Source organism: Massilia sp. UYP32, from assembly GCF_050434365.1.
In the GTDB taxonomy this organism is placed as follows: Bacteria; Pseudomonadota; Gammaproteobacteria; order Burkholderiales; family Burkholderiaceae_D; genus Telluria; species Telluria timonae.
This window is the reverse complement of sequence record NZ_JBNDIK010000025.1, coordinates 1-57,671: the sequence shown is the minus strand read 5'-3', so window position 1 is coordinate 57,671 and position 57,671 is coordinate 1. Positions and strand designations below refer to the sequence as shown.

Below are 57,671 nucleotides of genomic sequence, written 5' to 3'. Positions count from 1 at the left end.
TTCGCCACCCACCTGGCCTATCTTGGCCCGATGTTCCAGGAGACGCTGGAATTCGATACCCGCATTGGTGGACGCAAGCTGACGGTGGCCGACACCATCCAGGGCAAGCAGGGCCGCGTCGGCGGCAAGGTAGGTGGAATTGCAGGCGTCGCCAACATCGGCAGCAGCCGCAGCTGGAGCGGTTCGATCTTCGACCAGGCCAACTGGTATGTGTATGGCCGCATGGCCTGGGACCAGGGCCTCGACAGCCGCGTCATCGCGCGCGAGTGGGCGGCCCAGACCTTCAGCCCGGACGCACGCCTGCTGGACCCGGTCGTGAACATCATGATGCGCTCGCGCGAAGCGGTGGTCGACTACATGACGCCGCTTGGCCTGAACCACGTGATGGGCAGCAGCCACCACCATGGTCCGGCGCCCTGGGTCGACAACCTCGAACGCGCCGACTGGAACCCGATCTATTACCACCGCGCCGGCCGCGACGGCATCGGCTTCGACCGCACCGCGAAGGGCAGCAATGCCGTGGCCCAGTATGCGCCCGAGGTGGCGCGCCGCTTCGCCGATCCGAAAACGACGCCGCCCGAACTGCTGCTCTGGTTCCACCGCCTGCCATGGGATTACCGGATGCCGTCCGGCCGCACCCTGTGGGAAGAGCTGGTGGCGCACTACGACCACGGCGTGGCCGAAGCCGCCGCGATGCAGGCCGAGTGGCAACGCCTGAAACCCTTCGTCGACGCCCAGCGCTTCGCCGATACCGCGCAGCGCCTGGCCCAGCAGCACGTCGAGGCGCAATGGTGGCGCGACGCCAGCCTCGCCTATTTCCAGGACGTGTCCGGGCTGCCGTTGCCGGCCGGCGTGCGCAAGCCAGCGCACTCGCTCGACCACTACAAGTCGATCCGCTTCCCGTATGCCCCGGGGATCTGAACGATCCCGCCTGCCCCATTCACTCCTGGAGATGAGATGAACCCGATTCAACGCGCCGCCACCCCGACCATCGTGGAAATGCGGGTGATCCCGGTCGCCGGCCGCGACAGCATGCTGCTCAACCTGTGCGGCGCCCATGCGCCCTACTTCACCCGCATCCTGGTGCTGTTGAAGGACAGCGCCGGCCGCACCGGCATGGGCGAGGTGCCCGGCTCGAACGGCATCCTGCAGGCCCTGCAAAAGCTGGTGCCGCTGGTCGAGGGCACCGAGATAGCCCACCACCGCCGCACCCTGAACCGGCTGCGCGCCGCCATCTCGGGCGTCAGCCACCAGGTCACGTCCAGCGCCGAAGCGGCGGTGATGAAGCAGCCGCACGAGATCAACCTGCGTCTCGAGAACGTGGTGACGGCGGTGGAAGCGGCCCTGCTCGACCTGCTCGGCCAGTTCATGGGCCTGCCGTTGTGCGAGCTGCTGGGCGACGGCCAGCAGCGCAGCCATGTGCCGATGCTGGCCTATCTGTTCTATATCGGCGACCGTGGCCGCACCGACCTCGGTTACGACGATGACGCCGGCCGCGACGGCTGGTACCGGGTCCGCAACCAGGAAGCGCTCAGCGCCGAATCGATCGGCGACATGGCCGCGGCGGCGGTCGAGCAGTATGGCTTCAGGGACTTCAAGCTCAAGGGCGGCGTGATGCGCGCCGAGGAAGAGATGGAAGCCGTCGCCGCGATCAAGCGCCGCTTCCCCGACGCCGGCGTGACGCTCGACCCCAACGGCGCCTGGTCGCTGCGGGAGGCGATCGACGCCTGCCGCGGCCAGGGCCACCTGCTGGCCTATGCCGAAGACCCGTGCGGCCCCGAGGGCGGCTATTCGGGGCGCGAGATCATGGCCGAGTTCAAGCGTGCTACGGGCATCCGCACCGCCACCAATATGGTCGCCACCGACTGGCGCCAGATGGCCCATTCGCACCTGCTGGGCGCGGTCGACATCCCGCTGGCCGACCCGCACTTCTGGACCATGCAGGGTTCGGTGCGCCTGGCGCAGCTATGCCACGACTGGGGCCTGACCTGGGGCTCGCACTCGAACAACCACTTCGACGTGTCGCTGGCGATGTTCACCCATTGCGCGGCGGCGGCACCGGGCACGATCACGGCGATCGACACCCACTGGATCTGGCAGGAAGGCCGCGAGCGGCTGACCACGGAACCATTGAAGATCGTGGGCGGCCAGGTGGCGGTGCCGGACCGTCCGGGCCTGGGCATCGAGCCGGACATGGAGCAGATCAACCGGGCCCATGAACTCTACAAGAAGGTGGCCGGCGGCGCGCGCGACGATGCGATGGCGATGCGCTACCTGGTGCCGGGATGGACCTACGATCCGAAGCGCCCCAGCATGGTCAATCCATGATCGCAGCAATCCTTGGCCGGACCCGCGGCGGCGCCATCCGCGGCCTGCGCTGGTGGATGATCGGCCTGATCATGCTGGGCGCGGTGGTCAACTACCTGACCCGCAGCTCGCTGGCCGTGGCCGCCCCCACCCTGCTGGCGGAGCTGGAGATCACGGCCAGGGAGTATTCGTACATCACGGCCGCCTTCCAGGGCGCGATCATGCTGCAGCCGCTGTGCGGCTACGTGCTCGACGTGATCGGCCTCAAGTACGGCTTCGCGATCTTCGCCACCGCCTGGTCGCTGATCTGCATGGCGCACGGCATGGCCACCAACTGGCAGACCCTGGCCGTGCTGCGCGGCCTGCTCGGCTTCGCGGAAGGCTCGGCCAACCCGGCCGGGATGAAGGCGGTGTCCGAATGGTTCCCGGCCAAGGAGCGCGGCCTGGCGGGCGGCGTGTTCAATATCGGCGCCTCGTTCGGCTCGATGCTGGCCCCGCCGCTGGTGGTGTGGGCCATCCTGCACTACAACTGGCAATCGGCCTTCGTGATCACCGGCGCGCTGGGCCTGGTGTGGGTGTGCGCCTGGCTGCTGCTGTACGACGCGCCGAAGCGCCACCGCCGCCTGTCCGAGGCCGAGGCGGCGCACATCGCCGCCGGCCAGGAAGACCACCTGGCCGGCGACGGCACCAAGCCCTCGGTGCTCAGCATCCTCAAACAACGCAATTTCTGGGGCATCGCCCTGCCGCGCTTCCTGGCCGATCCGGCCTGGGGCACGCTGGCGTTCTGGGTGCCGCTGTACCTGACCACGGTGCGCGGCTTCGAGCTGAAGGACATCGCCATGTTCGCCTGGCTGCCCTTCCTCGCGGCCGACCTGGGCTGCATGTTCGGTCCGGTGGTGGTGCTGGCCCTGCAAAAGCGCGGGATACGCCTGATCAATGCCCGGCGCGGCGCGTTCACCCTCGGCGCCATCATGATGATGGGCGTGGCCTTCGTCGGCTACGTCGACGATGCCTATGCCGCGATCGCCCTGCTCAGCCTTGCGGGCTTTGCCCACCAGACGCTGTCGGTCACCGTCATCACCATGTCGTCCGACCTGTTCCGGCGCAACGAGGTGGCCACCGTGGCCGGCATGTGCGGCACCTTCGGCAACCTGGGCCTGCTCATCTTCTCGCTGCTGATCGGCACCCTGCTGGCCAGCGTCGGCTACACGCCCTTCTTCGTCAGCCTGGCGGTGCTCGACCTGGTCGCGGCGGTGCTGCTGTGGACCCTGGTACGGGATCCCACCTTCGAGCCCCAACCCATTTCGATGCAAAAACCATGATCCACAACCCGATCCTGCGCGGATTCAATCCCGACCCGTCCATCGTGCGGGTCGGCGACGACTACTACATCGCGACCTCCACCTTCGAGTGGTACCCGGGGGTGCAGATCCACCACTCGCGCGACCTGGTCAACTGGCGCCTGGCCGGCCGGCCGCTGACCCGCGCCAGCCAGCTCGACATGCGCGGCGCGCCCGATTCCTGCGGCGTGTGGGCGCCGTGCCTGACCCATGCGGATGGCCTGTTCTGGCTGATCTACACCGACGTCAAGCGCTATGGCCGCACCTCGACCGGCGGCGCCGGCGGCAGCGCCTCGCTGCGCGATTTTCATAATTACCTGGTCACCAGCCCGAGCATCGACGGCCCGTGGTCCGATCCGGTCCACCTGAACAGCAGCGGCTTCGATCCGTCGCTGTTCCACGACGACGAGGGGCGCAAGTACGTATTGAACCAGCTATGGGACCACCGCCCCGGCGGCAAGCGCTTCGCCGGGATCGTGCTGCAGGAATATTCGGTCGAGGAGCGGCGCCTGGTCGGCACTCGCACCAATATCTTCGCCGGGACCGAACACGGCCTGACCGAAGCGCCGCACCTGTACCGCCGCAACGGCTATTACTACCTGCTCACCGCCGAAGGCGGCACCGGCTGGAACCATGGCGTGACGATGGCGCGCTCGCGCGACTTGCGCGGACCGTACGAGCTGCATCCGGACGTGAACGTCCTGAGCACCCGTGCGCGGCCCGACGCCGCACTGCAGCGCGCAGGGCACGCCGACCTGGTCGACACGCCGGACGGCCGCACGTACATGGTCTACCTGTGCGGCCGGCCGCTGCGCAACCGTGGCGCCTGCACCCTGGGACGCGAGACCGCGATCCAGCAGGTGGTGTGGGGCGAAGACGGCTGGCTGCGCACGCTCGATGGCGAGGGCATGCCGCAGCTGGACGTGCCGGCGCCCGGCCTGCCCGAATACCGTTTCGACGCCGCGCCCGAACGAAGCGATTTCGATGCGCAGGACTTGCCGATCGATTTCCAGTGGCTGCGCACGCCGTATCCGGAAGAGCTGTTCAGCCTGACGGCGCGGCCCGGCCACCTGCGCCTGTACGGACGCGAAAGCCTGGGCAGCACCTTCCGCCAGGCGCTGGTCGCGCGCCGGCAGCAGGCCCACTGCTTCAGCGCGTCCACTCTGGTCGAGTTCGAGCCGGAACACTTCCAGCAGCAGGCCGGCCTGGTCTGCTACTACGGCGCCTCTAAATTCCACTACCTGTACATCACGCACGACGACGAGATCGGCAAGCACCTGCGCGTGATGAGCAGCCTGCCCAACCACCTGCAGGCGGACAGCTTCACCGCGCCGCTCGCCCTGCCCGCCGGCGTGCCGGTCGAACTGCGGGTCGAGGTGGACGAGGAGCGCCTGCTGTTCGGCTATCGCGTCGACGACGGCCCCTGGCAGTGGCTACCGCAGCAGTTCGACGCCAGCATCCTGTCGGACGAGGCCAGCGCGCCCGGCCAGCCCAATTTCACCGGCGCCTTCGTCGGCATGGCCTGCCAGGACATGGCCGGCACCGCGCTGCATGCCGACTTCGACTATTTCGAGTACGTCGAACGGCCCTACCGCAGCCGGCTGTAGGCGCAGTTGTCGAACTGCTGCAGCGGCACCGCCGCTGCCAGCGCGGCATAACCCGCATGCGACGGATGCAGGCCGTCGCCGCTGTCATAGGCCTTGGCCAGGTAGGACGGACGGGCCGGATCGCGCAGCACACCGTCGAAATCCAGCACGCCGTCGAAGGCCTTTTCGGTCCGCACCCAGTCGTTGACCGCCTGGCGCAGCGCCTCGTTGTGCTGCGCCGGCGCATAGTAGCCGCTGCCCATGAAGGGCGTGATGGTCGCGCCGATCACGCAGATTCCCTTGGCATGGGCGCGCGCGATCATCTGCAAATGCGCCTGCTTGAAGTCGCCCAGCATCGCCTCGATCGCTTGCGGCGTGTCCTCTTTCGAGCGGCGCAGCACCCCGATGTCGTTGACGCCGATGAAGACGACCGCATGGCTCACGCCATTCCTGGCCAGGACGTCGCGCTCGAAACGCGTGACGAGGCTCGGGCCCAGGCCTTCGCGCAGCAGGCGGCCGCCGCCGATGCCGGCATTGATCACGGCGAGCTGTCGCTTGCCGTCCTGGGCGATGCGCCGCACCAGGTGATCGGTCCAGCGGTTGTTGGCGTCCGTGATGGCGCCATAGCCGTCGGTGATCGAATCGCCGATCACGACCACGGCCCGCGCGGGCGGCGCGGCGCTGACTTCGATATCGGCCAGCTGGTGCCAGCGGGTGACGGTCTTGGCGTCCGGGAGACTCGCGGCCATGGTCTGGCGGCCCGGAGCCAGGTAAGTCGTGGTACGCGCGCCGGCATGGCCGGTCTGCTGCCCGGCCGCATTCGCCATGTGCATAGTGACCGCGATATCGAGGCCGCTCGCCGCCGCCAGGTCGACCGGATCGCTGACATACTCGGCGCCCGCCGGTATGCGCACCGAGGTACTGCCGTTGAAGCGCAGGCCCTGGAGCGAACCCGCCACCACCTCGGATGAACCGGGCCGCACGGCGCGCGCGATGCTCGCCTCGTTCACGACCAGCATCTCGCTGCCGTAGGCATTGCTGATCCGGACCCGGACCTGGCTGCCACCCAGCGACAGGCGCACGACCTGGCGCACGGTGCCGTCCTTCCACAACTCGGCCGGCATGGCTTCGGCCTGGCCGTAAGACATCTGGGATGTGCCCCAGCTGGCCACCCAGTGGCGGGAGCCGCTATCAGTAACAGAAGGTGGCAGTGTGCAGGCGCCCAGGCCAAGCGTGGCCAGGACGGCGATGGCCAGGCGGCCTCGACGAAAAGTATTCAATGTGGTCTCCGGTGATGGCATGACCTGCGGGACGCAGGACTACCAAATCTGTAACGCTAATGATAGCGCAAACAAACCAGTGGTAGACGGGAGTTTCAGGCGACGATGCGCACCGGCGGCCGGATCCGCGGCGCCGCGTCGGACTGGCGCCGCACCAGCGTGAAATCGGTCTTGATATGTTCGGGACCCGCGGCCAGGCCGGTGCGCTCGTTCGTCACGCGCCGGACGATGCACTCGATCGCCGCTTCGGCCATGTCCATGGTCGGCTGGCGCACGGTGGTGAGCGCCGGCCAGATCGTGGTCGACAGCGCGGTGTCGTCGAAGCCGACCACCGTGATGTCGCCCGGCACGTCGAGCCCCAGGCGATGGGCCACCGCGACCGTGGCGGCGGCCATGTCGTCGTTGCTGGCGAAGATCGCCGTCGGGCGGTCCGGCAGCGCCAGCAGGATCTCGGCGGCGTCGAGCCCCGAGCGATAGTTGAACATCCCCTGCGCCACCAGCTCGGGCGCGGGGTCGGCGCCGAATTCCTCGATGGCGGCCTGGTAGCCTTGCAGCCGGGCGCTGCTCGCCGACTGGTAGGGATGTCCGCTGATGAAGCCGATCCGCTGGTGACCAAGGTCGATCAGGTGGCGCGTCATCTCGTGGGCAGCCTGGCGGTCGTCGATGCCGATCGCGCTGGCGCGCGCATCGGGCTGGCCGCAGGCGATCAGGGCCAGCGGAATGCCGGCGTCGACGATCCGCGCCACGATCTCGGCATTGTCGACCAGCGGCGGCGGCAGGATGATGCCGTCCATCTGGTTATCGATGAGGCGCTGGGTCTGCTCGGCGATCTGCTCGCCGTCGGCGCACTTCTCGACCAGCAGCTGGACGTTGTTCAGGCTGACCTTGTTCAGCAATCCCAGCAAGACCTCGGTGAGATAGGCGCCGCTGCGCACGCTGGGCATGCTGTACAGGAAGCCGATGCGGATCGGCCGCGATCCGGCCAGCAGCCGCGCCTCGGGGTGCGGCGCGTAGTTCAGGGCCGCAGCGGCGGCCGTCACCTTCTTGCGCGTGCTGGCGCGCACGGTAGCCTTGCCGCTCATGACCCGCGACACCGTCATCGGCGACACCCCGGCAAGCTTCGCCACGTCGGCCATATTGGGGCCGCGCTTGAGCTCCGCTGGATTGACGAGTCCGATCGTGGAAGTAGGCATGCGGAGAACCCCTGGAAGATCTTGCGATGTTTGCGCGAACTTTAACGTCCTCATTCTAACACGCAGCACCGTATTTACCGCCACTCCCAGGCTTATATCTGATATGCGGCCGGGCAATAAAGCGGTTGACGGGCGTTAGCATCTCATCCACAATCGAAAACAATGATTGCGCTAACTTTTTGCGAGGTTGACGTGATACATGCGTGGCCCGACCGTCATGAACGCGCTTGCCGCGTGCCTGACGGTTGAGGGCCGCAATTGCTTTTCAACATATAGATTGGCAAGACAATGACTACAATTATCAAGGCGCAGCCGACGCTGGAGACAACTGAAAAAATCGGCTATGCATTGGGCGATCTGGCGGCCAACCTGATCTTCCAGACCCTGCTCACCTTCCTCGCTTTCTTCTACACCGACGTCTATCAGATCTCACCCAACGCCGCGGCCAGCATCATCTTCATGGGCGGCCTGGTCGGCGCCTGCTTCAACCCGCTGATGGGCATCATCGCCGACCGCACTTCGACCCGCTGGGGCAAGTTCCGTCCCTGGATCCTGTGGACCTCGGTGCCGTTCGGCCTGGTGGCGATCCTCGCCTTCAGCACGCCCGACCTGGGCGAGCGCGGCAAGTACATCTACGCGCTGCTGACCTACATCCTCTTGATGCTGGTGTACTCGGCCAACAACCTGCCCTATTCCGCCCTGAGCGGCGTGCTGACCGGCAGCATGGCCGACCGCAACAGCCTGTCGTCGTACCGCTTCGTCGCGGTGCTGGTCGCGCAGTTGGTGATCCAGGTGCTGCTGCTGCCGCTGGTGCTGATCCTGGGCGCGGGCGACAAGGTGGCCGGCTTCCAGACCGTGATGATGTTCTTCGCGGTGGCCGGCACCATCTGCTTCCTGATCACCTTCTTCACCACCCGCGAGCGCATCGTGCCCGCTCCCAGCCAGCGCTCGAGCATCAGGCAGGACGTGGCCGACCTGCTGCGCAACCGCCCCTGGGTGGTGATGCTGGTGCTGACCATCCTGGTGTTCATCACGCTGTCGCTCAAGGGCGGCATGTACATCTTCTACTTCCGTAACTTCCTGGAGGAGGCGGCGCTGGCGGCTTTTCTCAGCGACGTCGGCTTCCTGGCCTTCATCGACGGCCTCAATACGGTTCTCACCGGCATGGGCCTGACCGCCTTCCACTGGCCGGAAGACGCCGCCACCTCGGGCTTTTCCCTGTTCAACGCGGTCGGCATCATCCTGATGATCGTCGGGATCGGCTTCTCGAAGCCGCTCGCCGACCGCTTCGGCAAGCGCGACGTGTTCGGCGCCGCCCTGCTGCTGGCCGCCATGTTCCGCCTCAGCTACTACTGGATCGGCCCGGGCTCGATCGGCCTGGTGTTCGGCGCCCAGATCCTGTACGGCTTCTTCTACGGCATCACGATCCCGCTGCTGTGGGCGATGATCGCCGACGTCGCCGACTACTCGGAATGGAAGAACAACCGCCGCGCCACCGCCCTGCTGTTCTCGGCCATGATCTTCGGCCTCAAGGCGGGCCTCTCCATCGGCGGCGCGCTGGTGGCGGCCCTGCTGTCGGCCTATGGCTACGACGCCGCCCTGGCCGTCCAGTCGGGCCAGGTGGCCGATGGCGTGCGCCTGTCGGTCAGCGTGTATGCCGCCATCCCCTTCCTGCTGGCCGTGTGCTGCCTGGCGGCCTACGACATCCGCAAGACCACCGAGCTGCAGATCGAGCGCGAACTCGGCGAACGCCGCGCACTCGCCGCCCAGCAATGATTTTCATCTGAACCCGAACCAGACCATATCCATGCCAGAAATCATCGACAAAGACCGCGTGCAAGCCCTGAAAGAGCGCGCCATCTCCCAGCCGCTGCTCGAGCACATCTACATCGCCGATCCGTCGGCCCACGTGTTCGACGGCCGCATCTACATCTACCCGTCGCACGACATCGAGGCCGGCGTGCCGTTCAACGACGACGGCGCCCATTTCGCGATGGAGGACTATCACGTGGTCTCGATGGACCACCCGGACGCCGAAGCGGTCGACCACGGCGTGGCCCTGCACGTGCGCGACGTGCCGTGGGCGGCGCGCCAGATGTGGGCGCCCGACTGCGCGCGCAAGGACGGCAAGTATTACCTGTACTTCCCGGCCAAGCGGCCCGACGGCATCTTCCAGATCGGCGTCGCGGTCAGCGACAGTCCGACCGGCCCGTTCACCGCGCAACCGCAGCCGATCGCCGGCAGCTATTCGATCGATCCGGCCGTGTTCGGCGACGACGACGGCGAGTTCTATCTCTATTTCGGCGGCATCTGGGGCGGCCAGTTGCAGAAGTACCGCGACAACCTCTACAGCCCCGACCATGAGGAACCGCCGCCGCACGAGCCGGCGCTGCAGCCGCGCGTGGCGCGCCTGCGCGGCGACATGCTGGAACTGAGCGAAGAGCCGCGCGCCGTGCGCATCCTCGACGCCGACGGCAAGGAGCTGCTGGCCGGCGACCACGATCGCCGCTTCTTCGAAGCGCCCTGGCTGCACAAGCACGACGGCAAATACTACTTCTCGTACTCGACCGGCGACACCCACCTGCTGTGCTACGCAATCGGCGACAGCCCCTACGGCCCCTTCACCTACGGGGGCCAGATCATGACCCCGGTGATCGGCTGGACCACCCACCACTCGATCTGCGAGTTCGAAGGCCGCTCGTATCTGTTCTATCACGACAGCAGCCTGTCGGGCGGCGTCACCCACCTGCGTTCGGTGAAGGTGACCGAGCTGCATTACGACAGCGACGGCAAGATCGTCACCATCTCGCCCTATCGCCAGGCGTGAATGGATACCGACAAACACAATAAAGGAGACACCACCCGATGACATCGCGACGCGACACCCTGAAACTGCTTGGCACGGCGGCCGGCGCCATGCTCGCCCCCCACGTACTGGCCGCGCAGGACGCCGGCCCCGCCCTCAAGGACCTGGCCAAGGCCAAGGGCATGCGCTTCGGTAATGCCATGGGCATGCTGGAAGACCAGGACACCCGCAAGAGTTTCCGCGACCCGGCCTACCGCGCCCTGATGGCGCGCGAGTGCAATCTCATCGTCGCCGAGAACGAGACCAAGTGGCAGGCGCTGCAACCCAAGCCGGGCCCCTACCAATGGGGGCCGGCCGACGAGATGTTCGCCTGGGCGCGCAAGGAGGGCATGGCGGTGCGCGGCCACACCTTGATCTGGCAGGACCCGAAATGGCTGCCCGCCTGGGTCAATGCGCTGGACCTGAAGTCCAAGCCGGTCGGCCACGCCGAGGCGATCCTGCGCGAGCACATCAAGACCGTCTGCACGCACATGGGGCAGGACGTCATCAGCCACGACGTCGTCAACGAGGCGGTGTCGCCGAAGGACGGCAGCTTGATCCAGAACGTGTTCACCAGGCGCATGGGCGCGGTCGAGCAGATCGAATTCGCCTTCCGCCAGGCCCACGAGCACGCGCCGAAGGCGCAGCTGGTATATAACGACTTCATGGGCCCCGGCCTGGGCGACGACGCCAGGCACCGCGCCGGCGTGCTGAAACTGCTGGCGGAACTGAAAAAACGCGGCGCCCCGATCCACGCCCTCGGCCTGCAAAGCCATATCAGCGCCGGCGACATGATGTCCGGCCCCGCCAACGCGGCGGTGCTGCGCGAATGGCGCAAGTTCCTGGACGAGGTCACGGGCATGGGCCTGGACCTCCTGATCACCGAGTTCGACGTCAACGACAAGGCCTTCCCGGCCGATGTCGCCAAGCGCGACGCGGCCACTGCGGCGCTGGCGCGCGACTATCTCGACGTGACCCTGAGCTATCCGACCTGCCGCGATTTCCTGTTGTGGGGCATGGCGGACCACGTGAACTGGCTGCAGGTCTGGGCCGACGCGAAGCGCCCGGACGGCCTGGCGCAGCGTCCGACGCCGTACGACAGCCAGTTGCGCGCCAAGCCGATGCGCGAGGCGATCGCCGCTTCGCTGCGCGCGATGCCGATGCGTAAAGCCTGATCCTTCGGCTTCGCCACGTCAAAAAGGGCAGTCCGCGTCATGCGGACTGCCCTTTTCAGTTAACCACGCCAGTGCTTACAGGCGCGGGCTCTGCGGCGGGCCCAGGTAGCTCGGCTTCAGTCCACCCGCATCGAGCACCAGCTTCTGCACCACCAGGCCCGGATCGAGCGCCCAGAACTTCAGTACATGCTTGCCCGGCTTGGCCAGCTGGTGTTCCGTCGTGAACACCGCCGCCCCATCCGACACGATCTTTTCCCAGAATTTTTCCGACTCGTCCGCATGCACATTGACGATCTGCGGCGTCTCGTCGTCGATCGACACGGCGTAGCGGAAACCGGCGCCCGGCTGGAACTTGAGGGTCGGCGCGAGCGTCACCTGCACTTCTACCCTCCCGCTGCTGACCGTGTTGACGTCGTACTCGAGACGCATGCCCTGCTTCACGTCCAGCGCCGCAGCGGTCACCGGCATCGTCGTCACCCCGGCGTCGGTGCGGCCATGGCCAGGAATCCTGAGCCAGCTGCGGCCCTCGGGCGCCAGCGCACGGGTGTAGTTGCCAGCCTCGATCGACACCACGCCATCGGTCTCGACAAAGCCCTTGGCGCCTTTGGGGATGTCCGCAAGGCGGAGCGGCACATTGACCAGCACGCGCGTATCGTTCGGCCCCGTAATCGTCAGCACGGCCGGCTGCGGCTTGGCCGGCACCTTGTCCCAGCGTACATCGACGGTCACGCGCTGCTCGCCCGTCACCTTGCCGCTCGCCTGGCTCACCACCACCCAGGGTTGATTGGATTCAATGCGGTATTCGAACGGCGCGCTGCCGCGGTTGAAGATGTCGAGGTAGTGCGATTTTCTGGCGTAGGGATCGAAGGTCGGCAAGTCCAGCGCCTTGAGGCCATAGGCGCCCCAGGCCTTGGCGCCGCCCTCGACCGCCACCGACATATTCGCGCCGGCCGGCACGTCGATGCGATGCACCGCCGGCAGCACATTGGCGCGCGGCTGCTCCCAGTTGACGTAGCCGAAGCGGGTCTGCGACATCAGGTGGTTCCACTTGCCGCCCTGGAGCGCATGGTACTGGCGCGCCAGTTCGACGTCGTTCTTGTACAACGCCTGCACGCGCTCGGCCATGTCGTTGGTGGTGGCGCGGAACTGGGTGGCGTAATGGTGATTGAGGCCGGCCGCCACGTACAGCTGGTTCATATTGCTGGACGCCGCGACCGGATATTGCACCAGCTGGAAGAAGGCGTCACGCTGCTCGGGGCGCAGACTGGCCGCCACCCTGCTCGCGCGCTCGGCCAGCGCCGCGTAGTCGCGCGCGATGCGGCCGGCTTCGTCGTAGTGCAGCACGCTGTAGGTGCCCGGCTCGAGCTGCTCGGGCTTGCGGCGGCCATTGAAGCGGGTGTACCCCTCGACCAGCTCGGCGATTTCCACCGCGTGCTCGGCGCCGAACTCGCGCGTGGCCCACAGGCGCAGGTATTCCGGCAGGCGCTCGGCCGGCCAGGCCGCGGGATTCCAGGCATAGGTCAGGAAGAACTCGATCGGCACTTCCATGGGCTTGAGGTCGCCGACGTTGACGATCCACATGCGCTTGGCGTCATACTGCCAGGCCAGGTGCATCTGTTCCCAGATCTTCGGGATCGGCGTCACGTTCAGCCATTTATACGAGCGCGGGCCGCCCACGTAGTCGAAGTGGTAGTAGACGCCGGCCCCGCCCGGACGCGCGCGTTCCTCCGGCGTCGGCAGGCGGCGGATATTGGCCCAGTTGTCGTCGCACCAGAGCAGCAGCACGTCGTCCGGCACGCGCATGCCCTTCTCGTAATAGCCCTGCACTTCCTTGTACAGCGCCCACACCTGCGGCACCTCGCTTGCCGGCTTGCCGGTATCCTGCTCGATCAGCGCGCGCTGGTCGCGCACGATCTTCTGCAGCAGGTCGACGTTGTCTTCCTCTGACATCGGCTCGTCGCCGTCGCCGCGCATGCCCAGGGTGATCACGCGGTCCTGGCCGTGCGAGTTGCGCAAGCCCTGCTTCCAGAACGCCTGCAGCACGCCGGCGTTCTTGCCGTAGTCCCACGGCCCCTTGCCGAAGCGGGCCCACTCGTCGTGCGCGCGCATCATCGGCTCATGGTGCGAGGTGCCCATGATGATGCCCATCTCGTGGGCCAGGCGGCCGTTTTCCGGATCGTCGGCATAGAAGGCCGTGGGCGGCCACATCGCCGGCCACAGGTAGTTGCCGCGCATGCGCAGGATCAGCTCGAACACCTTCTCATAAAAGCGGTGGTTGAAGCCGCCGTATTTTTCCTTGGCCCAGTTGGTCAGCGCGGGCGCCTCGTCGTTCAGGAAGATGCCGCGGTACTGCACCACGGGAGCGTCGCTCACCTTGGTGCCCTGCGCAACGGACAGCGTCGCCCGGCGCGCCGGAACCACGTCGGCCCACCACTTCCACGGCGAGACGCCGATCTGCTCCGACAGGGTGTAGACGCCGAAGATGGCGCCGCGCCGGTCGCTGCCGGCCACCACCAGCGCGCGCGCCACGCCCGGCATCGGGTTGGCGACGGCCTGGATCAGGAAACCTTCCCATTTGCCGCGGATGGCGGCGGCGTCGATCTTGCCCTCGGCGGCGAGGCGGTCGACCAGGGCGCTTTGGCCGAGGGTGCCGACGATGACCACGTTATCCAGCGCGCTGGCGGCGCCGTGCGCGAGGACGGGCCTGGCGCCGGACACCAGCGCAATGTCGCCCTGGAGGTCGGCGACGGCGCGCCGTACGCCCGCATCGTCGTTGGGATCGACCAGCAAGGGCGCGGTGCGGCCCTGGTCCGCCAGCACCACGGCTTGTGCGTTCGCGTCGAAGCGGACGAACTGGCGCTCGCCCAGCGCCCAGGCCGAGGGCGCGGCCAGCACCGCGCATAGTGCCGTCAGTGGCGCGAGGACGCGCCTGAACAGCTTCATTGTCAGTGTCATGAGCTAACCTTGTCTCCAGTTTATTATGTGCATCGCGGTTTGTAATAACAATCTATAACATTCAGTGTTAGCGCGATCATTCGAGTATAGGTTTGGCGATTCTTTCTTGTCAATTCCTGCCTCGCCACCGGGGACGGCCTGGCGACGGGTGTAAAATGCCGCTCTTTCCATTTACACCGTCACCCAACCATGAAGCCCGCCCGCATCCTGACCTTCAAGTGCGCCAAGTGCACCAAGCCGGTCAAAGTCTTCCTCCAGAAAGTGTCCGCCTGCTCGCACATCCAGCCCTACCAGGGCATCTGCGACTGCGGCGAAGTCAAGCGCCACGCGACCGGCAGCCCGGACGCGGTGAAGTCCTATCTCGAGTCGACCGACGGCAACTGGCACCACCATCACTGATATGACGACGCGCATCGAATGGGAGGAAAGCGGCGAGACGCGCTCGGCGCTGTGGCGCTCCGAGAGCGGCTGGCCGGCGCCCAGGAAGGTGGTGCTGGCCGACGACACCATGAGCGCCGACGCCGCCTACCGCCTCGCGCTGGACGGCACCGCCCTGCTCTGGCGCGGCGACTTCCAGAATGCGCGCCAGCTGCTGCAGGCGCTGGTGCGCCGCATCGAGCACAAGGGCGAACGCGGCCGCCGCGCCAAGCCCAGGGCGCCGGCCACGCCGACGGAAGCCTTCCACCGCCACCGCCTGAGCCAGCTCCAGCGCGCGCGCACATTGGCGATGCTATTGATCCCGTTCGAGGCCGACCACGGCATCCCGCTCCGGCGCGCGCCGGATGCGCGCCTGGCCTGCCTGGAAGCCTATGGCCAATCGCCTGAACCATATATTGCGTCGCTGCGCGAACTGCTGGGCGTGATCGGCGCCCACGAGTGGCGCCGCAAGGGCGTCATGATTCCCGCGCTCGACGACCGCATCCACCCCTGGTATGGCGTGTTTTCGCCGGTGCGCGGCGAATACGTCGAGCTGGTGGCGCAGGCGCCGCTGCCCCCTGGCGCGAAAACGGCGTTCGACATCGGCGCCGGCACCGGCGTGCTGTCCGCCGTGCTGGCGCGGCGCGGCCTGCGGGTGGTCGCCACCGACATGGACGCGCGCGCCCTCGGCTGCGCGCGCGAGAACGTCTCGCGCCTCGGCCTGGCCACGCAGGTCGAGGTGGTCCAGGCCGACCTGTTCCCGCAAGGCCGCGCGCCGCTGGTGGTCTGCAATCCGCCCTGGCTGCCCGGCAAGCCGAGTTCGGCGATCGAATACGCGATCTACGATCCCGACAGCCGCATGCTGCGCGGCTTCCTGGGCGGACTGAACGAGCACCTGGAACCCGGCGGCGAAGGCTGGCTGATCATGTCGGATTTCGCCGAACACCTGGACCTGCGCAGCCGCGAGCAACTGCTGGGCTGGATCGCGGACGCGGGGCTGGAAGTCGCCGCGCGCCACGATACGCGCCCGGTGCACGCGCGTGCGAACGATCCGGATGATCCGCTGCATGCGGCGCGATCGAAGGAAGTCACGTCGCTGTGGCGCCTGCGCAGCGCCGGCTGAGCTGCGGGGCCGTTTGGCAGACCCGCATTGCAAATACCGGTTGAAGGCGCTATACTATCGTTCTCAGACGCGGGGTGGAGCAGTCTGGCAGCTCGTCGGGCTCATAACCCGAAGGTCACAGGTTCAAATCCTGTCCCCGCAACCAAATTCAATACGAAGCCCGACTCAACGAGCCGGGCTTTTGTTTTCTGCGGCAGAAAAATGCAGAGGGCAGAGGATGAGAGACAAGAAAGACAACGCAACGTTCGACCTGCCGGGCTTCGAGCCGGCCGCGCCGCTCGTTCCGCTGGCTGGCTCCAATCCCGAGCAACAATCGACGCCCAAACGCACCGGTCCTCGTCCGCGCCGCATCGCGCTCAAGCAAGAGCAGCTTCACCTGCTCGAAGAAACCGACACCACCGGCCTGCCCGTCTGGAAGCGCGACGACAAACTCGACCTGACCGGCCTGCCGGTCTGGGCGCCCGATCCCGAATAGCCCGGCCCTGCCGGCTGGAGGCTTAGCCATGCAATCCGACTCGTTCACCTCGCTGTCCCTCGAACCGCGTTTCCTCGCCAACCTGGCCACGCTCGGCTACCACCACATGACGCAAGTGCAGGCCGAGACCCTGCCGTCGGTGCTGGCGGGACGCGACCTGATCGCCCAGGCCAAGACCGGCAGCGGCAAGACCGCGGCCTTCGGCATCGGCATCCTGAACAAGCTCAATCCGGCCTGGTTCGCGGTGCAGGGCCTGGTGCTGTGCCCGACGCGCGAACTGGCCGACCAGGTCGCGGGCGAATTGCGGCGCCTGGCGCGCGGCGTCGGCAACGTCAAGATCCTGACCCTGACCGGCGGCGTGTCGATGCGTCCGCAGATCGCCTCGCTCGAGCATGGCGCCCACATCGTGGTCGGCACCCCGGGCCGCATCCGCGACCACCTCGGCCGCGCCACGCTCAACCTGTCGAAGGTGCAGACCCTGGTGCTCGACGAAGCCGACCGCATGACCGACATGGGTTTCTATGACGAGATCGCGGGCATCGTCTCGGCCACGCCGGTCCATCGCCAGACCCTGCTGTTCTCGGCCACTTACCCGGACGACATCCGCTTCGCCACCGCCGGTTTTCTGCGCGATCCGCTCGAAGTGAAGGTCGAGGGCCAGCACAGCCTGGAGGCGATCGACCAGCGCTTCTACGAAATCGGCTTCGAAGGCCGCGAGGAAGCGGTCGGCCGCCTGCTCAAGGCGCAGCGTCCGGTGTCGGCCCTCGCCTTCTGCAATACCAAGGCGCGCTGCCGCGAACTGGCCGACAGCCTGCAGGCCCAGGGCTTCTCGGCGCTGGCGCTGTACGGCGAACTGGAACAGCAGGAACGCGACGAGATCCTGGTGCTGTTCAGTAACCGCAGCTGCTCGGTGCTGGTGGCCACCGACGTCGCCGCGCGCGGCCTCGACATCGCCGACCTCGACACCGTGATCAACGTCGACGTCTCGCGCGACCCCGAGGTCCACGTGCACCGGGTCGGCCGCACCGGCCGCGCCGGCGCGAGCGGCATGGCGCACACGCTGGTGGCGCCGAACGAAAAGAAGTGGGTGCGCCTGATCGAGGAGTATCAACACCAGGAAGCGATCTGGGAAAGCCTCGACGCCCTGGGCGAACACCAGGAACCGGCCGCGCCGGCGCCGATGGTCACCCTGTGCGTGGCCGGCGGCAAGAAGGCCAAGCTGCGCCCGGGCGACCTGCTGGGCGCTCTCACGGGCGACGCCGGCCTGACGCGCGAACAGGTCGGCAAGATCAGCATCGGCGAGTTCAGCAGCTATGTGGCGCTGGAACGCAGCGTGGCGGCGGCCGCGGTCGCACGCCTGGGCGAAGGCGCCGCGCCCGGTCCCGGCTTCGGCGCCATCAAGGGACGCTGGTTCAAGATGCGCTTCGTGGAAGTCTGAAGCGCCGCCCCGCGCCTGCATTTGTAACTGGCGCGCACGGTTGAGCGGGGCAGCGCCATTCCTGGCGCAAATCTGGCATCATTTGCAACAAATAAACATTCACCGGACGCCGTTCCAGCGTCCGCCACGATGCCATGATGAGTCCCGACACCGCAGCACAGCAACTCGACGGCCGTACCGTCCGCGAAATCGTCGAGCACAATCACGAGATGGTCAGCGAAGCCTGGTGCCGCCGTATCGTGCGCCAGGTGCTGCAATCGCTCGAGGTGCAATACGGCATGCGCATGCCGCACCGCGTGATCACGCCCGACACCCTGCTCATCCTCGATTCGGGCGATCCCATGCTGTTGCCCAGCTCGGACGAAGAACCCGATCCCGACGCGCTGCCCGAGATCGAGGCGCGCGACGTGCACGACCTGGCGGCCGTGGTCCACTACGCCGTCACGCTCGACCTCGCGCCCACCACGCCGCTGCGCGGCCGCCCGCTCGGCGAGTACAGCGAGTCCTTCATCGAGGCCATCGACCGCTGCCTGGCGCCCGACCCGGCCGCGCGGCCGCGCACCATCGAACAGATGCGCGAACTGCTGGGCATTGTGGTGCTCGCGCCACCACCGCCACCACCGTTCGACGACGCCGCGCCGCTGCCGCCCGATGAAGACGAGGCCGCGCCGGCGCCGCCGGCAGCGCCCGCCGTCGAGCCCGCCGTGGAGCAAACCATCGCGCCCGCGCCCTCGTTCGCTCCACCGCCTGCGCCGGTCCACGTGCCCCGGACCCGCTCCGCGCCCGATCCGGCCGCGTCCCCTGCGGCCACCCAACGCCCGCGGCGCTGGCTGCTCATCGGCATCGTCGCGCTGGTCGTCGTCGGGGCCCTGCTCGCCCTGTTCGCGCTGCTGCGCCAGGCCGATTCCAGCGATGCGCTGGCCCTGTCCGTGCCGCCCGCCCTCGAAGACCCCTACAACGCTTCCGAGGCGCCGCTGGTGACGCTGCCGCAGGCGCCCGAGGCCCGGCTGGAAGGCCCGGTGATCGACGAAACGGCGTCCGGCGCGCCGCTCGCCGCGCCGCCCGCGCCCGACGCGGTGGTGCCGCCCACCGCGGTCCAGCTGGCGCCCAAGGGCACGCCGCCCGAGGCGGCGGTCGCCGGCACCACGTATACCCTGGCGGTCAAGCCCTGGGGCACGATCGTCGTCGACGGCGTCGAGCGCGGCGCCAGCCCGCCGCTCAGGCGCATCACGCTGCCGCCGGGCGAGCATACGATCCGCATCGTCAACCCGAGCTTCCCGGAACACACCGTCACCGTGCACTCGGTGGAAGGCCAGTCGGGCACGATCGAACTTGATTTCACCGAGGAGAGAGCACAGTGAGCATCGTCACCATGAGCCGGACGGCCGCGCTGGCCGCGCTGGCCGCAGCCACGTTGGCGGGCTGCGCCCAGTTCGGCCCCATGTTCGGCGGCCAGGAGAAGGCGCGACCGCATCCCCGCGCGGACGGGGGCAAGCCGCGCGCCCAGCGCGCGCAGCAGGCGAACCGGCCCGCCACGCCGGCGTCCAGGCGCGACGACGTCGCGCTGCGCGAAGGCATCGCCCTGTATGACAAGGGCGACTACGACGGCGCGATCCGGCGCCTGAACGGCGGCGACATGAACGGCGCCGGCCAGCGCGAGCGGCTGACCGCCCTCAAATACACCGCCTTCAGCTATTGCGTGACGGGCCGCCAGGCGCTGTGCCGCCAGACTTTCGACCGCGCCTTCAAGCTCGACCCTTCCTTCGATCTCGGTCCCGGCGAGCATGGGCACCCGCAATGGGGGCCCGTGTTCGCGCAGGCGCAGCAGGCGGCCAGGCGCTAGGCGTCATACCCTGATGTGCGCCGCATAGGTCGGCGCGCGACGGCGCCGGCCGGCCTGTTCGTAGGCATAGGCCATCGCGATCAGCGCCGGCTCGCTCCAGGCCTTGCCGACGAAGGACAGGCCGACCGGCAGCCCGTGCAGCAGGCCGGCCGGCACCGTGACGTGCGGATACCCGGCCACCGCCGCCGGCGACGAAAAGCTGGCGCCGTAATGGTCGCCGTTGATGTAGTCGGTGAGCCAGGCCGGTCCGCCGGTCGGCGCCACCAGGGCGTCGAGCTTGCGGTCGCGCAGCACCTGCTCCAGTCCCTTGTCGCGCGCATAGCGCCGGTTGTTGGCCAGCGCCTTCACGTAGTCGCGCGCCTCCAGGCCGCCCTTCGACTGGGCCGCGATCAGGTGTTCCTGGCCGAAGTGCGGCATCTCGCGCCTGGCGTTGCGCAGGTTGAACTCGATGATGTCGGCCATGGTCTTGACCGGCGCGTGCGGCGCATAGGCCGCCAGCCAGGCCTCGAGGTCGGGCCGGAATTCGTGCAGCAGCACCGTCAGCTCGGTCTCGTCGTACTTGTCGCTGTTGGGGATCGTGACGTCTTCCAGGATCGCGCCCTGCTCGCGCAGCAGGCTCAGCTCTTTCTCGATCAGCGCGTTCACGCCGTCGTTGGCGCCGAAGAAGTCGCGCGCCACGCCCAGGCGCTTGCCGCGCAGGCCGTCCTTGCGCAGGAAGCTCGCATAGTTGACGCGCGGCGCCTTGGCGGTGACGCCGTCTTGCGGATCGGGACCGGCCAGCGCGCCCAGCAGGAAGGCGGCGTCGGCCACGCTGCGCGTCATCGGGCCGGCCGTGTCCTGCGAGTGCGCGATCGGGATGATGCCGGCGCGGCTGACCAGGCCCAGCGTCGGCTTGATGCCGACGATGCCGCAGCTGGAACTGGGCGAGACGATCGAGCCGTCGGTCTCGGTGCCCACCGCCAGCGTGGCCAGGCTGGCCGCCATCGCCGCCGCCGAGCCGGAACTGGAACCGCTGGTGTTGCGGTCGAGCGCATACGGGTTGCGGGTCTGGCCGCCGCGCGCGCTCCAGCCGCTGGTCGAGCGCACCGAGCGCATGTTCGCCCATTCCGACAGATTGGTCTTGCCGAGGATGACGGCCCCGGCAGTGCGCAGCCGCGCGACCAGGTGGGCGTCGCGCGCGGCGCGCACGCCGTCCAGCGCCAGCGATCCGGCGGTGGTGCACATCTTGTCGCCGGTGGCGATATTGTCCTTCAGGAGCACCGGGATGCCGTGCAGCGGGCCGCGCAGCTTGCCGGCCTTGCGCTCGCGGTCGCGCTCGCGGGCGATGGCGAGGGCGTCGGGGTTCAGCTCGATCACCGAACGCAGGCGCGGGCCGGCGCGGTCGACGGCCTCGATGCGGGCCAGGTAACGCGTGGCGAGGCCGTGCGCCGTCAGCTTGCCGGCGCGCATGGCCTGCTGCTGGCGCTGCACGCCGGCTTCGAGCATCGGATCGGGTGCGAATTTCGACGCGGGCGGCTTTTGCGCGGGCGCCGCCAGTGTCACGCCAGATGTTCCCGCCGCCGCGGCCGCCAAACCCAGTCGTACAAAATCCCTGCGCTCCATGCCCCGCCACTCCATGTATAACAAAGCAATAGCATAGCAGCATGATGGCCGGGTTCGCAGGGTTGTGTGATACGCAGAACCACTTACAGCCTAGACGATCATATATTGGACAAATCCAGCTCCACCCTTCACCCTGATGCCATCATTGTTTTTTGCATCGCAGGAGCACCCCATGCCGACTTACCGTTCTCGCACCACCACCCAGGGCCGCAATATGGCCGGAGCCCGCGCCCTGTGGCGCGCCACCGGCATGAAGGACGACGACTTCGAGAAGCCGATCATCGCCGTCGTCAATTCCTTCACCCAGTTCGTGCCCGGCCATGTGCACCTGAAAGACCTGGGCCAGCTGGTCGCGCGCGAGATCGAAGCGGCCGGCGGCGTGGCCAAGGAATTCAACACGATCGCGGTCGACGACGGCATCGCCATGGGCCATGGCGGCATGCTGTACTCGCTGCCCTCGCGCGACCTGATCGCCGACTCGGTCGAGTACATGGTCAATGCCCACTGCGCCGACGCCATGGTATGCATCTCGAACTGCGACAAGATCACGCCCGGCATGCTGATGGCGGCGATGCGCCTGAACATCCCGACCGTGTTCGTCTCGGGCGGCCCGATGGAAGCCGGCAAGGTGGTCAAGGTCGTCAACAACGACCGCAAGGTGATCAAGCTCGACCTGATCGACGCCATGATCAAGGCCGGCGACGCCAGCGTGTCCGACGCCGAGGTGGCGGAAGTGGAACGCTCGGCCTGCCCGACCTGCGGCTCGTGTTCCGGCATGTTCACCGCCAACTCGATGAACTGCCTCACCGAGGCGCTCGGGCTGTCCTTGCCGGGCAACGGCACCATCGTCGCCACCCATGCCGACCGCAAGGAGCTGTTCCTGCGCGCCGGGCGCCTGATCGTGGAACTGGCGAAACGCCATTACGAGGGCGACGATTATTCGGTGCTGCCGCGCTCGATCGCCACCAAGGCCGCGTTCGAGAACGCGATGGCGCTCGACGTCTCGATGGGCGGCTCGACCAATACCGTGCTGCACCTGCTGGCCGCCGCGCACGAGGCGCAAGTCGAGTTCACGATGGCCGACATCGACCGCATCTCGCGCCAGGTGCCCTGCCTGTGCAAGGTCGCGCCGATGACCGATAAATTCCACATCGAGGACGTCCATCGCGCCGGCGGCATCACCGCGATCCTGGGCGAACTGGCGCGCGCGGGCCTGCTCGACACCTCGCTGCCGACCGTGCACAGCCCCAGCATCGGCGCCGCGATCGAGAAATACGACATCAAGCGCAGCGACGATCCCGACGTGCACCGCTGGTTCCGCGCGGCGCCGGGCGGCGTGCCGACCCAGGTGGCGTTCTCGCAATCGGAGCGCTACGAACAGAACGACCTCGACCGCACCAGCGGCTGCATCCGCGACCGCGCGCACGCCTACTCGCAGGACGGCGGCCTGGCGGTCCTGTACGGCAACATCGCGGAGAAGGGCTGCATCGTCAAAACCGCCGGCGTGGACGAAAGCATCCTGAAGTTCTCGGGCAAGGCGCGCGTGTTCGAGAGCCAGGACGCGGCGGTGGAAGCGATCCTGGGCGACACGGTGCATGCGGGCGACGTGGTCATCATCCGCTACGAAGGCCCGAAAGGCGGACCGGGCATGCAGGAGATGCTGTACCCGACCTCGTACATCAAGTCGAAGGGCCTGGGCAAGGCCTGCGCGTTGTTCACCGACGGACGCTTCTCGGGCGGCTCGTCGGGCCTGGTGATCGGCCACGCCTCGCCGGAAGCGGCGGAAGGCGGCGCCATCGGGCTGGTGGAAGAAGGCGACCTGATCGACATCGACATCCCGGCGCGCACGATCGACCTGCGCGTGACGGCCGAAGAGCTGGCGCACCGGCGCGCGGCGATGGAGGCGCGCGGCCAGGATGCGTGGCAACCGGTCGACCGCGAGCGCTACGTGTCGCAGGCGCTGCAGGCGTATGCGGCGCTGACGACGTCGGCCGACCGCGGCGCGGTGCGCGACCTGTCGCAGCTGCGGCGTTGAGGGCGGCAGGCCAGCGCGCGTCGCTGGCCCGCATGGACGAAAAAAAACGCTGCCGAGGCAGCGTTTTTTCTTGACCAGCCGGTGCTTAGTTACGCACGACTTTCTTGTACTCGTTGGTACGGGTGTCGATTTCGATCGTGTCGTCCTGGCTCACGAACAGCGGCACCATGATGGTGTGCTGGTGGGCTTCGATCGCGTTCTCCAGCTTGGCTTCCTTCAGGACGTTGCCCGAGGTGTTGCCCTTGACGGCTGGCTCCGAGTACACGATCTGGCGTGCGATGATGGTCGGCAGTTCGACCGAGATGGCCTTGCCGTCGTAGAACACGGCTTCGCATTCCATACCGTCTTTCAGGTAGTGCAGCGCGTCGCCCAGGTTCTCTTCTTCGATTTCGTACTGGTTGTACTCTTCGTCCATGAAGACGTACAGCGGGTCGGCGAAGTACGAGTAGGTGACCGGCTTCTTGTCCAGCACGACCACGTCGAACTTGTCGTCGCCGCGGAACACGTTTTCCAGCGGAGCGTTGGTCAGAAGATTCTTCATCTTCCACTTGTAGGTGAAGCCGGTGCGGCTCGAGCCGTTGACGTCGGAACGCAGCACGATGAATGGCTTCTCATCAACCATGATGATGTTACCAACACGAATTTCTTTTGCGGGTTTCATAGGTATTTTACGTAAAAAGATAGTTGCATTAAATCATCGCGGGCTGGTGACTGAGCGCCTCGGAACCTGCGTTTGATCGTCGGAATCCGTTAGAAACTAACCGGGCATTATACTCGGTTTTCAGGTGCCTGCCCCAGCTCGCGCACGAAATCGAGCAGCTTCGTCGCCAAATCGCCATGGGCGGTGACCTGGTCGCGCCAGGCTTCGGCCTGCTGCGCGATACGCGGCAGCTCGGCTTCCAGCGCGGCCCAGGCGCCCCGCCAGTCGACGACCTCGCGCGCCCCGTTCCAGCCGAGCATGAAAGCGTCCAGCGCCGGCAGCGCCGGCGCATAGGCCTGCAGGAAGGCGCGCAGCTTCTTGTGGTGCAGCTGCTCGTCCTGCGGGTAGATGTGCCAGACGAAGGGGCGCCCCGCCCACTGGGCGCGCACCCAGGAATCCTCGCCGCGCACGAAGTTCAGGTCGCAGGACCACAGCAGCAGGTCGTAGTCGTCCTGCGGCACGAAGGGCAGCACTTTCACCGTCAGGGCGCCGCGGGTGGCGCCCGCGCCGGCCACCGCCGCGCCGCCGAGGAAAGCCTCGACCTGAGCCCGCGCCACGCCTTCCGGCACCAGGCACAGCGTCGGCTGCGCCGCCTCGCGCCAGGCCCCGAACATGCCGTCCACCGGCGCCTCGGGATAGCAGAACAGCGACACCTTGCGCCGGGCCGCCTCCCCTGCTCCCACCCCGAAGCGCGCCAGGAAGGCGGCGGCCTGGGCCGGATCGCGCTGGAAGGCGCGGCGGCGCGCGTCGAGGCCGGCCTCGCACAGCAGGCCGCCGGTGCGCTCGTTAAAGCCGGGGAAGTAGAAGTGCTTGGTCAGCTTCAGCCGTGGATGCATCGACGGCAGCCGGTGGCAGCCCTCGACCCACTCCTCGGCCGTCAAGCCTTCGTAGTTGATCCATACCGGACGCGGCGTGCGCGCCGCCATCGCCTCGACCCAGGCCGGCGGCAGCTCGCAGCCGAAGAACTCGATCACGACGTCGGGGATGTCGCCGACGCCATACAGGCCGTCCTGGCCGCGCCAGTGGCGTACGGCGACGCCCTGCACCGCCTGCGCCGCGGCGCCCGGATCGACTTGCGGACAGATGCGGCGAAAGCTCGCCAGGTCGTCCACCCACAGCGTGACCGCCGCCCCGTGTTCGTGGCGCAACTGGCGCGCCAGGCGCCAGCAGATGCCGATGTCGCCGTAATTGTCGACGACCTTGCAAAAGATGGCCAGCGACGGCGCGGAAAAATTCTGGAACATGGGTAAACAGTGTGCCCGTCAGGCCGCGGTGGCAGGGGCCGCCATTCTAACGCCATCCGACGAAATATCCATGAGCACAGTGCAATCCGCGAAGAAACTGGGGTGTTTCTGGCGCGCGTCTGCGTTATCGCAATGACCAAAACCGAAGTGCGCCTCGATCTCCAGGAGGCAAAAACTTCGCTATCGACGCCCGGTCGAACGCCTACCTGCAGGGAAGGCGGCCTCGATGGCAGCCTTTCCTGCCCTTCGCCTCGCTCCATCGGTATTGCGGTGGCGCGAACAATGTGAACACGGCCGACCGTGGCGAGCGCCAACCCGCTTTCTGCCCGCCGCGATACGGCCGACTACCTGGAGGAGTTACCATGAACGAGTATCAACAAGCAGGCTACCCACAACAATTCGGACCACAGCAGTTTGCACCGCAATCGCTGGGCAGCATGTTCGGCGCGCCACTGGGCGGCCTGATCGGCCGCGGCATCGGCGGCCTGTTCAACAATTCCGGCCTGGGCGGCCGCATCGGCGAGACGGCCGGCGGCTTCCTGGGTCGTTTTTCGCCGTTGTCGGCCGATCCGTCGGGCGGCCTCGGCGCGCAACTGGACCCGCAACAACTGCAAGAACTGCAGCAGCTCCAGCAATTGCAGCAGATGCAGCAGATGCAACAGCAGCAAGGCCAGTTGACCCCGCAAGGCGGCTTCTTCGGCAACCTGATCAGCACGATCGGCAAGCCGGCCGGCTCCCTCATCGGCAACCTGACCGGCAACCGCACCCTGGGGAACATCATCAGCGAAGGCTCCAGCTTCGGGCGCTATGTGCCGTTCGGGGCTGACGCCCAAGGCCAGCAACAAGGCCAGCAAGCGTCGTCGCCACTGGTCCAGCTGCAGCAGCTGCAAGTGCTGCAACAGCAACTGCAGCAAACGCTGCAGCAAGTCCAGCAGCAACAAGCGGTGCTGCAACAGCAAGTCGCCCAGCAAGGCGGCCAGCAAGGCGGCCAGATCGCCCCGCAAGGCTGGCTCAGCAATGCCATCACCCAATACGCTCGTCCGGTCGGCGGCTTCATCGGCGAGCAGCTCGGCAACCAGGGCCTGGGCGCCGCGATCGGCAACGTCGCCAGCCAGCTGGGCCGCTACGTGCCGCTCGGGGTCGATCCCTACAGCCAGCAACAGTTCGGCCAGCAGCAGTTCGGCCAGCAACCACTGGGCCAGCAGTTCGGTGGCCAGCAAATGCCATATGGCGGCCAGCAGATGCCTTACGGCGGCCAGCAAACCGTGCACTAAACCAGGCGCCGAACGCTTGATCCGCAACGCGTAACGCCTATTGCCTAACGATGTGCGCCGGTCTGCCGCGGGCATGCGCCAGCGGCAGACCGGCATTCAGGAGCCTCTCCATGCCGGCATCCCTGCCTCCCACGCTCGGCCGCTACATTGTGCGCGCCGCCAACGATGACAACGCGCTCGCGACGTTTCTCGCGACCCTTGGCGCCGAACCAGGCGTGCAATTGGTCGACATTATCGGCCCCTCTTCCGGGCCGCCGCACACGGCCGTCGTCGAGACCGACGCGCCGACCGCCGAACGGCTGCGGCAACAGACTCTCCACCAGTTAACGATCGAACCGGACCAGCCGCTCTCGCTCTCCGACTGAGCGGCCCCGGGCAAAGGACATCCCATGCCAAAACATACGAAAGGCTCCGCCGGCGAAGCCCAGGAGACGCCCAACCCGACTCCTGACGGCGCAGGAGCCAAACGCACCACGGCGGGCGCCATCAATGGCGCCTCGGCCATCGCACGCGGCCGACCGGTCGCCGAGCGCAAGAAAAAATACCTGGTCGCGCCACGCGCGGCGCTCACCGGCGCCTTCGGCGCCAGCAGCTGGGTCGCGCCGCTGGGCCTGTCGGCCGTCCAGCAGGCCCTGCACGCCCTGCCCGACATCGACGTGGTCGACACCATCACCACCCGCGGCGGCATGGCGCCGGCCGGCTTCGGCCCGTCCGCCATGGGCGAACCGGCCGACGGCGTGGTGGTGGCGCGCATGACCGACCAGAAGGCGGGCGAACTGCTCCAGCGCGGCCAGGGCCAGCTGCTGGTCGAGCGCGACCAGCACCTGGAACTGCTCGACCCCATGCTGCGCCGCCCCGACCTCGTCAGTTCGCTGACGCCCTACCAGGGACCGCAGGCCGAGCTGCTGCTCGCCGTGGTCGGCAAGGACGGCGCCCCGCTGCCCGATGTCGAAGTCTCGCTGTTCGGCGGAGCACTGCCGAGCTCCGCGGTAACCGGCCCCGACGGGGTGGCCCATCTGCGCCTGTATGGCGAAGACGCGCACACGATCAGCGGCCTGTACGTCAAGCCGCGCACCGATTACTGGAGCCTCTACCAGCGCGACCCCGACCTGAGCCTGGACGAACCGAACGTCGTCATGCTGCGCCCGCTGGCCGATTGGGCGGCGCTGAGGGGCCTGCCGCAGCAGAGCGCCATGGGCTGGGGCGCCCGCGCCATGCGTCTCGACCAGGTGCCCCAGCAATTCCGCGGCCGCGGCATCAAGATCGCCGTCATCGACTCCGGCGCCGCCACCACGCATGGCAACCTCAACCAGATCCATGCCGGCTTCGACGTCGTCAACAAGAACGTCGACCGCTCCACCTGGAACGTCGACACGCTCGGGCACGGCTCGCACTGCGCCGGGGTGATCGCCGCCGCCGATCCGGCCTGGGGCATACGCGGCTTCGCGCCCGAGGCCGAGATCCACGTCTGCAAGCTGTTCCCCGGCGGCCAGGTCAGCCAGTTGATCGACGCACTCGAGTACTGCATCGAACAGGGGATCGACGTCGTCAACATGAGCCTGGGCGGCGGATCGCCGTCCGAAGCGCTGGAGCGGCAAATCGTGCGCGCCAAGCAGGCCGGCGTCGCCTGCATCGCCGCGGCCGGCAACTCGGCCGCGGCCGTCCAGTACCCGGCGTCGTCGCCGCATGTGCTGGCGGTGGCGGCGATCGGCAAGATCGGCGAATTCCCGCCCGACAGCTACCATGCCGAAACCATCGGCCCGGACAGCGATATGCAGGGTTACTTTACGGCCAAGTTCAGCTGCTTCGGGCCGCAGGTCGACGTCTGCGCGCCAGGCGTGGCCGTGGTGTCGTCGGTTCCCCCCAATAACTTCGCGGCCTGGGATGGCACCTCGATGGCGGCGCCCCACGTCACCGGTCTTGCGGCCCTGGTGCTGGCGCACCGTCCCGAGTTCCAGTCGATGTCGCTGCCGCGCTCGCCAGAACGGGTCGAGCGCCTGTTCCAGGTCTTGCGAATGAGCGCGCGCCCCGTCACCCTCAGCGACCCGACCAGGATAGGTTATGGCTTGCCGGACGCGCTGGTGGCGCTGGGCCTGCCTGTGGCGCAACCGGGCATGGCGTGGCAGAGTGCGGCCGCCGGCTTCGGCATTCCCGCCGGGATGTTCGGGGCGCCGCCAGGCGATGGCGCACGCCTGGGACTGGGAGCGCCCGGCCTCGGCGCCGCGGGCCAGGCGGGAGCGATGCAATATCCATTTGGGGGAGTAAGGCTGGCGGGGTGGTGACGCCGCCCAGACGCTGAGGGCCGTCGGGAAGGCGGCCCCGGGACGGCATCCACATCGCCGCACGCAGGCCACAAAAGAAAAACCGGAGCCCCGCTGTCGCGGCCGGCTCCGGCTTTCTGTATTGGCGTCCCCACGGGGATTCGAACCCCGGTACTCACCGTGAAAGGGTGATGTCCTAGGCCTCTAGACGATGGGGACCTAAAACTGTACTGCTACTACTCTACTACCACGCCGCCCATGCGGGCGCACTTCTGCCGGCACAATAGAAAAACCGGAGCACCTCTCCGCGCATGCGCGTTGGTCTACTCCGGTTTTAAGCTGGCGTCCCCACGGGGATTCGAACCCCGGTACTCACCGTGAAAGGGTGATGTCCTAGGCCTCTAGACGATGGGGACCTAAAACTGCACAAAACTTAAACTACCGACTACCTTGCCATGCGCCGCCGCTGGCGCGGCGCATTGCCAAATTCTTGGCGTCCCCACGGGGATTCGAACCCCGGTACTCACCGTGAAAGGGTGATGTCCTAGGCCTCTAGACGATAGGGACCCTAGTAACTTCCGATACTGCCAACTGCTGTTTTCCATCGTGGTGGAGGTAAGCGGGATCGAACCGCTGACCTCTTGCATGCCATGCAAGCGCTCTCCCAGCTGAGCTATACCCCCTACGAGAAAACAACATTTTACTACACTGTTACTGCTTCGACTAGTGCCGCTTGCGCTGCCTTCGTCCGGTCATTCTTGCCAGTTACCTGGCGTCCCCACGGGGATTCGAACCCCGGTACTCACCGTGAAAGGGTGATGTCCTAGGCCTCTAGACGATAGGGACCGGGAACAACCGCTTACTGCTTTTACTGCTCTACTACCTTACTGCCACTTCAGAGTTGGTGGAGGTAAGCGGGATCGAACCGCTGACCTCTTGCATGCCATGCAAGCGCTCTCCCAGCTGAGCTATACCCCCGCAGCGCTGAAGTGCGAGCATTATATAGGACGACCTTGCATTTCGCAAAGTCCGTTTTGAGCGTTTGTGTTCGGCGCCATTCAACGTCTTTTCTTGCGGTGGGTCGGCGGGTCTTTCCGCCGACGCGGTGATCGCTATCGGCGCCGCTATCGCGCCGGATGACCTGGCTGCCAACCATCGCCGCGTGGACGGGGAACCCGTCCACCCTATAGTGCGTCCCGGACACGCGATGTATTACAGGCCCTTCTGCACGCGCGCCAGCACGACGTCACGCCCGAACAGTTCCAGCACCGCATCGATCGCCGGCGTCTGCAGCTGGCCCGTCAACAGCAGGCGCAGCGGCATGGCCAGTTGCGGCATCTTGAGGCTGTGGGCGGCGAGCACTTCCTTGAGCATGGCCGCCAGCGCCGCCTTGTTCCAGTCCACGGTGGCAGAGCGCTCGGCAAAAGTGCCCAGCGCGGCGCGCACGGCGTCGGTCAGGTGCAGGGCCAGCAATTCAGGATCCGGCTGCGGATCGCGGTAGAACAACATCGCCGCATCGGCCAGCTCGTTGATCGTGTTGACGCGCTCCTTCATCAGGCCCAGCACGGTCGGCAGCGCCGGGGCGCCATCGAAGCGCGCGCCGTCGCGCTCCAGCTTCGGCAGCGCCAGCTGCGCCAGGCGCTCGTTGTCGGTCTGCTTGATATAGTGGTTGTTCAGCCAGCCCAGCTTTTCGGGGTTGAACTGGGCCGCCGATGCGGTCAGGTGTTCCAGGTTGAACCACTCGGTGAACTGCTGCATCGAGAAGATCTCGTCGTCGCCGTGGCTCCAGCCCAGGCGCGCCAGGTAGTTCAGCATTGCTTCCGGCAGATAGCCCTGCTCCGGATATTCCATCACGCTCACCGCGCCGTGGCGCTTGGACAGCTTCTGGCCGTCGGCGCCCAGGATCATCGGCAGGTGGCCGTACTGCGGCAGCTCGGCGCCGAGCGCGCGCAGGATGTTGATCTGGCGCGGGGTGTTGTTGACGTGGTCGTCGCCGCGCAGCACGTGGGTGATCTTCATGTCCCAGTCGTCGACCGCGACGCAGAAGTTATAGGTCGGCGTGCCGTCCGGACGCGCGATGACCAGGTCGTCCAGCTCCTTGTTGCCGATCGTGATCGGCCCTTTGACCACGTCCGTCCAGGTCACTTCGCCGTCGAGCGGGTTCTTGAAGCGCACCACCGGCTTGACGCCTTCAGGCACGGCGGGCAGGGTCTTGCCCGGCTCCGGACGCCAGGTGCCGTCGTAGCGCGGCTTTTCGCCGGCCGCGCGCATGCGCTCGCGCATCGCCTCGACTTCTTCCGGCGAGCAGTAGCACAGATAGGCGGTGCCGGCGTCCAGCATGCCCTTGACCACCTCGCGATAGCGGTCCATGCGCTGCATCTGGTAGAACGGGCCTTCGTCGTGCTCCAGGCCCAGCCACTTCATGCCGTCCAGGATCGCCTGCACCGCTTCCGGCGTCGACCGTTCGAGGTCGGTGTCCTCGATGCGCAGGATGAAGGTGCCGCCGAAGTGGCGGGCATAGGCCCAGGAATACAGCGCGGTGCGCGCGCCGCCCAGGTGGAGGTAGCCGGTCGGGCTGGGAGCGAATCGGGTGCGAACGGTCATGGCAGAAAGCAATCAGGTAAAAGAGCGTATTTTACCCCGTCGCCCTGCGCGCGGCTGCATCGGTCAGCCGCCCGCCGCCCCTTCCTGCGCCGTCCCCGCCGCCCGCCTGGCGTCGAGATAGGCGGCCAGCTGCGCCACCGTCTGGTATTCATACAACAGCTCGGCATTGATCGTCATCCCGGTCTGGCGCTCGAGCTCCAGGGCCACCGGCATCGCCGACAGCGAATCCAGTCCCACCTCGGCGAAGGGCTGGTCGTCGCCCAGCGTCTCGACGCCGCCATCCAGCCCGTACAGCAGGCAGCGCCGCACCAGCGCCCGGGTGTCCTCCAGGCCGGCCGGCGCCGGCGCCTCCATTTTCGCCGGCGCGGGAACGGGCGCGCGCGCGGCCGCCTCCCCGGCGCCGGGCGCCCAGCCGGGTTCCAGCAGCGGATCGCGCTCACGGCCCTCCCCCGCCGCCTCCTGGTCCGGCGTGCCGATCGCGTCGGCATAGGCGTCGATGCGCGCCGCCAGGGTCGCCGGCGCCGCCGGCGCGCCATGCTTGAGCTGCGCCCGCAACGCCGACCAGCGGCGCCGCGCCCAGGGGGCCGCCGGGCCGTCGCCGCAGGCTGCCACCAGCAGGGTCCAGGCGCACAGTTCGCCGGCCGCATAGCCCGGGCAGGTCGCGCCGGCCTCCAGCAGCGCCGCGCGCGCCTGCTGCGCCACGTCCGCCCCGTCCAGCACGTCGGCGGCGAACGCCAGGCAGCCGCCGTCCAGCGCGCCGGCGCCCAGGTGCACGTACAGCGCCTCGGTCGGCCCTTCCAGGATGCGCATCACGCGCGCGTCGCGCATCAGGAGCGGCGCCAGGCTCGGCTCCAGGTAGCCGCGCCCGCCCAGCAGCTGCATCAGCATGTCGGCCGCCTCCCACAGCAGCTCCGAGGCCACGCACTTGCAGGCCATGCAGGCTTCCTGCGGCAGGCCGCCGCGGGCGCCCTGGGCCCCATGAGCGCCGCCCCGATCGTCGTAGGCGCCGAGCGCGCGCACCAGCGCCTCGAGCGCGTCGATCGCGCTTGTCAGGCCGTCCAGCCGCGCCAGGGTCACCGGATGCTCCAGCAGGCGCCCGCCCGCCACCTCGCGCCGGCTGGCGTAGCGCAGCATCAGCTGGGCGCAGCGCTTCATGCCGCCCACGCACAGCGCGCCGATGCCGAGCCGGGCGAAGGCCATCGCGTCGCGCGCCACCTCCATGCCGGCGCCTGGCTGGCCCAGCACGTGGGTGTCGGGCACGAACACGTCGTCGAAGCGCAGCGCGTTCTGGACCATGGCGCGCATGCCCATGGTCAGCGCCTCGGCGTCCTGGCGCAGGCCCGGCGCGTCGTCCGGCAGCAGCAGCGCGACCGTTCCCAGCGCCATCCCCTGCTCGTCCAGCGCGCGCGCCACCACCGTGATCCAGCCGGCCCAGTTGGCCAGGCCGATCAGGTGCTTGTCGCCATTCAGGCGCCAGCCCCCTGGGCAGCGCTGGGCGCGGGTGCGCATCGCCAGCGGATTGGCGCCCGCCGCCGGCTCGGTCAGCGCGAACGCGGCCAGCTGGCGCCCGCCGGCCAGGTGCGGCGCCACCGCCGCGCGCAGGCGCTCGGGCGCGAAGCGCAGCACCGGCCGCAGCCCCAGGCCGTTGTGCACCCCGACCGCCGTCGCCAGGGTCAGGTCGATCGCGGCCAGCTGCTCCATCAGGCGCAGCAGGTCGCCGGTCGCCAGCGCCTTGCCGCCCAGGGCGAGCGGCGCCTGCATGCCGAGAAAGCCGTGATTGCCCAGGTCGAGCAGGACGTGCGGCGGCATCGTGCGGCGCTCATCCATCAGGCGCGAGTCGAGCCGGCGCGGCGCCCAGCGCCGCAGCCAGTCGCGCATCTCGCCCGCCGTGCGCCGGCTCTGCTCGGCGGCGCTCGGGTCGCGCCCGTCGCTGCTGCGACGGCGCGGATGCAGTTCGCGCGCCGCGTACACCACGTCCAGTTCCTCGCGCGCGGCCAGCGCGCGACACAGCGCGCGCTGCACCTTGCCGCTGCTGGTGCGCGGGAAGGATCCGGGCCGCACCAGCGCCAGCAGTTCGACCGTGGTGCCGAAGCGGCTGGCCACCGCGCTGCGGATGCGTCCGACCAGCGCGTCGAGCTGGGCCAGGCTGGCGGCGTCGCCGCGCCCGCGCCGGGCGATGCGCACCAGGCGGCGGTCGGCTTCGAGCACGATCGCCAGCCGCTCCTGGCCGCCGTCGTCGACCCCGAACACCGCGCAGCGGTTCGGCTCCAGGAAACCGGCCACCTCTTCCACCAGCATCTCGACGTCCTGCGGATAGATATTGCGGCCGTTGACGATCACCAGGTCCTTCAGGCGCCCGGTGATGTACAGCTCGCCGTCGCGCACGAAGCCCAGGTCGCCGGTGCGCAGCCAGGGTCCGGCGCCGTCCGCCAGCCTGGCCTCGAAAGCGGCCTGCGCCACGAAAGGCGCGTTGCGGTAGCCGCGCGCCACCGCGGGTCCGGCCAGCCAGATTTCGCCGACCCGGCCAGGGCCCGCCGGGCGGCAGCTGTCCGGATCGACCGCCAGCAGGTCCACGCCCGGCGCCGGCGGGCCGCAGCTCACCAGTTCGCGCGCATCGGGGTCGCTGCGGTCGGCCTCGCGCACCTGGCCCGCCTCGAGCCGCGACTGGCTGAGGGCGAAGGTGCGCGGCGCCTGCCCGCGCGGACCGCCCGCCGCCAGCAGGGTGTGCTCGGCCAGGCCGTAGCAGGGGAAAATCGCGCCGGGACGCAAGCCGCACTCGGCGAAGGCCGCGAACAGGCGGCGCACGGTGGCCGCGCGCACCGGCTCGGCGCCGTTGTAGGCCACCGTCAGGCAGGACAGGTCGAGCCGGGCCTTGTCTTCCTGCGTGGCGCGGCGCGCGCACAGGTCCCAGGCGAAATCGGGCGCGCCGGCGCAGGTGGCGCGGTAGGCGTGGATCGCCTCCAGCCAGCGCTGCGGCTGGCGCAGGAAGGTCGCGGGCGCCATCAGGACCGAGCGAAAGCCCACGCTGGCCGGCGTGACGATGCTGCCCACCAGGCCCATGTCGTGGAACGGCGGCAACCAGCTCACCATGACGCTGTCGGCGTCGAAGCCGAAAGCGGCGCGGATCATGGCGACGTTGGCGGCCAGGCTGGCGTGTCCCACCTCGACGCCGCGCGGCGCCATGGTGGAGCCGGAGGTGTACTGGATGAAGGCCAGCGCATCGGGCGCGGTCATGGGCAACTGCGTGGGCAACTGCGTCGGCGCTCCTTGCAGCGCATCGGTGCACAGCAGGCGCGTACGGCCGCCATCCATCACGAAGGCCAGCCCGGGCGCGGCCTCGCGCAGGGCCAGCGCCAGCGCCGGATCGGCGTCGACCAGCAACGCGCGCAGATGCCGCTCGCCGCCGTTGCGGCGCGGCAGCGGGGCCGGCACCGCCACCAGGCCGGCGCGCAGGCAGGCGAAGAACGCGGTCACGAAGGCCAGGCCGGGCGGATACAGCAGCAACGCCCGTTCGCCCGGCGCGGCCTCGCGCGCCAGCACCCCGGCCAGCGCCTCGACGCGCGCGGCCAGCTCGCCATTGCTGAGGGATTCCTCGCGCCCGTCCTCGCGCAGGAAGGTGAAGGCGACGCGTTCGGGCGCGCTGCGCGCGTGGCGTTCCAGCTGGCGCAGGACGAAAGCCGCCTGCAGCGGCTCGCTCTCAGCCACGATAGCGCTCCTGGCAGGCCTCGCGCGGCGACTTGCCGACGAAGGCGCCGGCGCCGGCGCGGCCGCAGGCATTGGCGACCAGGCTGGCGCCGCGCCGCAGCTGGGCCGGCGTGTGCTGGGCCATCAGCTGCAGCCGCAGCCGCGCCGCGCCGAGCGGCACGCCGGGAAACTCGACCGGGTTGACGAACACCGAATCGCGCGCCAGCAGCATGCCGGCCACGCGCGCCGCGCTTTCCAGGCCGGTCCACACCGGCACGATCGGCGACGGCTCGCCCAGGCAATGCAGGCCAGAACAGGCCAGCAGCGCGCGCAGCTCGACCGCGTTGCGCAACAGGTCGGCGCGCAGCCCGTCGCCCTCGCTCGAGGCGACGATGCGCAGGCTTTCCAACGCCACCGCCGCCTGCATCGGCGACAGCGCGTTCGAGAACATGTGCGGCCCGGCGTACAGCTGCAACTGGCGCCGCGCCCCCTGGCTGGCGCAGGCGACGAAGCCGCCGTTGGTGGCGAAGGTCTTGGAAAAGCTGCCCATCACGATGTCGATCCGTCCCTGCATGCGCTGGCTGGCCACCACCCCGCCGCCGCCCGGCCCCAGCGCGCCCAGGTCATGCGCCACGTCGACCAGCAGGGTCGCGCCGTATTCGCGGCACAGGTGCTGCAGCAACGGCAGGTCGGGGCTGTCCGCGTCCATGCTGAACAGCCCCTCGGTCACCACCAGGATGCCATTGACCGCGTCCAGCGCGCGGATCCGCGCCAGCAGCTCGCGCACGTGGTCGCAGTCGAGGTGGCGGTGCACCAGCACGTTGCGGGTGGCGCAGGCCGCGCCCTGGCGCAGCGAGGCGTGGGCCAGGGCGTCGATCACCACGTGGTCGAACGAGTGCACCAGGGCCGTGATCACGCCGAAGGCCGCCGCCCAGCCGGTCGGGAACAGCACCAGCTGGTCGAGGCCCAGCAGCTCGCCGAGCGCGCTTTCCAGCGCCTGCGAATGGCGGGTATTGCCCAGCAGGACGGCCGAGCCGGCGCTGTGCGGCCCGGCGTCGTGCAGCGCGCGCCGCGCCGCCTCGTGCACCGCCGGATGGGCGGCCAGCGACAGGTAGTCCTGGGACGCGAAATTGATGCCGCGCGCGGGCGAGGCGCCATCGTCGGCCACGCTCGCCAGCGGACCGGGCGCGCCGATCAGCACCCTGCCGTAGGGCCAGACGCCGTGGCGGGCGCGCAGCTGCACCCAGGCGTCGAGCGCGCCGCCGCGGCGCAGCAGGTCACGCCCGCGCGGCTGGGCGTACTGGGCGACGTTGCCGTCCAGGGCGCCGGAAGCGCCCAGGGCCGCCGGGTCGCGCACCGGGTCGAAGGGAATCGATTCATTCTGCACGGCGTCCTCCAGCTACGGATTCAAGAATGCGGGTTGGCGCGAGCATGCCGTCGGCGCACTCGCGCTGCTGGCGCCCCAGCAGCGCCGCCACCAGCCCGGGCGCCAGCGGCCGGTCGAACAGGTAACCCTGGGCGGCGTCGACGCCCATCGCGCACAGGTCGCCCAGCTGCTCCGGCGTCTCGACCGACTCGGCGATCACGGAAAGGCCAAGGCGGTGCGCCATCGCCACGATGCTGTCGGCGACGGCGTAGGCGCGCGCGCGGCCGCTGGCGGCGCCCAGGCGGCGCACGAACAGGCCATCCATCTTGAGGATGTCCACCGGCAGCTCGCACAGGTAGTTCAGGCTCGAATAGCCGGTGCCGAAATCGTCGATCGAGACCAGCACGCCGGCGCGCCGCAACTGGTTCACCACGGCGCAATTGGCCGCCAGGTCCTCGATCAGGATGCCTTCGGTGATCTCGAGATCGAGGCAGGCGGGCGGCATTCCGGTCTCGGCCAGGATGGCCAGCATGCGCCCGGCCAGGCCCGGCTCGCGCAGCTGGCGCGCCGACAGGTTGACCGCGGTTTTTATCTCCGGCAGGCCGGCGGCGTGCCAGGCGCGGTTCTGCAGGCAGGCGCAGCGCAGCACCCACTCGCCGATCGGAACGATCATCCCGGTCTCCTCGGCCAGCGGGATGAAGCGGCCCGGGTCGATCCGGCCGTACACCGGATGCTGCCAGCGCACCAGCGCCTCGACCCCGATCACGCGCCGCTCGCGCAGCTCGACCTGCGGCTGGTATTCGATGAACAGCTGGCCCTGGGCCAGGGCGTCGCGCAGGCCGTTCTTCAGCGCCAGGCGCTCGCTCTGCGGCGGCGCCAGCGCGCCGGCGGCGGCGCCGCCGCTGCCCGCATAGAAGCGCACGATGTTCTGGCCCCAGCCCTTGGCGCTGCGCATCGCGATGTCGGCGCGCTTGAGCAGCGCGTCGACGTCGCAGTCCGGCGCCGGATAGAGGGCGATCCCGACCGCCAGCGTCACGTAGCAATCGTGTCCCGCGACCGACAGCGGCGCCGTGAAGCGGTCGAGGATCTTGTCGGCCACCAGCTGGGCGTCGGCCTGGCTGCCCAGGTCTTCCAGCAGCGCCACGAATTCGTCGCCGCCCCAGCGCGCCACCGTGTCGCAGTCGCGCAGGCAGCGCCGGATCGCGCCGCCGGCCTGGTGCAGCAGGATGTCGCCGGCCTCGTAGCCGAGCGCGTCGTTGACTTCCTTGAAGCGGTTGATGTTCAGCAGGAGCAGCGCCACCAGGCGGCCGTTGCGGCGCGCGCGGTCCATCGCATGGCGCAGGCGGTCGCGCAGCAGGCGCCGGTTCAGGAGGCCCGTCAGCTGGTCGCGCTGGAAGCCGTCGGCGCCGTCCAGCGGCGCACGGGCGTCGGTGACCGGCGCGCCCAGGCTTTTCGCCACTTCGGCCGGCCCATCCTCGCCATGGCACAGCACCCGGTTGCGGCCGCCCGACTTGGCCAGGTACAGGGCCTGGTCGGCGCGCACGATGGTTTGCGCCACCTTCTCGCCCAGCCGGTACTCGGCCACGCCGGCCGACACCGTCAGCGTGATGGTGCGCTCCGCGTCAAGGCAGCGCAGGCCTTCGACCGCGCCGCGCACCCGTTCGGCCAGCGCGATCGCGCTCGCGGCCGGCGTCTCGGGCAGCATCAGCAGGAACTCTTCTCCGCCATAGCGCCCGAAGGCGTCGAGCGCGCGCAGCTGCTCCTGCACCGTGCGGGCGAAGTCGCGCAGCACGGCGTCGCCGGCCGCGTGGCCATAGGTGTCGTTGATGCGCTTGAAGAAATCGATGTCGAACAGGCACAGGCAGAACTCGCTGCCGTTGCGATCGGCGCGCTCCTTTTCCTTTTCCACGAGGTCGAGCAGGAAGCGGCGGTTATGGATGCCGGTCAGCTCATCGCGGATCGCCAGCTCGTTGATGGTGGTCAGGGCCTGGCGCAGGCGCGAAAAGCCGTCGTTCTTGGTCAGCTCGAACAGCAGCACGAACACCAGCACCACGACGTACAGGCCGAGGTCGCACACCAGGTGCAGCAGCGGCATGTCGGTCCGCGGCGTCAGCGGCTGGGCCAGGCCGTTGGCCTCCAGCAGGTAGATCAGGGTGGCGCTGGCGCAGCTCATGGCCAGCCAGAAGCCGGCGCACCGCTTCCCACCCAGGAACATGGCCACCACCGGCCCCGTGATCAGCCAGCTGACGGTGGGCGAGACGATGCCGCCCAGGTGCCAGCTGAGCCAGCTGAAATTGAAGAACAGCGCGCACAGGAACACTTCGCGCGCCGCCACCGCGCTGCCGGTCAGGCGCAACACCGGCGGCGCCGACAGCATCACCGCGCAGCACAGCAGGATCTCGACCGCGGCCGTCTCCAGGCCCAGCAGCCAGTAGGCGAGCGCGTACAGCGGCCCGGCGGTGCCGGCCATTACCGCCGCATTCACCACGTTGCCGGCGCGCGCCGCCTGGGCCGCGTCCTGCTGCAGCGCGGCGGGGATGAAGCGGTGCGCGACGCCCAGGTAGCGCCCGCTCCACCGCTGTGTGCTGTCGTCGTCCATGTGATTCCCAATACCCGTTTGCACACCCGTGCGGTGGTCGCTCAAGGTCAGAGTGTAGGTAGGGAATTTCCTAACGACTTTATTTTCAAACAGATAGTTAGCAGGAAAATGCTGACCGATCGGCGCAGTTTCGGGATGCGAAATGAATGACGCGCGCCAACAACAAGGTGCTGGCGCGCGTCGGCGGGAGGGAGTGGAGCGGGGCTTGGCGCCCCGACTCGCGTCAGTCGTTCTTGACGACGATGCTCGGGAACTTGCTGCTCATGTCCTTTGCCTTTTCGGCGATCTTGACCGCGACCTTGCGCGCGATCTGCTTGTAGACGGCAGCGACCTGGCCCTCCGGATCGGCGACCACGGTCGGACGGCCGGCGTCGGCCTGTTCGCGGATCGCCATGGTCAGCGGCAGCGCGCCCAGGAAATCGATGCCGAAGTCGGCGCACATCTTTTCGCCGCCGCCATGGCCGAAGATCGCTTCGGTGTGGCCGCAGTTGGAGCAGGTGTGGGTGCTCATGTTCTCGACCACGCCCAGGATCGGGATGCCGACCTTCTCGAACATCTTGAGGCCCTTGCGCGCGTCGAGCAGGGCGATGTCTTGCGGGGTGGTGACGATCACGGCGCCGGTGACCGGCACTTTCTGCGACAGCGTCAGCTGGATGTCGCCGGTGCCCGGCGGCATGTCGACGATCAGGTAGTCCAGGTCGCGCCAGTTGGTTTGCTCGAGCAACTGCTGCAGGGCGCCGCTGGCCATCGGGCCGCGCCATACCATCGGCTCGTCCGGATCGATCATGAAGCCGACCGACGACACCTGGATGCCGTGGTTCTCGAGCGGCTCCATGCTCTTGTTGTCGTGGCTGACCGGACGGCCGGACACGCCCAGCATCATCGGCTGCGATGGGCCGTAGATGTCGGCGTCGAGCATGCCGACGCTGGCGCCCTCGGCGGCCAGGGCCAGGGCCAGGTTGACGGCCGTGGTCGATTTGCCAACGCCACCCTTGCCCGAGGCGACGGCGATGATGTTCTTGACGTTCGGCATGACCTTCATGCCGCGCTGCACGGTGTGCGACACGATCTTGCTGTAGGCGCGGATGGCGACGCCTTCGACGCCGGGCAGTTCCAGCACGGCGGCGGCGGCCATGCCGCGCAACATTTCGACCTGGCTGGCGGCCGGGTAACCCAGCTCCAGCTCGAAGGTGACCTGGCCGCCTTCGATCTTGATGTTCTTGACCGACTTGGTCGTGACAAAATCTTTTTGGGTGTTAGGATCGATGACTTCCGACAAAGCGGTCTTGACGTCGTTCTCAGTGATGCTCATGGTGCTCTCCGGATGATATTGGGGCGAAGTGTAGCGCAAAACGGCCGGCTTGCTGGGCCGATGGACGCAAAACCGGGCAATACCCCCTGAGCGCGCAGGGCCATCCACTGGTAAAATGCTTCTTTTCATATAACCCGAGCGTTTCGACACCATGACCCGCAAGCTGTTCGTCACCACCGCACTGCCCTACGCCAATGCTGCCTTCCATATCGGCCACATGATGGAATACATCCAGGCCGACATCTGGGTGCGCTTCCAGCGAATGCAGCGCGACAATGGTACGCAACGCGAGGTGCATTTCGTCTGCGCCGACGATACCCACGGCACGCCGATCATGATCGCGGCCGAGAAAGAAGGCATCACGCCGCAGGAATTCGTGGCCAAGATCGCCGCCGGCCGCCCGCAATACCTGAACGGCTTCCATATCGCCTTCGACAACTGGTATTCGACCGATTCGCCGGAAAACGTCGAACTGTCGCAGGGCATCTACCGCAAGCTGCGTGATGCCGGCCTGATCGTCACCAAGACCGTCGACCGCTTCTACGACACCGCCAAGGGCATGTTCCTGGCCGACCGCAACATCAAGGGCGAGTGCCCGGTGTGCCACGCCAAGGACCAGTACGGCGACAACTGCGAAGTGTGCGGCGCCGCCTACCAGCCGACCGAACTGATCAACCCGTTCTCGGTGTTCACCGGCTCGACCCCGGTGCTGAAGCCGTCCGAGCAATATTTCTTCAAGCTGTCCGACCCGCGCTGCTTCCAGTTCCTGAAGGAATGGCTGAACACCCCGGGCCGCCTGCAGCCCGAGATGGTCAACAAGGTGTCGGAATGGCTGGGCGAAGAAGGCGAGAAGCTGGCCGACTGGGACATCTCGCGCGACGCGCCCTACTTCGGCATTCCGATTCCGGATGCGCCGGGTAAATTCTTCTACGTGTGGCTGGACGCGCCGGTCGGCTACCTGGCCAGCCTGAAGAACTATTTCGAGAAGCAAGGCAAGGACTTCGACGCCTTCCTGAACGACCCCGACGCCGAACAGCTGCACTTCATCGGCAAGGACATCGTCTCGTTCCACCTGCTGTTCTGGCCGGCCATGCTGAATTTCTCGGGCCACCCGATCATCGACAAGCTGAAGGTCGCGGTGCACGGCCACCTGACCGTCAATAACGAAAAGATGTCCAAGTCGCGCGGCACCGGCATTTCGCCGCTGCGCTACCTGGAGCTGGGCATGAACCCGGAGTGGCTGCGCTACTACCTGGCCTTTAAGCTCAACGCCAGGGTCGAAGACCTGGACTTCAATGGCGACGACTTCGTGGCCCGCGTGAACAGCGACCTGATCGGCAAATATGTCAATATCGCCAGCCGCTGCGCCGGCTTCGTCGCCAAGCGCTTCGACGGCAAGCTGGCCGACAGTCTGTCGCAGACCGCCCGCGACACCATCTGCAAGGCCCTGATGGCGGACGGCGCCGAGCGCCAGACCAGCATCGCCGCCGCCTTCGAGGCGCGCGAATATGGCCGCGCCCTGCGCGAGATCATGGAAATCGCCGACGTCATCAACCAGTACGTCGACGAGCACAAGCCCTGGCTGCTGGCCAAGGATGAAACCAAAACCGCGGAATTGCACGACGTGTGCACCACGGCGCTCATCCTGTTCCGCCAGCTGACCATCATGCTGGCGCCGGTGCTGCCGAACGTGGCGGCGCGCGTGACGGAATTCCTGGGCGATGCCGAACTGAGCTGGGCCGACACCCATGGCGCCGCCGTCTACGAAACCATGCTCGGCCGCACCATCGGCGCCTATGCGCACCTGATGCAGCGCGTCGATGCCAAGATGGTCGAGAACCTGTTCGACAAGCCTGCGCCTGCCGCGGTTCCTGCACCGGCGCCGAAGGCTGAGGCAACGCAAGCACCGCAGGCCGAGTCGGCCGGCGACAGCGACATCGAAGCCCTGGCCCCGGAAATCTCGATCGACGACTTCACCAAGATCGACCTGCGCGTGGCCAAGATCGTCAACTGCGAACATGTGGAGGGCTCGAGCAAGCTGCTGCGCCTGACCCTGGACGTGGGCGAAGGCCGTCACCGCAATGTGTTCTCGGGCATCAAGTCGGCCTACCAGCCGGAAGACCTGATCGGCAAGCTGACCGTGCTGGTCGCCAACCTGGCGCCGCGCAAGATGAAATTCGGCGTCTCGGAAGGCATGGTACTGTGCGCCTCGAGCGCCGACGAGAAAACGAACCCGGGCCTGTACCTGCTGGACCCGATGCCGGGCGCGACGCCGGGCATGCGTATCCGCTGAATTGTTAAGGCGTGAGGCCGCTCTACCACCGGCACGGCTGGTCGTAGAGCGGCCTCATGCAAGCCTCGGGAAGCATTCCCGAGCTTGTGGCGTGTGTGTACAATGCCATGTTTTAAATATGACAAAACGCCGCCACAAACTCTTTTGATAGGTAGCTAATAATATGACCGATTTGACTCCTCTCCGCCATATCCCAGAAGCCAATGTGTTCCGTAAGGGCGACGTCTTCGTCCTGTTCGGCGAACTGTTCGGCCGCGGCTATGTGAACGGCCTGATCGACCAGGCGCGCGCCGCCGGCATGACCATCGTCGGCGTCACCGTGGGTCGCCGCGACGACAGCGGCGCCCTGCGCGCCCTGAACGACGAAGAACTGGCCGAGGCGGAAGAGAAACTGGGCGGCCGCATCATCAATGTGCCGCTGATGGCCGGCTTCGACATGGACGCCCCGGAAGGCGAACAGAACCCGACCGAAATGCTGTCCGGTATCACCCTGAAGAACTGGCAGGAAGAAAAGCTGGACTGGGAACGCATCGAGCGCTGCCGCGCCGCCGGTGTGGCCCGCTTCACCGGCTCGGCCGCGACCGTGATGGCGGAGATCGACAAGCTGGTGCCGGAAGGCGCCAACGTCTTCTTCGCCCACACGATGGCCGGCGGCATCCCGAAGATCAAGGCCTTCCTGGCCATCGCCAACCGCATCTACAAAGGCCGCGGCGAGCGCTTCATGTCGTCGCGCGCCCTGCTCGACAGCGACCTGGGCAAGCTGATCCTGATGAACTTCGACGAAGTCTCGGCCAACACGCTCAAGTACCTGATCGATGCGTCCGCAGCCATTCGTGAGCGCGTGACCCAGGCTGGCGGCGAAGTGCGCTACACCGCCTACGGCTACCACGGCACCGAGATCCTGATTGGCGACGAGTACCAGTGGCAGACCTACACCAACTACACCCAGGGCTACGCCAAGATGCGCCTGGAATCGATCGCCGAAGCGGCCTGGAAGAACGGCACCTTCGCGACCGTGTTCAACTGCCCGGAGATCCGCACCAACTCGTCCGACATCTTCGTCGGCGTCGAGCTGTCGCTGTTCCCGCTGCTGCGCGCGCTGAAGAAGGAAGGCGGCGGCGCCTGGGCCGACGAGCAGTGGCGCATCTGTGAAGAGCTGCTGGGCGAAGGCACCTCGCTGCAACAGTTGCTCGACACCATCGAGGGGTACAATAACGATGCGACCAGCGCCACCTTCCGCAACTTCGAAGCCTGGCCGATGGACAACACCCCGGAGCTGGCCGACGTCATGATCGGCACCTCGGAAGCCATCACCGGCCTGCACAAGGACAAGAAGGCGCTGATCACCGATCACCTGTCGAGCCTGGTGCTGGAAGGCGCCGGTCCGTTGATGTTCCATGGCGCGTCGGAAAAAATCGCGCCGGTACTGTGGCTCAACCACGACATCATCGCCCGCCAGCTGAACGAGTTGCACAAGTAAGACTTGACGCCGGCGGCGGGTGGCAGAAGAATCTGCCCGTCGCCGGCAACCAGCCGTCATTTATCTTAAGCGAACCATGATCTTCTCGAAAAAACACGTGATGTACGAATCCGAGCACACCAAGTTCATCTCGGAGCTGAAGAAGCAGAATCCGCACCTGGACGCAGGCCAGGTCGCCGGCCGCGCCCTGCTGTGGGACAAGGAGCCGGTCTCGCTCGACGAGCAGGCCCGCATCCAGGAATCGCGCCTGCGCCAGCAGGCCTACCCGTACCAGACCAAGGTCTGAGGCCAGGAGCGCGCGCATGATGCCCCAGGGGGCGGCCGAGGGGGAGGATATCCCTCTGGAAGCCGCCGTGGATGACCAGCATGCCGCGCCATCCTCGCCGGAAGACGCCGCGATCGCGCGCCTGTATGGCGAACCGCTGACGCGCCTGCCCAACGACCTGTACATCCCGCCCGACGCGCTCGAGATCTTCCTCGACGCCTTCGAAGGTCCGCTCGACCTGCTGCTGTACCTGATCCGCAAGCAGAACTTCAACATCCTCGACATCCCGATGGCGCAGGTGACCCTGCAATACCTGGAATACGTGGAACAGATCCGCAAGAGCAACCTCGAGTTGGCGGCGGAATACCTGTTGATGGCTGCGATGCTGATCGAGATCAAATCCCGCATGCTGCTGCCGAAGCGCCAGGACGACCTGGTCGAGGATGTCGGCGACCCGCGCGCCGAACTGGTGCGCCGCCTGCTGGACTATGAGCAGATCAAGTCCGCGGCCGTCGCGCTTGGCAATGTGCCGCAAGAAGGCCGGGACTTCGTGCGCCCGCAACTGTTCGTGGAACAAGGCCTGAACACCGCCCTGCCCGACGTCGATCCCTGGGACTTGCAGCGCGCCTGGCTCGACGTGCTGCGCCGCGCCAAGCTGACCCAGCACCACCGGATCGGGCGCCAGGAATTGTCGGTGCGCGAGCATATGTCGGCCATCCTGCGCACCCTGCAATCGCAGCGCTTCGTCGAGTTCGGCGATCTGTTCGCGGGCCAGCATACAGTACCGATCGTGGTCGTCCATTTTGTCGCCATGCTCGAACTGGCGAAAGAAACACTGATCGAAATTACCCAGGCCGAGCCCTTTGCACCGATCTACGTGCGCCTCGCCTATTCGCCGGCTTGATGCCGGTTTATTCTCATCCGTTCACCATGAAAATCATTTCTTCCATTGACGAATTGCGCGACCAGTTGCGCGGCCAGCTGCGCACCGCTTTCGTGCCGACAATGGGCAATCTGCACGAAGGCCACCTGTCGCTGATGCGCCTGGCGCGCCGTCACGGCGACCCGGTGGTCGCCTCGATCTTCGTCAACCGCCTGCAGTTCGGCCCCAACGAGGATTTCGACAAATACCCGCGCACCTTCCAGGAAGACGTGGCCAAGCTGGAAAAAGAAGGCGTCTACGTGCTGTTCGCGCCGACCGAGAAGGATTTGTATCCCGAGCCGCAGGAATACCGCGTGCGTCCGCCGGAAGGCCTGGGCAATACGCTGGAAGGCGAGTTCCGCCCCGGCTTCTTCGAGGGCGTGTGCACCGTCGTGACCAAGCTGTTCTCGTGCGTGCAGCCGCGCGTGGCCGTGTTCGGCAAGAAGGATTACCAGCAATTGATGATCGTTCGTAATATGGCGCGCCAGTTCGCCCTGCCGACCGAAATCATCGGCGCCGAGACTTTCCGCGCCGAGGACGGCCTGGCCCTGTCCTCGCGCAATGGTTACCTCTCGAGCGACGAGCGGGCCGAAGCCCCGGTGCTGTACCAGCACCTGAACGTGGTGGCCGACACCATCCGCGGCGGCGAGCGCGACATCGAAGCCGTCGAAGCACGCGCGATGGCGGCCCTGGCCGGCCGCGGCTGGAAACCGGACTATGTTTCGGTGCGCAAGCGCATCGACCTGCAGGCGCCGGAAGCTGCCGACCTGGAGCGCGGCGAGCCGCTGGTGGTGCTGGCGGCGGCCAAGTTGGGCGCCACCCGCCTCATCGATAACCTGGAAATTTGATCGATGCCAATGCTGCACGATTGATTTCCGGATTGCAACAAGATTGCAAAGAGCGTTATACTTCCGTGCAGCAGCATTTTACAATCACGTCCAGGACCCCGCCGTGAACGTCTCCGATGCCGTCGCCATTGCCCGCAAGGGCCCGCCAAAGTCTTCCGACCTCTTGAGCCGCATTCCCGGCAATGCCGCGCCACACCAGATGTCGGATCCTTTCGACATCGGCGAAGCCTTGACCGCCCTGTCGCTCAGCGGCGATCCGGTGACCGTCTATTCCGGCATCCAGGAGCCGATCCTGGTGCGGATCGAGTCGGTCGATCCGGAGTTGCCACACTTCGTGCTGGATTTCACTGGCAGTGAATTGCCGATGACCCACCACGCCACCTTCGTCAGCGCGATCGGCGGCAACGCCAAGCTGCAATTCGAACTCGAAAGCGACTGGGACAGCCTGCCCGGCCAGCCGCACCTGGTGCCGGCGACCTTCCCCGAACACTGCCTGGTGCTGAACCGGCGCTCGGCGCGCCGGGTCGAGACCCCGGTCGGCGCCAACTACAGCGCCAGCTTCGGCCTGTCGGGCCGCCAGGTCGAACTGCCGCTCTACGATTTTTCCCAGGGCGGCGTCGGCATGCGGGCCACGCCCGAACAGTGTTTCGGGCTACACGTCGGCAAGAAACTGATCGGCGTGCGGCTCGAACTCGGGCCGGCGCTGGTCATCACGGCCGACCTCGAAGTGCGCCTGATGCGCCCGTTCCGCACCTTCCTGCTGGGCGACCAGGTGCAGATCGGCTGCAGCTTTTGCAGCATCTCGATGCAGATGCAGCAGACGCTGGAGCGCTTCCTGACCAGCGAGCGCCGCACCGCGGCGCGCTGACCGGCGCCCTCTATCCTGCGTCGGCGGCGCCGCCGGCCAGGTCCAGCCTGACCACCCGCAGCGTGGCGTCGTCGTCGCATTGCCGGTCGACGAAGCCCAGGCGCCTGGCCAACCGCCGCATCGGCGTGTTGGCCGCAAGCACATACCCCTCCATGCAGCGCAATCCGCGCGCGGTCGCCTGCGCGATGAGTATCTCCAGCAAGCGCCGCGCCAGGCCGAGTCCGTGCCAGTCGTCGGCGACGGTGACGGCGAACTCGCAGGTATCAACGCCCTGCGCGCCGACATAGCGCGCGCCCGCGACGATGTCCTGGTCCGGCCCGCCCTCCCCGCTGACGGCGACCAGCGCCAGGTCATGGTCCGGGTGTGGGCGCGTCGCCGCCGCCAGCATGGCGGGCGACGGCTCGCGCACCGGCATCATGAAGCGCGCGTAGCGCGAATCCGCCGACAGCCGATGGAAGGCGTCGCGCAGTTCGTCTTCGTCCTGCGTCCGGATCTCGCGCAGCAAGGCCGTGCGGCCGTCGCGCAGTTGTGCCAGGGCCGGCAGCCCCGCCCTGCCAGGTGGGTCGTCCTGCATCTCAGCGCCGTTTCTTTTGCCGCGACAGGGTCTGGATTTGCGCAATCGCGATCGCCAGTTCCGACTGCGCCTTGGCGTAGTCGATCTTGGTGTCCCGGTTGCGCAGCGCCTCTTCGGCCTGCCTGCGCGCCTCGTTCGCGCTGGCTTCGTCCAGGTCGCGTCCGCGGATGGCGGTGTCCGCCAGCACCGTGACCTCGTACGGCTGCACTTCCAGGATGCCGCCGGCGACGAACACCAGTTCTTCGTCCTCCTGCCCCGGCACCTTGATGCGCACCGCCCCCGGCCGGATCCGTGTCATCAGGGGCGTATGCGTGGGATAGATGCCGAGCTCGCCGCTTTCGCCGGGCAGCGCGACGAACTCCGCGTCGCCCTCGAACACTCCTTCCTCGGCCGAGACGACGCTGACGTGGATCGTAGGAGTTGCCATGATGTTCTCGCTCAGACCGCCGCCGCGCCGGAGACGATCTCGGACAGTTCCTTCGTGATCGCCGCCTGGCGCGTCTTGTTGTAGACCAGCTTGAGGTCGTCGATGATGCTCGCCGCGTTGTCGCTGGCCGCCTTCATCGCCATCCTGCGCGCCGAATTCTCGGACGCGAAGCTTTCGGCCACGGCCTGGTAGATCAGCGCCTCGACATAACGTATCAGCAGGTCGTCGATCACCTGGGCCGGTTCGGGCTCGTACAGGTAGTACCAGCCATGCGTGCCCCGTTCGGCCCGCACGTTTTCCGGCACCAGCGGCACCAGCTGCTCGATGACGGATTGCTGGCTCATCGAATTGATGAACTTCGTGTAGCACAGGTGAATCGCGTCGACCTGCGCGTTCTGGTAGGCGTCGAGCAGCACCTTGGCCGGGCCCAGCAGCCGTTCGAGGTGCGGGGTGTCGCCCAGTTGCACGGCATGCGCGACCACCCTGGCGCCGATGCGGTTCATGAACGACAGTCCCCGGTTGCCGATGACGACCAGGTCGCTGCGGATGCCCCGTTCTTCGTGTTCGCGCATGGCCTGCGTCACGGTGCGCAGGATATTGGTGTTCATGGCGCCGCACAGGCCCTTGTCGGTCGTGACCACGATGAAGCCGACCCGCTTGCCCTCGCTGTGCGTGATGAGGAAGGGATGGCTGTATTCGGGGCTCGCCTCGGCCAGGTGCCCGGTGATGTTGCGGATCTTGCGCACATAGGGACGCGCGGCGCGCATCCGCTCCTGCGCCTTGCGCATCTTGGACGTGGCGACCATTTCCATCGCCTTGGTGATCTTCCTGGTGCTTTCCACGCTCTTGATCTTGTCGCGTATTTCCTTGCCCCCAGCCATGATGTCTGCTCCTTGTAAGCTGCCTGGTGAACCGGCATCAGGACCACAGTCCCGACGCCAGCAGTTGCTCGGCTTCCTCGAACACGCTTTTTCCCGGCAGCAGGCTGGTCCGCGCGAAGCGCACCAGCGCGAATGCGCGCATCCGTGGCGGCAGCGTCGGCAGGCGCGCGATCCGGAATTCGAGGTCGCTCATTGGCGCGCCCGTCGGCGTGCCCGGCTCGACCACGACGTTCATCCGGTCCAGGGTCAAGCGCCTGGTCGACACCGACAGATGCCGTGCAGGCTGGGCGAACACCGCGCGCACCTGCTCGAGTTCGCGCTCCAGCGCGTCTTCGCGCAGCCCCAGCCCGGCCAAGTCGCGCGCGTTTTCCTCGACCCGCTCTTTCAGCCGCGCCAGCTCGCCAAGGTCGCTCGCGACGTCGCCGCCGATCACCGAGCGGATGCCGCGGCCCTGGCGTTCGAGCAGTTGCAGCCGCGTCTTGAGCAGCGCACGTTCGCACTCGAGCGCGGCGCGGCGCGACTTGTCCGCGGCGCTGCGCGCCAGTCCCGCCAGCGCGAGCTCGTCCGGCAGGCGCCGCACGATCTCATCCCTGAGTTCGGCGTCGACGCGGCCGCACATCCTGACCTGGTGGTCGCCGAAACTCAGCGTGGTCTGCGGCACGTCGCGGCGCATCGTTTCACCCTCTGCCCTGGCGCCCAGGACGTGGCGTTCGACCAGCTCCATCCCCAGCACCGCATACGCTTCGGGCACGTCGCCGTTGTCGGCGAAATAAGCCCGCAAGTCAGTCGAGTGGCTGATCCGCAATGCGACGTCGTCGGGTCCGGCGAACCAGGCGTGGATATAGGGGTCGCCATCCCAGGCCGCGGCGCTGGCCTCGCGCGCCGCCGGCACGGCATCGACCAGCGCGCGCACATAGGCGTACGAGGTCGCCACCGCCGGCGCGAGATGCTTGCGGCAGTGGCGCGCCAGGCCCAGCTGCGGATGCAGCGCCAGCAGGCGTTCGATCGCCGCGTTGACGCTTTCCCTGTCCTGCGCCGTGGCGTTATCGCCCTCGCGCCTGATCCTGTCGAGCAAACCCATCGCCGGTCCTCGTTACTGCTGGTTATAGCGTTCGTTGACGATATGCACATGAATCTTCCGGTTGTTCCAGAACATGTCCTGGACGCGCGGCAGCAGAGTGCGCAGCGCTTCCGGCGGCGCACTCTGCTGCCGGAACGTCAACAGCACCGCAGGCCGCGAACCGTTGCCGGGCAGGTGTTCGATCTCGTCGAACGGCGGAAACCCATACTTGACCAGGAAGGCCTTGATGTCCTCGTCGCTGGTGCCCGCCTCCACGTTTCCCATCACTAAGTCAGCCATCGCAGCTCCTTTCAGGCCATGATGTGCACGCCGCCATCGACATACATGGTTTCGCCGGACAGCCGCCTGGCATACGGCGTGGCCAGGAAGGCGCAGGCGAAACCGACGTCCATGATGTCGACCAGCTCCCCGAGCGGCGCGCGCTCGGCCGCCTGCGCGAGCAGCAGGTCGAAGTCCTTCAGGCCCGAGCCCGCACGCGTCTTGAGCGGCCCCGGCGACATGGCGTGCACCCGGATATGCCTGGGCCCGAGTTCGTAGGCCAGATAGCGCGCACACGCTTCCAGCGCCGCCTTCACCGGCCCCATCAGGTTGTAGTTGGCGACCACCTTGTTGGCGCCGTAGTAGCTCATCGTGAACATGCTGCCGCCGTCCTTCATCAGGCGCGCCGCCTGGCGCGCCATGCGCACGAAGGAGTGGCACGAGATGTCCATCGCCTGGCCGAAGCCCTCGGCGCTGCTGTCGAGCAGCCCGCCCTGCAGGTCTTCCTTCGGCGCCCAGGCGATCGAGTGCACGAACAGGTCGAGCTTGCCCCATTGCCGTTCGATTTCGCCGAACACGGCCTGGATGTCTTCCGGCCTGGTCACGTCGAGCGGCATGAAGATCGGCGCGCCGAGCTCGCGCGCGAGCGGTTCGACATAGGTCCTGGTCTTTTCGCCGGTATAGGTGATGGCGAGTTCCGCGCCGAGCTCGCGGAATGCCTTGGCGCATCCGTAAGCGATCGAATGCTCGTTGGCGATCCCGGAGACCAGGGCCTTCTTGCCCTCCAATATCGGGCGGTGGCGTTCATTCGTCATGACGAAGCTCCTTCGATTGAATTCATGCCCTCGATCCGCATCTGCGGCACCTGGCCCGGCACCACCAGCTCGGCCTCGGTGGCGGCCAGCACCTGTTCCACCCCGACGCCGGGCGCGGTTTCCAGCAAGGTGGCGCGTCCGCCTTCGAAGCCGATGACGGCCAGTTCGGTCACCAGGAGGTCGATCGCGCGCGTCGACGTCAGCGGCAGCGAGCATTGCCGCACGATCTTCGGCTTGCCCTTGGCGGTATGCTGCATGGCGACGATGACGCGCCTGGCGCCCGTCACCAGGTTCATGGCGCCGCCCATGCCGGGCACCATCTTCCCGGGAATCATCCAGTTGGCCAGCAAGCCCCCCTGGTCCACCTGCAGGCCGCCCAGCACCGTGAGGTCGAGGTGCCCGCCGCGGATCAGGCCGAACGAGAGCGCGCTGTCGAAGGTCGCGGCGCCAGGCAGGGCCGTGACCGGCTGGCCGGCGGCGTCGGTCAGATAGGCCTGGGCCAGGCCCTCCTGTGGAATCGGCCCGGTGCCGACCAGGCCGTTCTCGGACTGAAAGTAGATGTGCATATCGCGCGGGACGTAGTTGGCGACCAGGGTCGGAATGCCGACGCCGAGGTTCGCCAGCATCCCCGGGCGCAATTCCTGGGCGATGCGTTTGGCGATCAGGGTTGGCGCGTCCATGGTTCGACCTTCCATCATTCACGCGTGGGCCACGAGGTAATCGACCAGCACCGCCGGCGTCACGACATGGTCGGGCGAAATCATCCCCACCGGCACGATATGGGCGGCATCGACGATCACGGTGTTGGCGGCCATCGCGATCACGGGATTGAAATTGCGGGCGGTCAGGGCGTAGACCAGGTTGCCCTCGTAATCGGCAAGGAAGGATTCGACCAGGGCGAAATCGGCCCCGAGCGCCGTCTCCAGCAGGTAGGGTGCGCCGTCGACCTCGATCTTGCGCTTGCCCTCTTCGACCGCGGTGCCGACGCCGGTCGGCGTCAGGACGCCGCCCAGGCCATGGCCGGCGGCGCGCAGGCGCTCGATCAGGGTGCCCTGCGGCACCAGTTCGACCTCGATGGCGCCGGCGATCATCTTTTGCTGGGTTTCCGGGTTGAGTCCGATATGGCTGACGATCGCCTTGCGCACGGCCCCGGCCGTGACCAGCTTGCCAATGCCACGGCCTGGGGTGGCGGTGTCGTTCGCGATCACGGTCAGCTCGCGCTTGCCCTGGCGCGCCAGTTCGTCGACCACCCGCTGCGGCGTGCCGACGCCCATGAAGCCGCCGATCATGAGGCTGGCCCCGTCCGGTATCATGGCGACCGAGTCCTCCAGGCTGACCGTTTTCATGCCGCCGCCCTCACTGCTTCCTTGCGCACGACTGCTCTCGTATGGCGCGCGATCATCAACTCCTCGTTGGTCGGAATCACCCAGGCCGAGACCTTGCTGCCCGCCGTGCTGATGCGCGGCCCACCGGCCGCATTGGCGGCCGGCTCGAGGTCGACCCCGAGCCAGCGCGCCGCGCGGCAGACCCGTTCGCGGATCAGCGCCGAATGCTCGCCGATGCCGGCGGTGAACACCAGGGCGTCGATGCCCTCGGTGGCGGCGGCCAGCGAGCCGAGTTCGCGGCCGATGCGGTAGACGAACAGGTCGACCGCGAAGCGCGCCCGCGCATCGTCGCTGTCCAGCAAGGTCCGCATATCGCTCGAGATGCCCGACACGCCGAGCAGGCCCGACTGCTTGTAGATCAGGTCTTCGATGGCGCGCGCATCCATCTTGAGATAGTCGATCAGGAACAGCACCACGCCCGGGTCCAGGTTGCCGCAGCGGGTCCCCATCGGCAGGCCGTCGACGGCGGTGAATCCCATGGTGCTGGCCACGCTCTTGCCGCCCGCCAGCGCGCACAGGCTCGAGCCATTGCCCAGGTGCGCCACCAGGGTGGCGCGGGCGGCGCCCAGCTCCGGATAGGCCGGCAGCACCGACGCGATGTATTCGTACGACAGGCCATGAAAGCCATAGCGCCGCACCCCCAGCCTGGTGATGCTGTCCGGCAGCGCATAGGCCTGCGCCACCTCGGGCTGCGCGCGGTGGAAGGCGGTGTCGAAGCAGGCCACTTGCGGCAGGTCCGGCCGCGCATCAAGCAGGGTGCGGATCGGCGCCAGGTTGTGCGGCTGGTGCAGCGGCGCGAGCGGCGTCAAACGGTCGAGCGCTTCGATCACGGCCGGGGTGACGAGCGCCGCTTCGGTGAACTGCACGCCGCCATGCACGACGCGGTGGCCGACCGCCACCAGCCGGTGCTCTGCGCGGTGGCTGCGCAGGAAGTCGCCGATGTAGTCGGTCGCCTCCTGGTGTCCGAGCGCGGCGTCGGCTTCCCAGCGCCGCTCGCCGATCAGCGCCCCGTCGGCGTCCTTCGCGCTGAATTTCGCCGCATTGTAGAGCCCTTCGACCTGGCCGTGGAGCACGAGCTCGGGTTCGGCCGGGCCGGCGTCGAAGGCGCGGAACTTGATGCTCGACGAGCCGGCGTTAAGCACGAGAATGAGGTCGGCCATGGCGTCACCTCACCGGCTTGCCGCTCTCGCGGCGCGCCTTGACCACCAGCGTGGCGACCGCGCACGAGGCCAGCCGGGTCACCATCGAGTCGGCGCGGCTGGTGAGGATGATCGGCACCCGCGCGCCGAGGACGATGCCGGCCGCATCGGCGCCGGCCAGGAAGGACAGGCTCTTGGCCAGCATGTTGCCGGCCTCGAGATCGGGCACCAGCAGCACGTTGGCGCGCCCGGCGACGGGCGAATCGATCTTCTTGATCCTGGCCGCGTCCGGGTCGATCGCGTTGTCGAGCGCCAGCGGGCCGTCGACCAGGGCGCCGTGGATCTGGTGGCGGTCGACCATCTTGCACAGTGCGGCGGCCTCGACCGTGGAAGGCACTTTCGGGTTGACGGTTTCCATCGCCGACAGCACCGCCACCCGCACTTCCCTGAACTGCAGGGCGTGCGCGAGGTCGATGGCGTTCTGCAGGATGTCCATCTTTTCTTCCAGCGTCGGCGCGATATTCACGGCGGCATCGCTGATGACCAGCGCATCGGCATACCCGGGCACGTCCATGACGAAACAGTGGCTGACGCGGCGCGCGGTGCGCAGCCCAGTCTCGCGCTTGACCACCGCGCCCATCAGCTCGTCGGTATGCAGGCTGCCCTTCATCAAGGCCTCGGCCTTGCCCTCGCGTACCAGCTCGACGGCCTTCGCCGCCGCCGCATGGCTGTAGGCCGCCTCGACGATCGGCACGTCGCCGATCCGCAAGCTATTCTCTTGCGCCACCGCCTCGATCCGTGCGCGCGGCCCGACCAGGACCGGGGCGATCAGGCCGATCCGCGCGGCTTCCAGCGCGCCGGTGAGCGAGCTGGCGTCGCAGGGATGGACGACGGCGGTCGGCAACGGCGGCAGTTCCTTGCAATAGTCGATCAGCCGCTGGTATTTCTCGTGCTTCGGTTCCATGTCGGGTCCTTTCAATGAAGGCGCGTGGAGGTCGGCGCGTCGGGGACAGTCCGGAACGCGGGCCGCTCGCCGGCCTGGCCATCGGGTTCGCCCTTGTGTTCGCCCTCATGTTCGTCACTGAGCAGCGCATGCAGCCGCTCCACCATGGCCAGCTGGGCGCCGGTCGGCGGCGTCGCCTGCACCCGCTCGTCGGCCATCAATTCGTCGACCAGGTGCAGCAGCCGTTCGCGGTCGCCACGGTCGCGCAACAAGGTCGGCAAGGTGGCGATCGCCTTCTCGGGCTCGTAGCTGGTGATGATTTCCTGCTCGCCGCGCAGGCGGCGCCACTGGTCGAGCGGCACGTCCGGCAGATAGTCGGCGTAGTCCTGCGCCAACTCCTTGCGCTTGACCAGGCGCGACAGCGGCAGCAGCGTGCCCTGTTGGGCGCGCAGGCTGGCCAGGCGGGCGAAGGCCTCGGCATAGCCGCCCTCGGCGATCGAGTCCAGCGCTTCCTGGACGTAAGGCAGCGCGCGCGCATCCTGCGTCTCGGGCGCCGCTTGCGCCGGTTTGCGGTCCGCCAGGTAGAGCGAGTACATGTTCGCGTAGATGCTGAAGAAGCCCGCTTCGGTGTTGGCGTCGCGCACCGCCCGATACAGGTCCAGCGACGCGCTGACCAGTTCGGCGCCGGCGTCTTCCAGGCGCCGCCACGGATCGCCTTCGCCCAGCGCTTGGCGCTGCTCCCGGACTGCCCGCGCCGCGGGTTCGAGCCACGCCATCCAGGGATTGCGGCTCGACAGCGCCCAGTTCTGCACGCGCAAGGGGTGGAAGACGCGCAGCAGGCGCGCGCTCAGGTCGTTGGACATGGCCTTCACCAACGGTTGCACGAACAGTTCATAGCCCCGCTGGTTGAAGTCGGACAGCGCCGCCACCGCCTCGAACGGCTGTTCGTCGACGCGGTTGAAGCGATTGAACTGGGTGCTGACGTCCTCGAGCCGGCGTTCGTGGAAGGTGACCTCGTATTGCGGCTTGCCATCAAGGCTGCCGTCCCTGGTTTCGGTGATCTGCATGCCGTACAGGCCGGGCGGCAGGAGCTCGACTTCATTGAGCACCGAGACCAGCTGCGTATACTCCTTCTTGGCCACCTTGCCGGAGACGAAAATGCCGAGATGGCCGATATTCTGGTGCAGCAGGCCCACGATCACCTGGCCGCGCGCCTTGATTTCCTCGGTGCTGCCATAGATGTCGGCCACCCAGTTGAAGGCTTGCTCCGGCGGCGTGATGTTGTCGCCCATCGATGCGAACAGGATGATCGGCATCTCGATGGCGCGCAGGTCGAAGGCCTGGCCGGTATTGCCCTTGACGTCGCCGGACCACAGCTTGTTGCCGACGAACAGGTTGCGGGTGATGAATTCGATCTCTTCGCGGTTCAACAGGTAATACGTGCCCCACCAGCGCTCGAAGTCCAGGTAGCGCGCCGGTTCGGTGTCGGCGAGCTGGTACACCTTGTAATACTTGTCCCACAGCGAGTTGGCCGGATTCAGGTTCTCGAAGTTCTGTACCAGATGGGCGCCGTCGAACACGCCGTTGCCGAGGTCGGCGACGAAGGAGGACAGCCAGGTGCCGCCCAGCATCCCACCGGCATAGCGCATCGGATTGTCGCCCTCGCCTTCGTTCCAGGCGCCGCTCACATACGACATCGGCGCCCCGTTGATGAGGAGCGGCCCGGTATCGTCGGGGCTGGACGCGGCCAGCATCATCGCCGCCCAGCCCCCCTGGCAGTTGCCGATGATGGCCGGTTTCTCGCTGGCCGGGTGCAGCGCGCGCACGTGTTTCACGAACTGCCCCTCGGCGCTGCACACGTCCAGCAACGTTTGCCCGGGTTCCGGGTCGCGGAAGAAGCTGACGAAGTACACCGGATGGCCGGCGCGCATCGCCACGCCCGCCTGCGAATCGTCCTTGAAGCCGCCGATGCCGGGGCCATGGCCGGCGCGCGGATCGATGATCAGATAGGGGCGCTTGGCGGGGTCGAGCGTGACGCCGGCCGGCGGAACGATCCGCAGCAGCGCATAGTTGACCGGCCGCGCGAAGCCGCGCCCGTCGAGGACGGTTTCGTAGTCGAAATGCAGGACCGGCGCCGATCCCTTCGCCGCGCGCTCGAGGAAGTTGTCTCCGCGCTGGCGCAAGGTGTCCCAGAACAGGATGGAACGCTGGAAGGCGTCGACCGCATAATGCTGGTACGACCAGGGATTGAGTCCGGCCATCCAGGCCGCAGGCCCAACCTTGGCGTCCGGGACCTTGTCGCCCGCCGCCTCTTCCACCGCCGCCCGGGCGCGCTGGCCGAACTGCGCCAGCGCGGTCTTCACGCGCTTTTGATGGATGAGACTGATCTTGGTGCCGATCTCATGGCTCCGTGCAAGGTGCTTAGTGTCCATGTACGAACCTCAAAGGGAGGAAAGCCGTTGCTCGGGAAACGAAGGTGCGTGCCGCTTGATCCGCTGCAGCTCCCATTCTCGGCTTATCTGATCAAGCCACAATCAGACCATGGTCCCACTTTGCCGCCGCTTCATGGCGGTTGCGGGCGGGCCGGTGCGCCGGCTGTTCAGCCGAAAAGTATGGGAGTGGAAGTCGCACGCGCCCTGGACACGTCGGGCTGCGGATAAGTGATGGCACGGATGGGAAGCAGTGTCAGCTCGCTGCGAATCCGTCCTTACAATTAGATGTCCGCGATGGCTAACTACTTGTTTAGTTCCGTGCGATCATTTTCCTCGTCGTAGCTGGCCTTTGTTCCGTGCAAAGGCTATGCTCGACGACTTGATTGCTGGATTCAGCAGTCC

General features: G+C 67.4%; 45 protein-coding genes and 7 tRNA genes (1 of these 52 running past the window's edge). 24 read left to right on the top strand and 28 right to left on the bottom strand.

Going from position 1 to position 57,671, the window contains the following annotated elements; genetic code table 11:
- The 4 genes in view from ABIB42_RS19430 to ABIB42_RS19415 are tightly spaced (at most 36 nt apart) and all read left to right on the top strand, a layout consistent with a single transcriptional unit that may run on beyond the window.
- A protein-coding gene (locus tag ABIB42_RS19430; protein ID WP_429248850.1) for an alpha-glucuronidase family glycosyl hydrolase crosses the window boundary here: on the top strand, positions 1-921 show its final stretch. It extends 1,269 nt beyond the left edge of the window; the window shows 921 of its 2,190 coding nt (coding positions 1,270-2,190); the start codon falls outside the window, past its left edge; the stop codon is at positions 919-921.
- A gap of 36 nt (positions 922-957) precedes the next feature.
- Positions 958-2,328, top strand: coding sequence for an enolase C-terminal domain-like protein (locus ABIB42_RS19425; protein WP_005666762.1), 1,371 nt, complete (start codon positions 958-960; stop codon positions 2,326-2,328).
- Positions 2,325-3,629, top strand: coding sequence for an MFS transporter (locus ABIB42_RS19420; protein ID WP_005666760.1), 1,305 nt, complete (start codon positions 2,325-2,327; stop codon positions 3,627-3,629). Before ABIB42_RS19425 ends, ABIB42_RS19420 begins: the two co-directional genes overlap by 4 nt.
- Entirely contained in the window at positions 3,626-5,254 is a 1,629-nt protein-coding gene (locus ABIB42_RS19415) for a glycoside hydrolase family 43 protein (RefSeq protein WP_429248849.1), read from the top strand. Before ABIB42_RS19420 ends, ABIB42_RS19415 begins: the two co-directional genes overlap by 4 nt.
- On the opposite strand, the gene ABIB42_RS19410 is transcribed toward ABIB42_RS19415, so the two are convergent.
- Together ABIB42_RS19410 and ABIB42_RS19405 are read right to left on the bottom strand one after the other, a co-directional pair.
- Positions 5,236-6,513, bottom strand: a complete 1,278-nt coding sequence (locus ABIB42_RS19410) for an SGNH/GDSL hydrolase family protein (RefSeq protein ID WP_429248848.1) — start codon at positions 6,511-6,513, stop codon at positions 5,236-5,238. The genes ABIB42_RS19415 and ABIB42_RS19410 overlap by 19 nt on opposite strands.
- 95 nt (positions 6,514-6,608) lie before the next feature.
- A complete protein-coding gene (locus ABIB42_RS19405) occupies positions 6,609-7,706 on the bottom strand; it encodes a LacI family DNA-binding transcriptional regulator (protein ID WP_429248847.1) in 1,098 nt (365 codons plus the stop codon).
- 288 nt (positions 7,707-7,994) lie between these two features.
- Between ABIB42_RS19405 and ABIB42_RS19400 the strand changes: the two genes are divergently transcribed.
- The 3 genes from ABIB42_RS19400 to ABIB42_RS19390 are packed head-to-tail and all read left to right on the top strand — an operon-like array spanning position 7,995 to position 11,726.
- Positions 7,995-9,482 (top strand): MFS transporter, encoded by a 1,488-nt coding sequence (locus tag ABIB42_RS19400; RefSeq protein WP_429248846.1) that lies wholly within the window; start codon positions 7,995-7,997, stop codon positions 9,480-9,482.
- A gap of 31 nt (positions 9,483-9,513) precedes the next feature.
- Entirely contained in the window at positions 9,514-10,533 is a 1,020-nt protein-coding gene (locus ABIB42_RS19395) for a glycoside hydrolase family 43 protein (RefSeq protein ID WP_429248845.1), read from the top strand.
- 38 nt (positions 10,534-10,571) lie between these two features.
- On the top strand, positions 10,572-11,726 hold the full coding sequence (locus ABIB42_RS19390) for an endo-1,4-beta-xylanase (protein WP_429248844.1): 1,155 nt from the start codon (positions 10,572-10,574) through the stop codon (positions 11,724-11,726).
- A 75-nt stretch (positions 11,727-11,801) separates the two neighbouring features.
- On the opposite strand, the gene ABIB42_RS19385 is transcribed toward ABIB42_RS19390, so the two are convergent.
- On the bottom strand, positions 11,802-14,681 hold the full coding sequence (locus tag ABIB42_RS19385; RefSeq protein ID WP_429248843.1) for a glycosyl hydrolase 115 family protein: 2,880 nt from the start codon (positions 14,679-14,681) through the stop codon (positions 11,802-11,804).
- A 189-nt stretch (positions 14,682-14,870) separates the two neighbouring features.
- On the opposite strand from ABIB42_RS19385, the gene ABIB42_RS19380 reads away from it, so the two are divergent.
- The 7 genes from ABIB42_RS19380 (at position 14,871) to ABIB42_RS19350 (ending at position 19,977) form a co-directional block, all read left to right on the top strand.
- A complete protein-coding gene (locus ABIB42_RS19380) occupies positions 14,871-15,080 on the top strand; it encodes a hypothetical protein (protein ID WP_005666742.1) in 210 nt (69 codons plus the stop codon).
- A gap of 1 nt (position 15,081) precedes the next feature.
- On the top strand, positions 15,082-16,221 hold the full coding sequence (locus ABIB42_RS19375; protein WP_429248842.1) for a methyltransferase: 1,140 nt from the start codon (positions 15,082-15,084) through the stop codon (positions 16,219-16,221).
- A 68-nt stretch (positions 16,222-16,289) separates the two neighbouring features.
- Positions 16,290-16,366 (top strand) — tRNA-Met (locus ABIB42_RS19370).
- Positions 16,367-16,438: 72 nt separating this feature from the next.
- Entirely contained in the window at positions 16,439-16,696 is a 258-nt protein-coding gene (locus ABIB42_RS19365; protein WP_005666738.1) for a hypothetical protein, read from the top strand.
- A 28-nt stretch (positions 16,697-16,724) separates the two neighbouring features.
- Positions 16,725-18,134 (top strand): ATP-dependent RNA helicase DbpA, encoded by a 1,410-nt coding sequence (gene dbpA / locus ABIB42_RS19360; protein WP_429248841.1) that lies wholly within the window; start codon positions 16,725-16,727, stop codon positions 18,132-18,134.
- Between the two features lie 134 nt (positions 18,135-18,268).
- Positions 18,269-19,495 (top strand): hypothetical protein, encoded by a 1,227-nt coding sequence (locus ABIB42_RS19355; RefSeq protein ID WP_429248840.1) that lies wholly within the window; start codon positions 18,269-18,271, stop codon positions 19,493-19,495.
- Positions 19,492-19,977: a TssQ family T6SS-associated lipoprotein gene (locus tag ABIB42_RS19350; protein WP_429248839.1), complete on the top strand. Its 486-nt coding sequence runs from the start codon at positions 19,492-19,494 to the stop codon at positions 19,975-19,977. Before ABIB42_RS19355 ends, ABIB42_RS19350 begins: the two co-directional genes overlap by 4 nt.
- Positions 19,978-19,980: 3 nt before the next feature.
- Here ABIB42_RS19350 and ABIB42_RS19345 read toward each other — a convergent pair whose 3' ends face one another.
- Complete coding sequence (locus ABIB42_RS19345; RefSeq protein WP_429248838.1) at positions 19,981-21,579, bottom strand: amidase; 1,599 nt, start codon at positions 21,577-21,579, stop codon at positions 19,981-19,983.
- 172 nt (positions 21,580-21,751) lie between these two features.
- On the opposite strand from ABIB42_RS19345, the gene ilvD reads away from it, so the two are divergent.
- The gene (gene ilvD / locus ABIB42_RS19340) at positions 21,752-23,614 is read left to right on the top strand and encodes a dihydroxy-acid dehydratase (protein ID WP_429248837.1); all 1,863 of its coding nucleotides are present in this window, start codon (positions 21,752-21,754) and stop codon (positions 23,612-23,614) included.
- A gap of 85 nt (positions 23,615-23,699) precedes the next feature.
- Here ilvD and ABIB42_RS19335 read toward each other — a convergent pair whose 3' ends face one another.
- Together ABIB42_RS19335 and earP are read right to left on the bottom strand one after the other, a co-directional pair.
- A complete protein-coding gene (locus ABIB42_RS19335) occupies positions 23,700-24,275 on the bottom strand; it encodes an elongation factor P (protein WP_005666727.1) in 576 nt (191 codons plus the stop codon).
- A 107-nt stretch (positions 24,276-24,382) separates the two neighbouring features.
- On the bottom strand, positions 24,383-25,558 hold the full coding sequence (gene earP, locus ABIB42_RS19330; RefSeq protein ID WP_429248836.1) for an elongation factor P maturation arginine rhamnosyltransferase EarP: 1,176 nt from the start codon (positions 25,556-25,558) through the stop codon (positions 24,383-24,385).
- A 362-nt stretch (positions 25,559-25,920) separates the two neighbouring features.
- Between earP and ABIB42_RS19325 the strand changes: the two genes are divergently transcribed.
- The 3 genes from ABIB42_RS19325 (at position 25,921) to ABIB42_RS19315 (ending at position 29,114) form a co-directional block, all read left to right on the top strand.
- Positions 25,921-26,832, top strand: a complete 912-nt coding sequence (locus ABIB42_RS19325; RefSeq protein WP_005666725.1) for a hypothetical protein — start codon at positions 25,921-25,923, stop codon at positions 26,830-26,832.
- A 110-nt stretch (positions 26,833-26,942) separates the two neighbouring features.
- Positions 26,943-27,197 carry a hypothetical protein gene (locus tag ABIB42_RS19320; protein ID WP_005666724.1) on the top strand — a complete coding sequence of 85 codons (255 nt, stop codon included), beginning with the start codon at positions 26,943-26,945 and terminating at the stop codon, positions 27,195-27,197.
- Positions 27,198-27,221: 24 nt separating this feature from the next.
- Complete coding sequence (locus ABIB42_RS19315) at positions 27,222-29,114, top strand: S8 family serine peptidase (protein WP_429248835.1); 1,893 nt, start codon at positions 27,222-27,224, stop codon at positions 29,112-29,114.
- A gap of 122 nt (positions 29,115-29,236) precedes the next feature.
- Here ABIB42_RS19315 and ABIB42_RS19310 read toward each other — a convergent pair.
- From ABIB42_RS19310 to apbC, 11 genes are all read right to left on the bottom strand, one after another.
- Positions 29,237-29,312, bottom strand: a tRNA-Glu gene (locus ABIB42_RS19310).
- Positions 29,313-29,433: 121 nt separating this feature from the next.
- A tRNA-Glu gene (locus ABIB42_RS19305) sits at positions 29,434-29,509 on the bottom strand.
- Between the two features lie 75 nt (positions 29,510-29,584).
- A tRNA-Glu gene (locus ABIB42_RS19300) sits at positions 29,585-29,660 on the bottom strand.
- 40 nt (positions 29,661-29,700) lie between these two features.
- Positions 29,701-29,776, bottom strand: a tRNA-Ala gene (locus ABIB42_RS19295).
- Between the two features lie 87 nt (positions 29,777-29,863).
- Positions 29,864-29,939: transfer RNA gene (locus ABIB42_RS19290), tRNA-Glu, on the bottom strand.
- A gap of 56 nt (positions 29,940-29,995) precedes the next feature.
- Positions 29,996-30,071, bottom strand: a tRNA-Ala gene (locus ABIB42_RS19285).
- A gap of 234 nt (positions 30,072-30,305) precedes the next feature.
- Positions 30,306-31,697, bottom strand: a complete 1,392-nt coding sequence (gene gltX / locus ABIB42_RS19280) for a glutamate--tRNA ligase (protein WP_005666720.1) — start codon at positions 31,695-31,697, stop codon at positions 30,306-30,308.
- 63 nt (positions 31,698-31,760) lie between these two features.
- Entirely contained in the window at positions 31,761-35,402 is a 3,642-nt protein-coding gene (locus ABIB42_RS19275) for an AMP-binding protein (RefSeq protein ID WP_429248834.1), read from the bottom strand.
- The gene (locus ABIB42_RS19270) at positions 35,395-36,768 is read right to left on the bottom strand and encodes an aminotransferase class I/II-fold pyridoxal phosphate-dependent enzyme (RefSeq protein WP_429248833.1); all 1,374 of its coding nucleotides are present in this window, start codon (positions 36,766-36,768) and stop codon (positions 35,395-35,397) included. The genes ABIB42_RS19275 and ABIB42_RS19270 overlap by 8 nt, the downstream gene beginning before the upstream one ends.
- Complete coding sequence (locus ABIB42_RS19265; RefSeq protein ID WP_312488980.1) at positions 36,758-39,346, bottom strand: diguanylate cyclase domain-containing protein; 2,589 nt, start codon at positions 39,344-39,346, stop codon at positions 36,758-36,760. Before ABIB42_RS19265 ends, ABIB42_RS19270 begins: the two co-directional genes overlap by 11 nt.
- Positions 39,347-39,569: 223 nt before the next feature.
- A complete protein-coding gene (gene apbC, locus ABIB42_RS19260) occupies positions 39,570-40,658 on the bottom strand; it encodes an iron-sulfur cluster carrier protein ApbC (protein WP_005666710.1) in 1,089 nt (362 codons plus the stop codon).
- A 151-nt stretch (positions 40,659-40,809) separates the two neighbouring features.
- Between apbC and metG the strand changes: the two genes are divergently transcribed.
- The 6 genes from metG to ABIB42_RS19230 all read left to right on the top strand — a co-directional run bounded on the left by metG (position 40,810) and on the right by ABIB42_RS19230 (position 47,334).
- Positions 40,810-42,951, top strand: a complete 2,142-nt coding sequence (gene metG / locus ABIB42_RS19255; RefSeq protein ID WP_429248832.1) for a methionine--tRNA ligase — start codon at positions 40,810-40,812, stop codon at positions 42,949-42,951.
- Positions 42,952-43,114: 163 nt separating this feature from the next.
- Complete coding sequence (locus tag ABIB42_RS19250; RefSeq protein ID WP_005666707.1) at positions 43,115-44,431, top strand: enoyl ACP reductase FabMG family protein; 1,317 nt, start codon at positions 43,115-43,117, stop codon at positions 44,429-44,431.
- Between the two features lie 76 nt (positions 44,432-44,507).
- Positions 44,508-44,717 (top strand): DUF3460 family protein, encoded by a 210-nt coding sequence (locus ABIB42_RS19245; protein WP_005666706.1) that lies wholly within the window; start codon positions 44,508-44,510, stop codon positions 44,715-44,717.
- Between the two features lie 16 nt (positions 44,718-44,733).
- Positions 44,734-45,600 (top strand): segregation and condensation protein A, encoded by an 867-nt coding sequence (locus ABIB42_RS19240; RefSeq protein WP_005666705.1) that lies wholly within the window; start codon positions 44,734-44,736, stop codon positions 45,598-45,600.
- A 26-nt stretch (positions 45,601-45,626) separates the two neighbouring features.
- On the top strand, positions 45,627-46,466 hold the full coding sequence (panC, locus tag ABIB42_RS19235; protein ID WP_040776163.1) for a pantoate--beta-alanine ligase: 840 nt from the start codon (positions 45,627-45,629) through the stop codon (positions 46,464-46,466).
- Positions 46,467-46,569: 103 nt separating this feature from the next.
- The gene (locus ABIB42_RS19230; protein ID WP_005666703.1) at positions 46,570-47,334 is read left to right on the top strand and encodes a flagellar brake protein; all 765 of its coding nucleotides are present in this window, start codon (positions 46,570-46,572) and stop codon (positions 47,332-47,334) included.
- A 10-nt stretch (positions 47,335-47,344) separates the two neighbouring features.
- Here ABIB42_RS19230 and ABIB42_RS19225 read toward each other — a convergent pair whose 3' ends face one another.
- The 11 genes from ABIB42_RS19225 to ABIB42_RS19175 are packed head-to-tail and all read right to left on the bottom strand — an operon-like array spanning position 47,345 to position 57,269.
- Positions 47,345-47,908, bottom strand: coding sequence for a GNAT family N-acetyltransferase (locus ABIB42_RS19225; RefSeq protein WP_273028093.1), 564 nt, complete (start codon positions 47,906-47,908; stop codon positions 47,345-47,347).
- A gap of 1 nt (position 47,909) precedes the next feature.
- Positions 47,910-48,335: a F0F1 ATP synthase subunit epsilon gene (locus ABIB42_RS19220; RefSeq protein ID WP_005666699.1), complete on the bottom strand. Its 426-nt coding sequence runs from the start codon at positions 48,333-48,335 to the stop codon at positions 47,910-47,912.
- An 11-nt stretch (positions 48,336-48,346) separates the two neighbouring features.
- The gene (gene atpG / locus ABIB42_RS19215) at positions 48,347-49,216 is read right to left on the bottom strand and encodes a F0F1 ATP synthase subunit gamma (protein WP_273036253.1); all 870 of its coding nucleotides are present in this window, start codon (positions 49,214-49,216) and stop codon (positions 48,347-48,349) included.
- A 37-nt stretch (positions 49,217-49,253) separates the two neighbouring features.
- The gene (locus tag ABIB42_RS19210) at positions 49,254-50,297 is read right to left on the bottom strand and encodes a hypothetical protein (RefSeq protein ID WP_429248831.1); all 1,044 of its coding nucleotides are present in this window, start codon (positions 50,295-50,297) and stop codon (positions 49,254-49,256) included.
- A gap of 12 nt (positions 50,298-50,309) precedes the next feature.
- The gene (locus ABIB42_RS19205) at positions 50,310-50,576 is read right to left on the bottom strand and encodes an RNA-binding protein (RefSeq protein WP_429248830.1); all 267 of its coding nucleotides are present in this window, start codon (positions 50,574-50,576) and stop codon (positions 50,310-50,312) included.
- 11 nt (positions 50,577-50,587) lie between these two features.
- Positions 50,588-51,370, bottom strand: a complete 783-nt coding sequence (gene fabI, locus ABIB42_RS19200; RefSeq protein WP_005666691.1) for an enoyl-ACP reductase FabI — start codon at positions 51,368-51,370, stop codon at positions 50,588-50,590.
- Positions 51,367-52,050 carry a 3-oxoacid CoA-transferase subunit B gene (locus ABIB42_RS19195; RefSeq protein WP_429248829.1) on the bottom strand — a complete coding sequence of 228 codons (684 nt, stop codon included), beginning with the start codon at positions 52,048-52,050 and terminating at the stop codon, positions 51,367-51,369. The genes fabI and ABIB42_RS19195 overlap by 4 nt, the downstream gene beginning before the upstream one ends.
- Positions 52,051-52,068: 18 nt before the next feature.
- Positions 52,069-52,716 carry a 3-oxoacid CoA-transferase subunit A gene (locus tag ABIB42_RS19190; RefSeq protein WP_429248828.1) on the bottom strand — a complete coding sequence of 216 codons (648 nt, stop codon included), beginning with the start codon at positions 52,714-52,716 and terminating at the stop codon, positions 52,069-52,071.
- Positions 52,713-53,915 carry an acetate/propionate family kinase gene (locus ABIB42_RS19185; protein WP_005666684.1) on the bottom strand — a complete coding sequence of 401 codons (1,203 nt, stop codon included), beginning with the start codon at positions 53,913-53,915 and terminating at the stop codon, positions 52,713-52,715. The genes ABIB42_RS19190 and ABIB42_RS19185 overlap by 4 nt, the downstream gene beginning before the upstream one ends.
- 4 nt (positions 53,916-53,919) lie before the next feature.
- Positions 53,920-54,858: a phosphate acetyltransferase gene (locus tag ABIB42_RS19180; RefSeq protein WP_429248827.1), complete on the bottom strand. Its 939-nt coding sequence runs from the start codon at positions 54,856-54,858 to the stop codon at positions 53,920-53,922.
- Between the two features lie 11 nt (positions 54,859-54,869).
- On the bottom strand, positions 54,870-57,269 hold the full coding sequence (locus ABIB42_RS19175) for a DUF3141 domain-containing protein (protein WP_429248826.1): 2,400 nt from the start codon (positions 57,267-57,269) through the stop codon (positions 54,870-54,872).
- Positions 57,270-57,671 lie beyond the last annotated feature (402 nt).

Bases quoted from the DNA above. Each gene is read 5' to 3' on its own strand.
- ABIB42_RS19425 (WP_005666762.1), top strand. From the start codon at position 958: ATGAACCCGATTCAACGCGCCGCCACCCCGACCATCGTGGAAATGCGG.
- ABIB42_RS19420 (WP_005666760.1), top strand. From the start codon at position 2,325: ATGATCGCAGCAATCCTTGGCCGGACCCGCGGCGGCGCCATCCGCGGC.
- ABIB42_RS19415 (WP_429248849.1), top strand. From the start codon at position 3,626: ATGATCCACAACCCGATCCTGCGCGGATTCAATCCCGACCCGTCCATC.
- ABIB42_RS19405 (WP_429248847.1), bottom strand. From the start codon at position 7,706: ATGCCTACTTCCACGATCGGACTCGTCAATCCAGCGGAGCTCAAGCGC.
- ABIB42_RS19400 (WP_429248846.1), top strand. From the start codon at position 7,995: ATGACTACAATTATCAAGGCGCAGCCGACGCTGGAGACAACTGAAAAA.
- ABIB42_RS19395 (WP_429248845.1), top strand. From the start codon at position 9,514: ATGCCAGAAATCATCGACAAAGACCGCGTGCAAGCCCTGAAAGAGCGC.
- ABIB42_RS19390 (WP_429248844.1), top strand. From the start codon at position 10,572: ATGACATCGCGACGCGACACCCTGAAACTGCTTGGCACGGCGGCCGGC.
- ABIB42_RS19385 (WP_429248843.1), bottom strand. From the start codon at position 14,681: ATGACACTGACAATGAAGCTGTTCAGGCGCGTCCTCGCGCCACTGACG.
- ABIB42_RS19380 (WP_005666742.1), top strand. From the start codon at position 14,871: ATGAAGCCCGCCCGCATCCTGACCTTCAAGTGCGCCAAGTGCACCAAG.
- ABIB42_RS19375 (WP_429248842.1), top strand. From the start codon at position 15,082: ATGACGACGCGCATCGAATGGGAGGAAAGCGGCGAGACGCGCTCGGCG.
- ABIB42_RS19365 (WP_005666738.1), top strand. From the start codon at position 16,439: ATGAGAGACAAGAAAGACAACGCAACGTTCGACCTGCCGGGCTTCGAG.
- dbpA (WP_429248841.1), top strand. From the start codon at position 16,725: ATGCAATCCGACTCGTTCACCTCGCTGTCCCTCGAACCGCGTTTCCTC.
- ABIB42_RS19355 (WP_429248840.1), top strand. From the start codon at position 18,269: ATGATGAGTCCCGACACCGCAGCACAGCAACTCGACGGCCGTACCGTC.
- ABIB42_RS19345 (WP_429248838.1), bottom strand. From the start codon at position 21,579: ATGGAGCGCAGGGATTTTGTACGACTGGGTTTGGCGGCCGCGGCGGCG.
- ilvD (WP_429248837.1), top strand. From the start codon at position 21,752: ATGCCGACTTACCGTTCTCGCACCACCACCCAGGGCCGCAATATGGCC.
- ABIB42_RS19335 (WP_005666727.1), bottom strand. From the start codon at position 24,275: ATGAAACCCGCAAAAGAAATTCGTGTTGGTAACATCATCATGGTTGAT.
- earP (WP_429248836.1), bottom strand. From the start codon at position 25,558: ATGTTCCAGAATTTTTCCGCGCCGTCGCTGGCCATCTTTTGCAAGGTC.
- ABIB42_RS19325 (WP_005666725.1), top strand. From the start codon at position 25,921: ATGAACGAGTATCAACAAGCAGGCTACCCACAACAATTCGGACCACAG.
- ABIB42_RS19320 (WP_005666724.1), top strand. From the start codon at position 26,943: ATGCCGGCATCCCTGCCTCCCACGCTCGGCCGCTACATTGTGCGCGCC.
- ABIB42_RS19315 (WP_429248835.1), top strand. From the start codon at position 27,222: ATGCCAAAACATACGAAAGGCTCCGCCGGCGAAGCCCAGGAGACGCCC.
- gltX (WP_005666720.1), bottom strand. From the start codon at position 31,697: ATGACCGTTCGCACCCGATTCGCTCCCAGCCCGACCGGCTACCTCCAC.
- ABIB42_RS19265 (WP_312488980.1), bottom strand. From the start codon at position 39,346: ATGGACGACGACAGCACACAGCGGTGGAGCGGGCGCTACCTGGGCGTC.
- apbC (WP_005666710.1), bottom strand. From the start codon at position 40,658: ATGAGCATCACTGAGAACGACGTCAAGACCGCTTTGTCGGAAGTCATC.
- metG (WP_429248832.1), top strand. From the start codon at position 40,810: ATGACCCGCAAGCTGTTCGTCACCACCGCACTGCCCTACGCCAATGCT.
- ABIB42_RS19250 (WP_005666707.1), top strand. From the start codon at position 43,115: ATGACCGATTTGACTCCTCTCCGCCATATCCCAGAAGCCAATGTGTTC.
- ABIB42_RS19245 (WP_005666706.1), top strand. From the start codon at position 44,508: ATGATCTTCTCGAAAAAACACGTGATGTACGAATCCGAGCACACCAAG.
- ABIB42_RS19240 (WP_005666705.1), top strand. From the start codon at position 44,734: ATGATGCCCCAGGGGGCGGCCGAGGGGGAGGATATCCCTCTGGAAGCC.
- panC (WP_040776163.1), top strand. From the start codon at position 45,627: ATGAAAATCATTTCTTCCATTGACGAATTGCGCGACCAGTTGCGCGGC.
- ABIB42_RS19225 (WP_273028093.1), bottom strand. From the start codon at position 47,908: ATGCAGGACGACCCACCTGGCAGGGCGGGGCTGCCGGCCCTGGCACAA.
- ABIB42_RS19220 (WP_005666699.1), bottom strand. From the start codon at position 48,335: ATGGCAACTCCTACGATCCACGTCAGCGTCGTCTCGGCCGAGGAAGGA.
- atpG (WP_273036253.1), bottom strand. From the start codon at position 49,216: ATGGCTGGGGGCAAGGAAATACGCGACAAGATCAAGAGCGTGGAAAGC.
- ABIB42_RS19210 (WP_429248831.1), bottom strand. From the start codon at position 50,297: ATGGGTTTGCTCGACAGGATCAGGCGCGAGGGCGATAACGCCACGGCG.
- ABIB42_RS19205 (WP_429248830.1), bottom strand. From the start codon at position 50,576: ATGGCTGACTTAGTGATGGGAAACGTGGAGGCGGGCACCAGCGACGAG.
- fabI (WP_005666691.1), bottom strand. From the start codon at position 51,370: ATGACGAATGAACGCCACCGCCCGATATTGGAGGGCAAGAAGGCCCTG.
- ABIB42_RS19195 (WP_429248829.1), bottom strand. From the start codon at position 52,050: ATGGACGCGCCAACCCTGATCGCCAAACGCATCGCCCAGGAATTGCGC.
- ABIB42_RS19190 (WP_429248828.1), bottom strand. From the start codon at position 52,716: ATGAAAACGGTCAGCCTGGAGGACTCGGTCGCCATGATACCGGACGGG.
- ABIB42_RS19185 (WP_005666684.1), bottom strand. From the start codon at position 53,915: ATGGCCGACCTCATTCTCGTGCTTAACGCCGGCTCGTCGAGCATCAAG.
- ABIB42_RS19180 (WP_429248827.1), bottom strand. From the start codon at position 54,858: ATGGAACCGAAGCACGAGAAATACCAGCGGCTGATCGACTATTGCAAG.
- ABIB42_RS19175 (WP_429248826.1), bottom strand. From the start codon at position 57,269: ATGGACACTAAGCACCTTGCACGGAGCCATGAGATCGGCACCAAGATC.